This window comes from Actinoplanes sp. ATCC 53533, assembly GCF_003947245.1.
Window position 1 is genome coordinate 1 of the sequence record NZ_QHHV01000223.1, and the last position, 57,671, is coordinate 57,671.

The 57,671-nt window shown below is 72.3% G+C and carries 44 protein-coding genes and 1 pseudogene (1 of these 45 running past the window's edge); 27 read left to right on the plus strand and 18 right to left on the minus strand.

Annotation, left to right across the window (positions count from 1 at the left end; all coding sequences use genetic code 11):
* From DMB66_RS49635 to DMB66_RS49660, 6 genes are all read left to right on the plus strand, one after another.
* Positions 1 to 2,334: non-ribosomal peptide synthetase (locus DMB66_RS49635; protein ID WP_233625396.1), on the plus strand; the 2,334-nt coding region annotated here is incomplete at its 5' end.
* Between the two features lie 50 nt (positions 2,335 to 2,384).
* A complete protein-coding gene (locus DMB66_RS49640) occupies positions 2,385 to 2,591 on the plus strand; it encodes an MbtH family protein (protein WP_199753095.1) in 207 nt (68 codons plus the stop codon).
* Complete coding sequence (locus DMB66_RS49645) at positions 2,588 to 3,793, plus strand: cytochrome P450 (RefSeq protein WP_125811093.1); 1,206 nt, start codon at positions 2,588 to 2,590, stop codon at positions 3,791 to 3,793. Before DMB66_RS49640 ends, DMB66_RS49645 begins: the two co-directional genes overlap by 4 nt.
* Positions 3,794 to 3,796: 3 nt before the next feature.
* On the plus strand, positions 3,797 to 5,068 hold the full coding sequence (locus DMB66_RS49650; RefSeq protein ID WP_125811094.1) for an MFS transporter: 1,272 nt from the start codon (positions 3,797 to 3,799) through the stop codon (positions 5,066 to 5,068).
* Positions 5,069 to 5,248: 180 nt separating this feature from the next.
* A complete protein-coding gene (locus tag DMB66_RS49655; protein ID WP_158647616.1) occupies positions 5,249 to 5,884 on the plus strand; it encodes a TIGR00730 family Rossman fold protein in 636 nt (211 codons plus the stop codon).
* A complete protein-coding gene (locus DMB66_RS49660; RefSeq protein ID WP_125811096.1) occupies positions 5,881 to 7,173 on the plus strand; it encodes a Zn-dependent hydrolase in 1,293 nt (430 codons plus the stop codon). Before DMB66_RS49655 ends, DMB66_RS49660 begins: the two co-directional genes overlap by 4 nt.
* A gap of 94 nt (positions 7,174 to 7,267) precedes the next feature.
* Here DMB66_RS49660 and DMB66_RS49665 read toward each other — a convergent pair whose 3' ends face one another.
* Positions 7,268 to 8,500 (minus strand): putative acyl-CoA thioester hydrolase, encoded by a 1,233-nt coding sequence (locus tag DMB66_RS49665; protein WP_125811097.1) that lies wholly within the window; start codon positions 8,498 to 8,500, stop codon positions 7,268 to 7,270.
* A gap of 594 nt (positions 8,501 to 9,094) precedes the next feature.
* Positions 9,095 to 9,688 (minus strand): hypothetical protein, encoded by a 594-nt coding sequence (locus DMB66_RS49670; RefSeq protein WP_125811098.1) that lies wholly within the window; start codon positions 9,686 to 9,688, stop codon positions 9,095 to 9,097.
* 268 nt (positions 9,689 to 9,956) lie between these two features.
* On the opposite strand from DMB66_RS49670, the gene DMB66_RS49675 reads away from it, so the two are divergent.
* On the plus strand, positions 9,957 to 10,253 hold the full coding sequence (locus tag DMB66_RS49675; RefSeq protein WP_125811099.1) for a hypothetical protein: 297 nt from the start codon (positions 9,957 to 9,959) through the stop codon (positions 10,251 to 10,253).
* 34 nt (positions 10,254 to 10,287) lie between these two features.
* Positions 10,288 to 10,452 (plus strand): hypothetical protein, encoded by a 165-nt coding sequence (locus DMB66_RS61850; protein ID WP_158647617.1) that lies wholly within the window; start codon positions 10,288 to 10,290, stop codon positions 10,450 to 10,452.
* 55 nt (positions 10,453 to 10,507) lie between these two features.
* Here the strand turns inward: DMB66_RS61850 and DMB66_RS49680 are convergent, their stop codons facing one another.
* Together DMB66_RS49680 and DMB66_RS49685 are read right to left on the minus strand one after the other, a co-directional pair.
* Entirely contained in the window at positions 10,508 to 11,752 is a 1,245-nt protein-coding gene (locus DMB66_RS49680) for an RNA polymerase sigma factor (RefSeq protein WP_125811100.1), read from the minus strand.
* 76 nt (positions 11,753 to 11,828) lie between these two features.
* Positions 11,829 to 12,209 (minus strand): YciI family protein, encoded by a 381-nt coding sequence (locus tag DMB66_RS49685; protein ID WP_125811101.1) that lies wholly within the window; start codon positions 12,207 to 12,209, stop codon positions 11,829 to 11,831.
* Between the two features lie 176 nt (positions 12,210 to 12,385).
* On the opposite strand from DMB66_RS49685, the gene DMB66_RS49690 reads away from it, so the two are divergent.
* Positions 12,386 to 15,859, plus strand: a complete 3,474-nt coding sequence (locus DMB66_RS49690; protein ID WP_158647618.1) for a BTAD domain-containing putative transcriptional regulator — start codon at positions 12,386 to 12,388, stop codon at positions 15,857 to 15,859.
* A gap of 186 nt (positions 15,860 to 16,045) precedes the next feature.
* Here DMB66_RS49690 and DMB66_RS66305 read toward each other — a convergent pair whose 3' ends face one another.
* The 3 genes from DMB66_RS66305 to DMB66_RS49705 form a co-directional block, all read right to left on the minus strand.
* Entirely contained in the window at positions 16,046 to 17,605 is a 1,560-nt protein-coding gene (locus DMB66_RS66305; protein WP_370320835.1) for a tetratricopeptide repeat protein, read from the minus strand.
* Complete coding sequence (locus DMB66_RS49700) at positions 17,563 to 19,404, minus strand: diguanylate cyclase (RefSeq protein ID WP_125811104.1); 1,842 nt, start codon at positions 19,402 to 19,404, stop codon at positions 17,563 to 17,565. The genes DMB66_RS66305 and DMB66_RS49700 overlap by 43 nt, the downstream gene beginning before the upstream one ends.
* 69 nt (positions 19,405 to 19,473) lie before the next feature.
* Positions 19,474 to 21,021: a S8 family serine peptidase gene (locus tag DMB66_RS49705; RefSeq protein ID WP_125811105.1), complete on the minus strand. Its 1,548-nt coding sequence runs from the start codon at positions 21,019 to 21,021 to the stop codon at positions 19,474 to 19,476.
* A gap of 339 nt (positions 21,022 to 21,360) precedes the next feature.
* Between DMB66_RS49705 and DMB66_RS65690 the strand changes: the two genes are divergently transcribed.
* The 13 genes from DMB66_RS65690 (at position 21,361) to DMB66_RS65440 (ending at position 36,087) form a co-directional block, all read left to right on the plus strand.
* Positions 21,361 to 23,730, plus strand: coding sequence for a LuxR C-terminal-related transcriptional regulator (locus DMB66_RS65690; protein WP_125811106.1), 2,370 nt, complete (start codon positions 21,361 to 21,363; stop codon positions 23,728 to 23,730).
* Between the two features lie 94 nt (positions 23,731 to 23,824).
* Positions 23,825 to 25,093 carry a cytochrome P450 gene (locus DMB66_RS49715; protein ID WP_199753096.1) on the plus strand — a complete coding sequence of 423 codons (1,269 nt, stop codon included), beginning with the start codon at positions 23,825 to 23,827 and terminating at the stop codon, positions 25,091 to 25,093.
* An 87-nt stretch (positions 25,094 to 25,180) separates the two neighbouring features.
* Positions 25,181 to 26,122: a PDR/VanB family oxidoreductase gene (locus DMB66_RS49720; protein ID WP_125811108.1), complete on the plus strand. Its 942-nt coding sequence runs from the start codon at positions 25,181 to 25,183 to the stop codon at positions 26,120 to 26,122.
* On the plus strand, positions 26,119 to 26,988 hold the full coding sequence (locus DMB66_RS49725; protein ID WP_233625397.1) for an acetoacetate decarboxylase family protein: 870 nt from the start codon (positions 26,119 to 26,121) through the stop codon (positions 26,986 to 26,988). The genes DMB66_RS49720 and DMB66_RS49725 overlap by 4 nt, the downstream gene beginning before the upstream one ends.
* A 74-nt stretch (positions 26,989 to 27,062) precedes the next feature.
* Complete coding sequence (locus DMB66_RS49730) at positions 27,063 to 28,634, plus strand: aldehyde dehydrogenase (RefSeq protein ID WP_125811109.1); 1,572 nt, start codon at positions 27,063 to 27,065, stop codon at positions 28,632 to 28,634.
* Positions 28,634 to 29,587 carry a catechol 1,2-dioxygenase gene (locus DMB66_RS49735; RefSeq protein ID WP_125811110.1) on the plus strand — a complete coding sequence of 318 codons (954 nt, stop codon included), beginning with the start codon at positions 28,634 to 28,636 and terminating at the stop codon, positions 29,585 to 29,587. Before DMB66_RS49730 ends, DMB66_RS49735 begins: the two co-directional genes overlap by 1 nt.
* A 117-nt stretch (positions 29,588 to 29,704) precedes the next feature.
* Positions 29,705 to 30,568, plus strand: coding sequence for a fumarylacetoacetate hydrolase family protein (locus DMB66_RS49740; protein ID WP_199753097.1), 864 nt, complete (start codon positions 29,705 to 29,707; stop codon positions 30,566 to 30,568).
* A 9-nt stretch (positions 30,569 to 30,577) separates the two neighbouring features.
* Entirely contained in the window at positions 30,578 to 32,083 is a 1,506-nt protein-coding gene (locus DMB66_RS49745; RefSeq protein WP_125811111.1) for an aldehyde dehydrogenase family protein, read from the plus strand.
* Entirely contained in the window at positions 32,076 to 32,840 is a 765-nt protein-coding gene (locus DMB66_RS49750; RefSeq protein ID WP_125811112.1) for a gamma-glutamyl-gamma-aminobutyrate hydrolase family protein, read from the plus strand. Before DMB66_RS49745 ends, DMB66_RS49750 begins: the two co-directional genes overlap by 8 nt.
* A 2-nt stretch (positions 32,841 to 32,842) precedes the next feature.
* Positions 32,843 to 34,195, plus strand: coding sequence for a glutamine synthetase family protein (locus DMB66_RS49755; RefSeq protein WP_125811113.1), 1,353 nt, complete (start codon positions 32,843 to 32,845; stop codon positions 34,193 to 34,195).
* Between the two features lie 35 nt (positions 34,196 to 34,230).
* A complete protein-coding gene (locus DMB66_RS49760) occupies positions 34,231 to 35,166 on the plus strand; it encodes a TIGR03619 family F420-dependent LLM class oxidoreductase (protein WP_199753098.1) in 936 nt (311 codons plus the stop codon).
* A 1-nt stretch (position 35,167) separates the two neighbouring features.
* Positions 35,168 to 35,893 (plus strand): type 1 glutamine amidotransferase, encoded by a 726-nt coding sequence (locus DMB66_RS49765; protein ID WP_233625398.1) that lies wholly within the window; start codon positions 35,168 to 35,170, stop codon positions 35,891 to 35,893.
* A 65-nt stretch (positions 35,894 to 35,958) separates the two neighbouring features.
* Complete coding sequence (locus DMB66_RS65440; RefSeq protein ID WP_255441443.1) at positions 35,959 to 36,087, plus strand: hypothetical protein; 129 nt, start codon at positions 35,959 to 35,961, stop codon at positions 36,085 to 36,087.
* 16 nt (positions 36,088 to 36,103) lie between these two features.
* On the opposite strand, the gene DMB66_RS49770 is transcribed toward DMB66_RS65440, so the two are convergent.
* From DMB66_RS49770 to DMB66_RS49780, 3 genes and pseudogenes are all read right to left on the minus strand, one after another.
* The gene (locus DMB66_RS49770; RefSeq protein WP_125811114.1) at positions 36,104 to 37,354 is read right to left on the minus strand and encodes a hypothetical protein; all 1,251 of its coding nucleotides are present in this window, start codon (positions 37,352 to 37,354) and stop codon (positions 36,104 to 36,106) included.
* Between the two features lie 287 nt (positions 37,355 to 37,641).
* A pseudogene (locus tag DMB66_RS49775) lies at positions 37,642 to 38,248 on the minus strand (YdeI family protein).
* Between the two features lie 329 nt (positions 38,249 to 38,577).
* The gene (locus DMB66_RS49780) at positions 38,578 to 39,504 is read right to left on the minus strand and encodes a LysR family transcriptional regulator (RefSeq protein WP_125811115.1); all 927 of its coding nucleotides are present in this window, start codon (positions 39,502 to 39,504) and stop codon (positions 38,578 to 38,580) included.
* An 83-nt stretch (positions 39,505 to 39,587) separates the two neighbouring features.
* Here DMB66_RS49780 and gabT point away from each other — a divergent pair, with 83 nt between their 5' ends.
* The 5 genes from gabT (at position 39,588) to DMB66_RS63175 (ending at position 46,933) form a co-directional block, all read left to right on the plus strand.
* A complete protein-coding gene (gene gabT, locus DMB66_RS49785; RefSeq protein WP_125811116.1) occupies positions 39,588 to 40,925 on the plus strand; it encodes a 4-aminobutyrate--2-oxoglutarate transaminase in 1,338 nt (445 codons plus the stop codon).
* Positions 40,922 to 42,376 (plus strand): NAD-dependent succinate-semialdehyde dehydrogenase, encoded by a 1,455-nt coding sequence (locus tag DMB66_RS49790; RefSeq protein WP_125811117.1) that lies wholly within the window; start codon positions 40,922 to 40,924, stop codon positions 42,374 to 42,376. The genes gabT and DMB66_RS49790 overlap by 4 nt, the downstream gene beginning before the upstream one ends.
* A gap of 133 nt (positions 42,377 to 42,509) precedes the next feature.
* Positions 42,510 to 43,985 (plus strand): APC family permease, encoded by a 1,476-nt coding sequence (locus DMB66_RS49795; RefSeq protein ID WP_125811118.1) that lies wholly within the window; start codon positions 42,510 to 42,512, stop codon positions 43,983 to 43,985.
* A gap of 82 nt (positions 43,986 to 44,067) precedes the next feature.
* Positions 44,068 to 44,640, plus strand: coding sequence for a MarR family winged helix-turn-helix transcriptional regulator (locus DMB66_RS49800; protein WP_125811119.1), 573 nt, complete (start codon positions 44,068 to 44,070; stop codon positions 44,638 to 44,640).
* Between the two features lie 481 nt (positions 44,641 to 45,121).
* Positions 45,122 to 46,933, plus strand: a complete 1,812-nt coding sequence (locus tag DMB66_RS63175) for a glycoside hydrolase family 5 protein (RefSeq protein WP_199753099.1) — start codon at positions 45,122 to 45,124, stop codon at positions 46,931 to 46,933.
* 347 nt (positions 46,934 to 47,280) lie between these two features.
* Here DMB66_RS63175 and DMB66_RS49815 read toward each other — a convergent pair whose 3' ends face one another.
* The 8 genes from DMB66_RS49815 to DMB66_RS49850 form a co-directional block, all read right to left on the minus strand.
* A complete protein-coding gene (locus tag DMB66_RS49815; protein ID WP_125811120.1) occupies positions 47,281 to 47,598 on the minus strand; it encodes a hypothetical protein in 318 nt (105 codons plus the stop codon).
* Between the two features lie 940 nt (positions 47,599 to 48,538).
* Positions 48,539 to 49,750, minus strand: a complete 1,212-nt coding sequence (locus DMB66_RS49820) for an MFS transporter (protein WP_199753100.1) — start codon at positions 49,748 to 49,750, stop codon at positions 48,539 to 48,541.
* A 191-nt stretch (positions 49,751 to 49,941) separates the two neighbouring features.
* Complete coding sequence (locus DMB66_RS49825; protein ID WP_125811136.1) at positions 49,942 to 50,688, minus strand: family 1 glycosylhydrolase; 747 nt, start codon at positions 50,686 to 50,688, stop codon at positions 49,942 to 49,944.
* Between the two features lie 48 nt (positions 50,689 to 50,736).
* The gene (locus DMB66_RS49830; RefSeq protein ID WP_125811121.1) at positions 50,737 to 53,250 is read right to left on the minus strand and encodes a hypothetical protein; all 2,514 of its coding nucleotides are present in this window, start codon (positions 53,248 to 53,250) and stop codon (positions 50,737 to 50,739) included.
* Positions 53,235 to 53,597, minus strand: coding sequence for a hypothetical protein (locus DMB66_RS49835; protein WP_125811122.1), 363 nt, complete (start codon positions 53,595 to 53,597; stop codon positions 53,235 to 53,237). Before DMB66_RS49835 ends, DMB66_RS49830 begins: the two co-directional genes overlap by 16 nt.
* Positions 53,598 to 53,847: 250 nt before the next feature.
* Positions 53,848 to 55,551 carry an amidohydrolase gene (locus DMB66_RS49840; protein ID WP_125811123.1) on the minus strand — a complete coding sequence of 568 codons (1,704 nt, stop codon included), beginning with the start codon at positions 55,549 to 55,551 and terminating at the stop codon, positions 53,848 to 53,850.
* A complete protein-coding gene (locus DMB66_RS49845) occupies positions 55,548 to 56,537 on the minus strand; it encodes an ABC transporter permease (RefSeq protein WP_125811124.1) in 990 nt (329 codons plus the stop codon). Before DMB66_RS49845 ends, DMB66_RS49840 begins: the two co-directional genes overlap by 4 nt.
* On the minus strand, positions 56,537 to 57,671 hold the 3' portion of the coding sequence (locus tag DMB66_RS49850) for a sugar ABC transporter ATP-binding protein (protein WP_125811125.1). 362 nt of this gene lie beyond the right edge of the window; only the last 1,135 of its 1,497 coding nucleotides appear in the window; its start codon lies beyond the right edge, outside the window; it ends in the stop codon at positions 56,537 to 56,539. Before DMB66_RS49850 ends, DMB66_RS49845 begins: the two co-directional genes overlap by 1 nt.

The window sequence follows — 57,671 nt, forward strand, 5'->3', positions numbered from 1 at the left end:
ACCGGTGCCCGGGTGGTGTTGACGCAGGGCAGTCTCATGGGCCGGTTCCGGGGTTATGAAGGCCGGTTGGTGTGTGTTGACACGGTTGTGGTCGAGGGGTTCCCGGTCACGGATCCGGTGCGGTCGACTTCGGCGGAGTCGTTGGCGTATGTGATCTATACGTCGGGCTCGACGGGCCGGCCGAAGGGGGTGCTGGTCGAGCACGGAGGGCTGGCGAACTTCGTCCGTTGGTGTGTGGAGGGCTATTCCGGTCGTGGTGTGGGTGGGGCGCCGGTGTTCTCCTCGATCGGGTTCGACGCGGTGGTGCCGAATCTGTTCGGCCCGTTGATCGCCGGTCAGACCGTTCATCTGTTACCGGAGGGGTTCGACATCGCCCGGTTGGGGGAGTTGCTCGTCGCTGGTGGGCCGTACTCGTTCATCAAGCTCACCCCGTCGCATCTGGATTTGTTGACCGCGCAGTTGACACCGGCCGAGGCGGCGGGGTTGGCCGCGACGGTGGTGGTCGGGGCCGAGTCGTTCTCGGCGGCGTCGTTGGAGTATTGGCGGCGGTTGGCCCCGGACGTGGTGGTGCTCAACGAGTACGGGCCGACCGAGGTGACGGTGGCCAATTCGGTGTTCCAGGCTGACGGGCTGGTCTCGACGCGGACGGTGCCGATCGGCCGGCCGATCCCGAACACGTGGATGTTCGTGGTGGATTACGCCGGTGAGTTGGCCGAGGTCGGTGTCACCGGTGAGTTGCTCGTGGGTGGGATGGGTGTGGTCCGGGGTTATCACGGCAGGCCTGATCTGACCGCGGACAAGTTCATCCCGGACCGGTTCGGACCGGTACCGGGTGGTCGGCTCTACCGGACCGGGGACCTGGCCCGGGTCCTTCCCGACGGCAACGTCGAGTTCCTCGGCCGGTCCGACGACCAGATCAAGATCCGCGGCTACCGGGTAGAACCCGGCGAGGTCGAGGCGGCGGTGGTCAGCCATCCGATGGTGACCGCCGCCCACGTCACCGTGGCCGACGACCTGGTCGGTGGCCCGCAACTGGTCGGCTACGTGGTCCCGGCCGACGCGCCCGCCCCGGCGGTGCTGCGCGAATATCTGAGCAGCCGCCTACCGGCCTACATGCATCCCACCGCGTGGGTGTTCCTCGACGGGCTCCCGCTGAACCCGAACGGGAAGATCGACCGCAAGGCCCTGCCCACCCCCGGCACGGTCACCACCTCCAGCTACCAACCACCCGTGACACCCGCCGAACACGACCTCACCCGGATCTGGCAGACCGTCCTCGGCCGTGACCGCATCGGCGTCTTCGACAACTTCTTCGACCTCGGCGGCCACTCCCTACTCGCGATCCAACTGGTCAACACGATCAACCGCGACACCCCCATGCGGATCAGTGCCCGCGACCTGTTCACCCACCCCACCATCCGCGACCTGGCCGGTCTGACCGCCGCCATGGTCGCGGCCCGCGACGGCGACACGGTGGTGACCCTCCGCGCCGCCGCGCCGGGCGGGCGCCGGCTCTTCTGCGTGCACCCCAGTGGCGGCAGCGTCCACTGGTACTACCGGCTGGCCCAGAGCCTGCGCGACGGCGACGGGCTGCTGGGCCTGCAGGCGCCGGGGGTGGAGGGTGACGCCGAGCCGCTGGCCGACATCTCCGACCTGGTCGACGTCTACCTGCGCGACCTCCGGCGGGAACAACCAACCGGCCCGTACGCGCTGCTCGGCTGGTCATTGAGCGGTCCCATCGCGCTGGAGCTGGCCCGACGGTTGCGTGGCGAAGGCGAACACGTGGACCTGCTCCTGCTCGAACCGTCCTGGCCCGACCGCCGCACCATCGCCACCCTCCGGCAGACCATCGCCGAGCATCGCCACGCCGCCGACCTGATCGACGCCCTGGTCGCCCAGCGCGCCGCCGCCTCGACCGGCGCGTCCGTGAGCGCGTCCATCGTCGAGCTGGAGCGCCAGCTGACCGAGCTGGCCTCCTCCTCCGACGTCCTCTCCGAGGTCATGCTGGAGCTGGACAGCTCGGTCACGGTCCGCACCGCCGGCCTGCTCTACGAAGCCTTCGTGGCCTGGGATCCGGTGCCGTACGACGGCGACGCGGATGTCGTCGTCACGCCGGAGTGCGTCGGTGCCGATCTCGACCATCCGTCCAAGGCCTCGGTCGGCTCCTACGCCGAGTACCTGGCCGAACTGGAGCGGCTGATGCCCTCCGGTCCACGGATCCACCTGGTCGAGGGCGACCACCTGACCATGCTGGGCCCCGACCACGCGCCGGAGGTGGCCGAGGTGTTCTACCGCGTCGTCGGTGCGGATGGCCCGGCGATATCGGCCCGATAGCCGGCTGGTGAATGGTGGCGTCATCTGGTGCGATGAGAAGGAGCGAACCCATGATGGACGATCCCGCGGTGATGTTCCGGGTCGTGGTCAATCACGAGGAGCAGTACTCGATCTGGCCGGTCGGTCGCGAGAACGCCCTCGGCTGGACCGACGAGGGCACGTCGGGCACCAAGGACGAGTGCCTGGCCCACATCAACGAGGTCTGGCTGGACATGCGGCCGCTGAGCCTACGGCGGCGGATGGCCGAGTCGGCGTGACACCGCCGTCGCCCGACCTGGCAGACCCGGCGCTGTACGGGGCCGGTGACCCGGTGCCGGTCTGGCGGCGGCTGCGTGCGGAGGCGCCGGTCTACTGGAACGAACGGCCCGACCAGGACGGCTTCTGGGCGCTGACCCGCTATCGGGACGTGGCCGCCGTGTACAAGGACCACCACACGTTCACGTCGCAGCGGGGCATGCGGCTGGACCTGGACCAGCGGGCCAGCGACGCCGCCGCCGGGAAGATGCTGATCGTCACCGACCCGCCCCGGCACCACCAGATCCGGCGGCTGATCAGCTCAGCCTTCACGGCCCGGACGGCCAGCCGGCTCGAGGACACCATGCGGGCCACGGTCGGCCGCATTCTCGACGACGCCCTGGCCGCCGGCACGGTCGACTTCGCCGACGTGGCCGCCCAACTGCCCGTGTCGGTCATCTGTGACCTGCTCGGCGTGCCCCCGGCCGACTGGGCCTTCATGCTCGACCGGACCCGGCTCGCGTTCGGCGACCGCGGGGGCGCGGTCGACCCCGCGCGGGCCGCCCTGGCCGCCGCCGAGGCCCACGCCGACCTGCTGACCCACTACGCCGACCTGGTCGACTTCCGGCGGCGGGAGCCGGGCGAGGATCTCATCACCGCGATGGCCCACGGCGACATCGACGGCGTCCCGCTGACCGATGAGGAGATCTTCCTCAACTGCGACGGGCTGATCTCCGGTGGCAACGAGACGACCCGGCACGCCTCGATCGGCGGCGTGCTCGCCCTGATCGGCCACCCCGACCAGTGGCACCGGTTGCGCACCGAGCCGGCGGTGCTGGCCACCGCGGTGCCCGAGGTGCTCCGCTACACCAGCCCGGCCCTGCACGTGCTGCGGACCGCCGTGGTCGACACCACGATCGGCGACCAGCCCATCCGGGCTGGCGACCGGGTCACCCTGTGGAACGCCGCGGCCAACCGCGACGACGAGATCTTCACCGACCCCGATGGGTTCGATATCACTCGGACCCCCAATCAGCACCTGGCCTTCGGCGCGGGCGGGCACTACTGCCTCGGCGGCGCGCTGGCGAACACCGAACTGCGCGTGCTGTTCGGCGAGTTGGCGCGACGGGTCGACCAGGTCGAGTTGGCCGGGCCGGTCCGTCGGTTGAACTCCAATCTCATCTGGGGCATCGAGTCGATGCCGGTCACTCTCCGGGAAAGTTGAGCCGTGCTGCAGCTGTTGCGGGACCGAAACGTCCGTTGGTACCTCCTGGCCCAGGCCCTGTCGCTGTTCGGCGACACGGCCCTGTGGCTGGCGGCTGCGGTCTGGGTCAAGACGCTGACCGGCAGCAATGCCGCCGCCGGCCTGGTCTTCTTCGCCTTCGCCGCCGCCCAGCTGTTCGGTCCGCTCGGCGGGCTGCTCGTCGACCGGGTCAGACGCATCCCGGTGCTCCTCGCGACCAACGTCAGCACCGCCGTCGTGGTGGCCGCGCTGCTGCTCGTCCGCGACGCCGACGACATCTGGCTCGTGTACGTGGTGATGGTGTTCTACGGGATCTCCAACACGGTGCTGGCCGCGGCCCAGTCGGCGCTGCTGTCGGTGATGGTGCCGGCCAAGCAGCTGGGCGACGTCAACGGCGTGGTGCAGACGGTGACGCAGGGCATCCGGCTGGGCGGCCCGCTGGCCGGCGCCGGCCTGTTCGTGATCCTCAGCCCATACGTCGTCGTCCTGCTCGACGTGGGTACGTTCCTGGTCGCCGCGGCGCTGCTGACGTTGATCCGCGTGGACGAGCCGGCGCCCGAGGCGGGCCAGCGGACCAGCTGGGCCGCGCTGTCGGCCGGGGCACGGCATCTGTTCGGCCGGGCCGGCCTGCGCCAGGTGATGTTCGCGGCCGCCTTCGCCGTGACGTTCTTCGGCTTCCTCGAGTCGCTCCTGTTCGCCGTGGTCGACTCGGGCCTGCACCGCTCGCCGGCCTTCGTCGCCGTCCTGGCCACCGCGCAGGGCTGCGGCGGGATCGTCGGCGGCCTGCTGGCCGGCCGGATCATGCGGGCCACTACGGCCGGCCTCACGGTGGGGCTCGGGCTGTTGCTGTTCGCCATCGGCATGCCCCTGCTGGCGGTGGGCCTCGTGCCGGTCGTGCTGGCCGGGATGGTGCTGGTGGGCATGTCCCTGCCATGGATCGTCGCCGGTTCGATCACCCTGCTCCAGCAGTCCACCCCGTCGGCGCTGCAGGGGCGGGCCTACGCGGCGCTGAACGTGTGCCTCAGCGTGCCCCAGGCGCTCTCCATCGCCTTCGGGGCGGCACTCGTGTCCGTTGTGGACTATCGAGTGCTGATCGCCGCGGTCGGCGTCGCCTTCGGCCTGAGCGCCCTGTACCTGTTGACCCGCAAGGAACAGCGCCGTTCGCCCGAGGAAGCGGCCGAACCGTCTGAGGCGTCCGAGGCGTCCGAGGCGTCCGAGGAGACGGTCGAGTCGGCCGGGCCGCTCGCCACAAGCTGACCCGCCGGTCGGCCGACGATGCGCGACCACGCATCGATGGCCGACCGATACGGCTTCGATAGCCGGTCGTGATGGATTTAGGGTCGCGGATCGGATTGCCCGCCGGTCGCGGCGTCGGCCCAAGCCCGGCGCCCGCCGATGTCAGCCGCGGTCTCGTCGTCCCTGACCGAAGGAATCGTCATGACCCCTGTACCGACTCTCCCGCTGGAACCGTTCTCGCCGGCGGCCTCTCTTTCGATATGTGTGTTCTGCGGTGCCCGATCCGGAGCGGAGGAGGACGTCGCCGCGGCCCGAGAGCTCGGGACGCTGATCGGCCGGGCCGGCCACCGGCTCATCTACGGCGGGGGCGGCTCGGGCCTGATGGGCGAGGTGGCATGGGCCGCCTACGACAGCGGTGCCGACGTGATGGGGATCATCCCGGCCTTCCTCTACGAACGCGAACGGGGCATCGCCGCCCCGCCCCAGGAGCGGTTCCTCACCCCCACCATGGCCGCCCGGAAGGAGCGCATGCTCGCCTGCGCCGACGTCTTCCTGGCCCTGCCCGGCGGGTACGGCACGCTGGACGAGATCTTCGAAGTGCTCTCGCTGAACTACCTCGGGCTGCACGCCAAGCCGATGGTGCTGCTCGACGTCGGTCAACGGTGGCGGGGCCTGCTCCAGCTGAACACCGATATCGTTCACAACGGATTCGCGGACGCACCGGCCGACAACCTGTTCCGGACCGTGGACACCCCCAGCGCCGCCCTCAAGACCATCGAGGCCCTCACGGCCGGCCTGCCGGTGTTCGCCGCCGAGCCCGAGCGGGTGACCCGATGACGTCGACCCCGCCGGCCGTCCGGAGCCCGCGCTCGGCGGGAAACGTCGGTGTGGCCGCGGATCCGGAGCCGCGGGTCGACGGTGCGCGGGTGCTCCGGACGGTCGAGGAGCTGGCCTGGTTCGGGGCCGACGAGCGGGGCGGCGTGTCACGCCTCGGCTTCTCGCCGGCCGACGACGAGGCCCGGCGCTACCTGGCCGACGCCGCCCGCGAGGTCGGCCTGGTGCCGACGGTCGACCCGGCCGGCAACCTGATCGTGCGGCGGCCCGGCGCCCGGACGGACGTGCCGGCGTTGCTGATGGGCTCCCATCTCGACAGCGTCAGCAACGGCGGCCGGCTCGACGGTGCCTACGGTGTGGCCGCCGCCTGGGAGGTGCTGCGGGTGCTGGCCGCACACGACACCCCGCTGCGGTACGAGCCGGTGGCGATCGCCTTCGCCAACGAGGAGGGTTCCCTCTTCCCGTACCCGTTCTGGGGTTCGCTGGCCGTGGTCGGCCAGCTCGACAACCCCGAGGACGCCACCGACGTCAACGGCGCCTCGCTGCGGCGCCCGTTGCGCGAGACCGGCGGCGATCTGGACCGGACGGCGGAGGCGGCGTGGCCCCCCGGGTCGGTCGGCGCCTACCTCGAGCTGCACATCGAGCAGGGCCCGGTGCTGGAGCGGGCGGGCGTGACCATCGGGGTGGTCGACGCCGTGGTGGGCCGGACCATCTTCGACCTGGTGGTGACCGGTCGGCAGAACCACGCGGGCACGACGCCGATGGACGGGCGGGCCGACGCGCTGACCGCGGCCGCGCGGCTGGTCCTGGCCGTCGAGTCCGTCGCCCGCGACCGCAAGCTGTGCGCGGTGGCGACGGTCGGGGTGCTCACCATCGAACCGGGGGTCACCAACGCCGTCCCGGGCCTGGTGCGGATGTCGGCCGAGATCCGCGACAACCGGGCCGACCGGCTGGCCACGGCCGAGGCGGCGGTGCTGGCCGAGGTGGCCCGCGTCGACAGCGCCGGCGAGGTCGACGCCACGGTCCGCGCGGTGACCCGGTTCGGCCCGGTGCCCACCGAGCCGGCGTTGCGCGACGTCATCACCGCCGCTGCCCGCGAACTCGGGCTGTCACACCGCACCATGCCCAGCGGCGCCGGCCATGACGCGCAGATCATCGCCGCGATCGCCCCCATCGGAATGATCTTCGTGCCGAGCCGGGGCGGGGTCAGTCACGCCCCCGATGAGGACTCGGACGATGCCCACCTGATCGCCGGAGCAGAGGTCCTGCTCCGGGCGGCTCTGCGCCTCTGACCGGTACAGCTCGCGGGACTGCCCGGCCGGGCACCCCCCCAGAGGGCCTGGTGCCCGAGCGGCCTGTGGGTAGCCGCCCGGCCGTCCACAAAGGTCACCCGGCGGCGCTGGGGCCTCGGTTCGCATACTCGAAGAGCCGGTTGAAGTAGATGTCGTTGAGGTCGCGGCCGGCGTCGACGCGCGCGGCGAAGGGGCGTGCGGTGGTGGCCGCCGGCGCCCAGGGCGTCGCCGCGGCGAAGCCGGCCCCCAGCGTGCTGTCGCGGATCACGAGCTGCCCGTTGGGGGTGACCCCGGGCAGATAGCCGGTCGTGCCCGCGCCCTGGTCCCAGGCCCGGCCGAGACGGCCGGTCGGCGCCGCCCGGTAACCCTCGTCGGCGGTGATCCGCGACCGGACGACCAGGAATCCGTACGGATAGGAGGGGTCGGTGTTCGGTGCGAAGATCACGCCGCCGGAGTCCTTGCGCGTGGAGACCAGGTGGAAGCGGGTGCGCGTGAAGACGGCACTGGCGCGGCCGAAGACGAAGTCCGTGTCACCCTCGATGTAGCTGTCCCGCACGAAGACCCGGGCGATCCGGGCGACGTCGTTCGCGTTGGCCAGGAACGTGTCCTGTCGACTGATCAGGCGCATGTCCTCCAGCTGGGTGCGGTCGGCGTCGGTGCGCAGGGCGAGCGCCTGGTGGGTGCCGCGGTCGACCGTGTCCAGCAGGGTGTTGGTGATGGTCAGACCCTTGAGCTGCAGGTCGGTGCTCTGCGACCAGACCACGGTGGCGCACAGTCCGGCGTTGGTGCTGGTCCGCGTCGCGCAGGACCGGAACATCTCCCAGGCCGGGTCGCCCTCGGCATAGCGCCCGTCGGGATTGACCAGCGCGGCCCACGCGGCCGGGGTGAGCGTCGCGTCCACGGTGAATTCCAGCCGCACATCGGCGGGGCGGCCGACGCCGTAGATGGTCAGCGGCGGTGAGCCGGCCGGGATGAAGACCGTCCCCGGGTACGTGCCCGGCAGGATCGCGATGGAGCGGCGGGTGCTGCCACCGGCCTTGAACGCCGCGTTCACCGCAGCCTGCACGGTGGAGAATCCGCGGCCCCCGACCACGAAGTCGCGGTGCCGGGTCACGATCGGCTGCGGCCGCCACGGGTCTGCCACCGGCGCGGCATACGGCCCGGAGAAGCCGAGATAGTTTCCGGGGGTGAACGGCGCAGCCTCCGCCGGTGACAGGATCGGCCGCGACGCCGTGCCGGGCCCGCCATGAGCCGACGCGAAAGCGGGCGTCGCCGCCAGCACGCTCACGGCCGCTGCGGCCGCCGTCATCCACCGTGCGATTCTCATCGTCGTCTCCCAGGCAAGCGCTTACCTCAGCGGTTTCAGGCATCATATGATCGAGAAGCATCGATTGTATGCCCCGTGGTCGATCGATTTCCGGGCGACGGGGGTTTCGAGTGATCAGATCAAGATCGCAGCGAGGGCGCGGAACGCGTCGGCGGGGAACGTCCGCACCGGACCGGCAGTGCTCCTCGATCCCGGCCGCGACCCGCTCGGCGTCGTCGCGCCGGTATGTCCGGGGCGAGGTCAACGACGCCGGTGCGGAGGTTTGCGGGCGACGAGGATCGGGCGCAGCAGTGTCCGCGACCGAAGCCGGTTCGGCGCGGGCGGTTTCATCAGGCGCCCGTCTCGGCCGATGGCGCGGTGTCCGGACCGGTCGGGTCGATCGTGCTGTCGCGCGACCTGCGGCCACCGACCCGACGGCGCCGATCACGGCCTGCACCAGCGGACTCCGCGATGCCGGTCCGTGGCCCGTTCGGGTGACGACGGGCAAAGGGCGGCGGAAGCCGGACAAGGCCACCGGGGATGGGCTCACTCGATCCGCCCCGGCGAGGCGACACCGGCGGCGACCCAAGCCACCCCGTGGCGATGGAAACCGCGCTATGTGCCGCGGGAAGAACCCCCGTCGTCGGTCGGTGCCGGAGATGCGGTGACCTCGGCCAGGCTCCGAGCGTACGCCGTGTCCAGATCGAGCCCGCCCAGAATGTGCATGGCGACGCGCGCAGCCGTCGCGGTCCAGCCACGCCCGCCGCGCGTGAGGTCGGTCAGGGCGCCCCGGTCCACGTCGGCGAGCGCCCGGCGCAGGGCGTGCGTGGTGTCCACCCCGGTCTGTTCCCAGATCCACTGGGCGGCGACCACCGCATCGCCAACGACGGCGGGCTCCGCATCCAGCTCCGGGGCCAGGTATGGCAGGCCGGCCTCGTTGGCGCCGTAGTGCAGGTCCAGCGCCGCCAGCGTCCGGCCGGCGGCCCGGTCGGTCGGATCTCGTCGGAGACGCTCGCTGGCGTACGCCCGCAGCTTGCTTACCGTGGCCCGGTCGTTCCACTGCCCGGTCCAGAAGGGATCCGTGCGGGGCAGCGCCTCCATGTCCGCCCAGATCGCCCGCAGCGGGGTCGTGAAGCGCTCGACGACGTCCGGGTGCCCCACGCCGAACCCTGTCCCGGTCACGAGCGTGGCGATGTCGTCCGGCGTCATGCTGGAATCGTCGCACGGCAGGTCCGGCGTCGAACGCACCCTCACCGCGGCTGCGGTCCAGAAGGGAACGCCACGAGGCTTCAATCCGTCGGGTCGGCAGAGGTCTCCACGGGGAATTCCATGGTCCACCACGAGCCGCCGCTTGATCAACACGGCCTCAAGCTTTCCCGGACGTGAATGCTCGTCACGTAGCCCATGACATCTGCAACTGTTCGGCCGTAGCCGCGTCGCGGAGACTGGACCCAGGCCAATCCAACTTGGAGGTTTAGTGCTCGCGGTCGACGGGGTCCTCGCAGTCTCCCTTTCCTGTCCGCTGGCCAACGCCGTAGACGGCGTCGGTAAGGCGCTGATCGCCCCGATCGCGGCGTACGTCATCGCCTTTCCGATCATCATGGTTTTCGGCGGATTCGGGCGTGGGCAGATCAGCAGCCTCATCGGCACCTTGGGGCTCTACTTCGGCAGCCGCACCAAGCTCATCGTTTTCGGGATCTTCGCACTGTGCGGGGCGGCTGGCGGCGGACTGATCGCCGCCGCCAACTCGTGGAGCAGCGGCTGTATTCCGTGACGACGGCGCCGGCTTTGAGGTCAGCCACCGCATCGTGGACGACAACGCCGTGTTCACCTGTCAGGTCAAGTCCCAGGACGAGAAGCTGCTGCCCGCCCTCGAACGGGTCACGCGCAGCGAGTGTCTGGACCTGATGGACACGCTGGCCGGCCCGCGCCCGATCTCCTATCTGGGCAACGGCTTCCTGACCGTTCGGTAGTCCACTTCACGAGCAGCGTGGTCAGGCTGCTGGAAGGGCCGGCTCCCCGGTTCGGTCAGCCGGCGAGTTGGTCGCGGCGGCGGGTGAGGTAGGCCTGTTCCGCGGGGTTGCCGGTGAGATCGATGGCCCGGTCGTACGCCGCCCGTGATTCGCCGCTGCGCCCGAGTCGCCGCAGCAGGTCGGCGCGCGCGGCGTGCAGGGCGTGGTAGCCGTCGAGGATCCCGGCGAGCCGGTCGATCTCGGCGAGCCCGACCCCGGGGCCGTCGATCTCGGCGATCGCGACCGCGCGGTTGAGCCGCACGATCGGCGAGGGGTCGAGCAGCACCATGCGGCCGTAGAGGGTGACGATCGTGGACCAGTTGGTGTCCCGGGCGGATGGGGCCTCCGTGTGGACCGCGTTGATCGCGGCCTGCAGCTGGTAGCGCCCGGGTGGGTCACCGCCGGTCGCCACCGCCCTGATCCGCTCGCGGACCAGGGCGTTGCCCTCGGCGATGAGGGTGCGGTCCCATGCGCCGCGGTCCTGCTCGTCGAGGGTCACCAGCTCCCCGGTGCGGGACACGCGTGCCGGTCGCCGGGCCTCGGTGAGGAGCATCAGGGCGAGCAGTCCGGCGACCTCGCCGTCGTCCGGGAGGAGGGTCCGGAGCAGGCGGCCGAGGTGGATCGCCCGGTCGGTGAGGTCGGCGCGTACCGGGGCGTCCCCCTGGCCGGCCAGATAGCCCTCGTTGAAGATGAGGTAGACGACCGCGAGTACGCCGGCGAGCCGGTCGCGGATGTCGTCGGCCGAGGGCACCCGGTAGGGAATGCCTGCCGCCTTGATCTTCGCCTTGGCCCGGGTGATCCGACGCGCCATCGTGGTCTCCTGCACCAGAAAGGCGCGGGCGATCTCGGGGGCGGTGAGGCCGCCGAGCAGGCGCAGGGTGAGCGCCACCCGGGCCTCCATCGCGAGCGCGGGGTGGCAGCAGGTGAAGACCAGTCTGAGCCGGTCGTCCTCGACGGGGCCGGTCGGCTCGGGCGGGGTGTCGTCGTACCCGATTCGGGCCGCCTGGTGCTTGGCGTCGCGCTGCGACTCGCGGCGGAGCCAATCGATCGCCTTGCGGGTCGCGGTGGTGGCGAGCCAACCACCGGGATTGTGCGGTACGCCCGCGCGCGGCCACCGCTCCGCGGCCGTTACGAACGCCTCGGCGGTCGCTTCCTCGGCGACGTGGAGGTCGCCGAAACGGCGCGTGAGGTCGGCGACCAGGCGCGCCCACTCCTCGTGGTGGGCACGGGTGATCGCCTGCTCGACGGTAGGGTCGGTCACGGCTTCAGCAGTGCTTTCGACCCTTCGGCGGCGAGTGCCGGCCCGTGGACGGACAGCGGACACCTGGGCACCGGGCTCACTTCTTCCCGGAGCCGTCCCGCCGGGCCAGCCCGGGACCTCGGAACCGGTGCACCTCCTGCGGCCAGTCGAGCACGGTCGCGAGCCGGCCGGCCCAGTATCGCGCCGCCTCGTCGTCGGGCACGTTCACGACGGCGAAGCCGCCGAGGTGCTCCTTGGTCTCGACGTACGGGCCGTCGGTGAAGACCGGCTCGCCGTCGACCAGCTCGACACCACACAGCGCGGTGGACCGGTCGAGCCCGCCGTTGGAGAAGATCAGGACACCTTCCGCCAGCATCTCCTCGACTACCGCCCGGGCCGCCGTGCCCTTCTCGCGCACTTCCTCCGCCGTTTGGTCGGGCACCCACTCGTCGTTGAAGGTGATCAGGTACTCCGTCATGGTCTTCTCCTCGTGGTCCCGGGGTGAGGGCGGCCCGGCCGGCCGCCACACTAGTTCTACGAACGGCTGCGCCTCGATACGACACCATTGATTCGCCCATCGGCCTGTCGCTCAACGGCAGTTGTGCTCCATCATGGAGCAGCACGCCGCGAGTTTCATGGGCATCGGGAGGATTTGTGCGGGTTCGGCTCCTCGGGCCTATTGACCTGGTGGCCGACGGCCGGCCGGTGGTGGTGGCGGGATTCCGGCGCAAAGCGCTGCTGGCGGTCCTCGCGTTGCACGCCGGCGAGATCGTCGGCACCGAGCGGCTGATCGACATGGTCTGGCCCGACAAAGCCGGCCGAACAGGCCTGAACACGGTGCAGAGCCACATGTCGTACCTGCGCCGCCTGTTCGGCGTGGCCTCGGCCGTCCTCGCCAGCCCGCCGGGCTATCGGTTGAACCTGCCGGACGAGCCGACCGACGTGGTCGTCGCCGAACGGCTCATCCGGGCCGGGCGGGAAGCACCCGACCCACGTCGCCGGGCGGCCCTGCTGGGGGAAGCGCTGGGGATGTGGCGCGGGCGCCCGCTGCTCGACGTCGCCCAGGTGCCGTGGCTGGCCGGGCAGGCGGACCGGCTGGCCACGCTCGAGTCGGAGACGCGCCGGGCGTTGATCGACGCGCGGCTCACGCTGGGGGAGCACACCGCGGTCCTGCCGGAGCTCGGCCAGGTGGCCGCCCAGCGTCCCTTCGACGAGCAGGTTCAGGCGCAGTTGGTGCTCGCGCTCTACCGGGCGGGACGGCAGGCCGAGGCGCTCGCCGTGCTGCGGGACATCCGCGCCCGGCTCGTGACCGAGCTGGGCATCGATCCGGGGCCCGCGCTGCGCAGCCTGGAGGAGGCCGTGCTCCGGCAGGACCCGGCGCTGGTTCCGCCGGCTGTGCCCGTACCGGTCTCGGTTGTGCCGCCGCCGCGCCCGACGCCGAACCGGGCCCAGCTCCCCGGCTCGGGCCCGCCGCTGGCCGGGCGTGCCGGCCAGGTGGCGGCGCTCGACCGGTTGCTGGCGGGCCTGGGCGCCGGGGTGCCGCCGGTGGTGCTGGTGACCGGCGATCCGGGGATCGGCAAGACGAGGCTGCTGGGCGAGCTGGCGCGGCGGGCGGAGCGCGACGGGCGGCTCGTGCTCTGGGGCCGGACGGCGGAGTTCGAGCAGGAGGTGCCGTTCGCGCCGGTGCGCAACGCCCTCGGTGATCATCTCGCCGAGGCGCAGCCGGCGAGCTTCGCGGAATTGTCCACCGAGGACCTCCGGCTGGTGCGCGAGGTGCTGCCGACGCTGGCCGGCCCGGCCGCCGACGAGGCGTCGCGGCGGGTGCTCACGGCGGAGCGGTACCGGCTGCACCGGGCGCTGCGCGGGGTGCTGGAGGCGCTCGCCCAGCCGGCCGGGCTGGTGTTCATCCTCGACGACGTGCACTGGGCCGACCACGGCTCGGTCGAGTGGCTGGACCACCTGCTGCGCCATCCGCCGCGCGGGCCCGTGCTGGTGGCCGTCGCCTACCGCCCGCGCCAGGTGTCCGGAGCCTTCCGGCAGGCCCTCGGCCGGGCGAGCCAGGACGGCGTGGCGGAGGTCCTGGAGCTGGGGCCGCTCACCTTCGCCGAGGCGGACGGCCTGCTGCCGGTGCGCCTGGACCGGGCGCGGCGCCGCCGGCTGTACGACCTCAGCACCGGCAACCCGTTCTATCTCCAGGCGCTGGCCAGGGCGGACCCGGCGAGCGACAGCGCCGGCCCGGGCGCCGACGACGATGCCCTGCCGCCGGCGGTGCTGTCCGCGCTGGCCGCCGAGCTCGACGCGCTCACGCCGGTCGAGACCCAGGTGGCCTGGGCGGCGGCCGTCGCCGGTGACCTGACCGAGCCCGGCATCATCGCCGGCACGGCGGATCTGCCGGTCGCCGAGGTGCTCGGCGCGCTGGACGGCCTCGTCGCGAGGGACCTGCTGCGTCCCGTGCCGCGCACCGGCCGCTTCCAGTTCCGGCATCCCCTCCTGCGCCGGGTCACCTACGATGCCGCGGGCGCCGGGTGGCGCGTCGCCGCCCACGACCGCGCGGCGGCTGTGCTCCGCCAGCAGGGCGCTCCCGCGATCGAGCAGGCACCCCACGTGGAACGGTCCGAGCGCCGCGGCGACCGGCACGCCGTGGGCATTCTGCGCGAGGCGGCCGCCGCCGCGCTGCACAGCAGCCCGGCAGCGGCCGCGCACTGGCTCGGCGCGGCCCTGCGGATCATTCCCGATGACGTCGCCGCCATGCCCGCCCGGCTTGAGCTGCTCACCATGCGGGCACAGGCGCTGAGCCTCGGCGGCCGGCTCGTGCAGAGCCGGGACGCGCTCCACGACCTGCTGCGCCTGGTGCCCGCCGAGGCCGCCGGCATGCGGGCCGAGGTGGTGATCAACTGCGCCGGGACCGAACGCCAGTTGCGGCGGCACCGGGAGGCGAACGCCCTGCTGCGTACCGAATTGGCGAAGCTCGCCGATCGCGAGGGCCGCGCCGCGGTCCGGATGATGCTGGGGGTGGCGTCCGGCCGGATCCAGGGCGGCCTGGCCGGCGACGGCCGGGAGTGGCCCCGCCGGGCGCTGCGGGCCGCCCGGCGGCTCGGCGACCGCGGCCTGATGACGTGTGCCCTGGTGGAATGCGTGCTGGCCGACCAGGCCTCGGGTGACCTCGGCGAGCACACCGGCGACTGCCTCGACGAGGCGGCGAGTCTGGTGGACGCGATGCCGGACGCCGAGCTCGCGGCCAGCCTGCCCATCGCGGTCTGGCTCCCCGCGGCCGAGACCGCGCACGAGCGGATGAGCGACGCCCTGCGGCACCTCGACCGGGCCCTGGAGGTGGCCCGCAAGACCGGGCAGACCTATGTGATCGGCGGCGTGCACGTGCTCCGGGCCAACACGCTGGTGCTGATCGGCGACCTCGGCGGGGCGACCCGCGCGCTGGAGGACGGCCGGGACGCGGCCGTGCTGGCCGGCACCGACGGACCGCTCTGCGCGGCGCTGGCCCTGCGGAGCCAGACCGCCGCCCTGCGGGGCGATCTCGAGGGCGCGCTCGGATCGGGCAAGGAGGCGCTGCGGCTGATCGGCGAGCGACCGGACTACTTCTCCGGCGCGGCGATGCCGGCCCTGGCCTCGGCCCATCTGCTGGCCGGCGACGCGGCCGCCTGCGGCGACCTGTTGGCCGGCGGCCCGGAGCGCTACGTGACGACACCCCTGGTACGCAGCACGTGGTTCGAGACCCTCGCCGGGGCGGCGGCCGCGGCGGGGGACCACGGGGCGGCGACGGGGTGGGCCGACCGGGCACACGCCGAGGCACAGTCCTGGGGCACGCCGCGGCGCGAGGGCTTCGCCGAGCTGGCCCGGGCGCATGCGCTGCGGGCGGCCGACCCCCGTACGGCCGCCGCCCACGCGCTGACCGCCGGGCGGCTGTTCACCGTCGGCGGCGACCGCATCTCCAGCGGGCGCGCTCAGCTGGCCGCCGGTCTCGCCCTGGCGGCCGGCGGTGAGCCGGAGCAGGCCCGGCGGGCGCTCGTCATGGCCCGCGCGCTGTTCGACCTCTGCGACGCGCACCTGCTGTCGGCGCGGGCGTCGCGCGAGGAACGCCGCCTGGGCTCCGCCGCGCACCAGAGCGGGTAGCCACGCCCTGGCTCCGCGCCCCGCACCACGGCGGGTAGCTACGCCCTGGCTGTCCGCCCCGCACCACGGCGGGTAGCCACGCCCTGGCTCCGCGCCGCGCGCCACCGCGGGTAGCCACGCCCTGGCCGGGCCGCTCGCCCGGCGGTCAGCGGTCAGCGGCCGGGGGCCGGGGCCGGCGGTCAGCGGTCAGCGGTCGGGCAGATCGTGCAGCTGGTCGAGGACCAGCTCCAGCGGCGCGGCGCGGCCGGCCTGGCCGGCCGCGGTGAAGGTCAGGTCGCCGAGCCGGATGCGGGCGCGCCGTCCTACGCTGTCCCGCCTCGGCTGCTGCTCCGGCGGCACCGGCAGCCGGTGGCGCTCGCGCAGCACGTCGGCCGCGGCGAGGAGCCGGACGGCGAGTTCGGGCTCGCCGTCGACGATCAGGCCGGCCACGCACTCCAGCGATACCGCCAGGCCTTCGCGGTCCTCGACCTCGTAGCGGAGCCGGATGGCCGCGCGGTAGTGCCCCAGCGCCTCCGGCCGGTCGTCCTCCGCCGCGGCCACCGACCCGAGCTGGTGCAGGGCCATCGCCTCACCGAACAGGTCACCGAGATCGCGGCCGAGGGAGAGGCTCTCGGCGAGCACGCGGCGGGCCTCGGCCAGCCGGCCCTGCGCCAGCAGGATGTCGCCCTGGCACTCCAGGCCGAGCAGGATGCCGCCGCTGTTGCCGGCCGCCCGCTCCAGGGCCAGGCATTGTTCGATGTACTCGCCGGCCTGATCGATCGCTCCGATCCGCAGCGACAGCTTGGCCAGGTTGCCCATCGCGATCGTCGTTCCGCGGGTCTCGCCGGTCTTGCGGCAGATGGCCAGGCTCTGCCGGAAGTGCTCGGCGGCGTCGTCGTAACGGCCGGCGGCGAGCGCGGCGGCGCCCAGCACGTTGCGTGCCTGGGCGACGGCGGGCAGGTCGTCGGCGGACTCGGCCAGCCGGAGCCCCTGCCAGCCGAGGCGGGTCGCGGTCTCGTGGTCGTCCTGCGTCGCGGCCAGCACCGCGGCCGGATAGAGCAGGCGGGCACGCTCGGTGGCGGTCATCCGGTCGCCCATGGCCAGCACGCGGTCCAGCCAGTCCCGGCCCTCGGCGAGATGGCTGCCCCGGCGCCAGTACCGCCACAGGCCGAGGCAGATCTGGCGGGCGCCGGCGACATCGGTCGCGTCCAGGGCCCAGGACACCGCCGACCGCAGGTTCGGGTAGTCGCGCTCCAGCCGTTCCACCCAGCGCACCTGGTCGGGTGACTCCAGGCCGGTCGCGGCCCGCTCGGCCAGCCCGGCGTAGTAGGCGGCATGCCGCCGGTGCACGGTGTCGGCGGCATGCCGCGACGTCAGCATGGTGGTGGCGTATGCCCGGATCGTCTCCAGCATCCGGTAGCGGCGCTCGCCGTCCTCCTGGACGTCGAGGGCGAGCAGGCTCTTGCGGACCAGGAGGTCGAGCCGGCGGGTGGCGTTCTCCAGCCAGTCCTCCTGCTCCGGCGGCGTCCCGGCCGGCCGGGACGGATGCCCGGTCAGTTCGGCGACCGCGGCGGCGGCCTCGGCGGTGCAGCCGCCTTGGAACACCGACAGGGCGGCGAAGTCCCGCTGCTGCTCGCCGTCGAGCAGGGCGTAGCTCCACTCCAGTGCGCCGCGCAGGGTCTGCTGGCGCTCCGGGCGGTTGCTCGGTCCGGCTCCGAGCGTGCTCAGGTGCCGGTCGAGGTGTTCCAGCAGCGCGGCCGGGTCCATCCGGTCGATCTGCGCCGCGGCCAGCTCGATCGCCAGCGGCAGCCCGTCGAGCCGCCGGCACAGGGCCACGACCACGGGCAGCGTCGCGGCGGACAGCACGAAGTCGACCGCGGCGTTCCTCGCCCGTTGCTCGAACAGAGCCACCGCCGGCGAATCAGTCCGCGCCTGCAGCACACCGGCGTCCCCCGGCGGCAGGGCGGACATGTCCGGGAGCGGCAACGGGGGCACCGGGTAGACCTGTTCGCCGTACAGGTCGAGGGCTCCCGGCTGGTGATCAGCACCTGCAGGGTGGCGACGGCCGACAGCATCTCGCCGATCAATGGTGCCGCGCTGAGTGCCTGCTCGAAGTTGTCCAGCAGGAGCAGGACGCTCGCCTCGGCGAGGTGGCCGAGCAGGGTCTCGAGCAGGTCCTCGCCGGGCACCTCGTCGACCCGCAGGGCGAGGGCGATCGCCGCGATCACCAGGTCCTCGTCGGTGCAGGTGTCCAGCGGCACGAAGGCCACGCCGTCGTCGAACTGGTCGGCCACCGCCGCGGCCGCCGCCAGCGACAGCCGGGTCTTGCCGATGCCGCCGGAGCCGACCAGGGTGACCAGCCGGTTCTCGCGGACCAGGCCGGCGATCTGGCGCAGTTCCCGTTCCCGGCCGATCAACCGGGTCATCGCCGCCGGCAGGCGCACCTGCCGGCGGGAGCGGCGCAGCACCGCGGGATCGATGGTCCAGCCGCCGGTGCCGACCGGCACCACGCCCTGCCGTTGCCGGAGCCGGTCGAGCTCGGCGGCCGCCGTCGCGGGCAGGCCGCCGCTCTGCCGCGCGATCCAGCTCACCAGGGTGCGGCTGGGCTCGCCCCGCAGCGCCGACCGGAGCCAGATCCGCAGCGTGGCCGGCGACCACGGGCTGAGCTCGACCGCCGCGAGTTCCGGTATGTCCGGCGGCGGCGCCGATGCCCCGGCGGCGGCCGCGTACACCACGGCCAGGACCTCCGCGGCGCCGGCGGCGGCGGCCACCTCGGCGACGCGCGGGGCGGCGTCGCAGTCGGCCAGCAGCAGCAACCGGATGCCCGGCCGCACCGGCGGCGGGTCCGAACCCGGCCCGATGGAGTGGACCACGAAGCCGCGCATGCCCGCCAGCCGGTCCACTTCGGTCAGAAACCGGGTGTAGCCGGCGCCGGGCTGACCGGTGAGCCGCAGCGCACCCCGCCCGGTGGTCTGCACCCGGGTGAGGAAGTCGTGGGTCGCGGCCACCGCCGTGTCCCGCTCCCACAGGCGGGAGGATCCCGCGTCCACGTCCGCGACGGTGTCGACGTCGTCCGCGACGGCCGTGCCGCGCCCGCGATGCTTGGCCAGGTAGTTGCGGCGGTCGGCGCAGGCCAGCAAGGTGGCCTGGTCGGCGCCGTCCTCGGGATACGAGGCGACGCCGAGGCTGACCGACAGGTGCAGGACGGGCTCGCCGGAGAACTGCGCGTTCCGTACCTCTTCGATGACCCGCACCGCGAGCCGGACCGCGTCCGCCCGGGCGGTGTCCGGCAGCAGCACGACGAACTCGTCACCGCCGTAGCGGAACAGGACGTCGGTCTCCCGCACCGCGGCGGTCACCACCTCGCAGAGCTGGCGCAGGACCAGATCGCCGCGGAGGTGGCCGTAGACGTCGTTGACCGTCTTGAAGAAGTCGACGTCGAACAGGAAGACCGACATCCTGCCGGTGGTTCGCGCCGCCCGGCCGAGTTCCTCGTCCAGGCGGCGCGTCATCGCGGCACGGGGGAGCACGCCGGTGACCGGGTCGATCGGCGTCTGCGCGGTCATCGCGATACCTCCCTACCGCAGGTACGATCTAACGGATACTTTACGGATATATGTCCGGACTTGCCGTAATCACTCCCAGCTGGAGCCGGACCAGTCGTCGCTCGCCCAGAAACGCCCGGTCCACGTGCCGGCCGCCCAGAACCGGCCCTCCCACTGCCGGCCGCTCCACGCCGGGTCGGTCCACGAGCCGGTGCCGCCCCACGGCTTGCCGGGCCAGGTGGCCGCGCCCCAGGTCTTGGCGCTGAAGGACGTCCCGGTCCAGCCGTCGCCGGCCATCTGGTAGCCCATCCACTTGCCGCCGCTCCACGAGGTCTGCGTGACCGCCTTCGCCGCCCAGGCGGTGCCGGAGAACGGGCCGAAGAGGCCCTTCTCGCCGCTCAGCGTGACATCGTTGGCCACCACGTGACTCGTCCCGCGGGTCGCCTCGATGGTGCCCGTGCTGGTCGAGAGCATCCAGCTCTGCCGGACCAGCGTCGGGGTCAACGCCAGCGCCCTGTTGACGTTGATCTCCCGCAGCCCCATCCCGGCGGCCTTGCCGACCTGCAGGAACGTGCCCTGCTTCAGCAGATCCTTGACCTGGTCGGGGGTCAGGCTCGGTTTCGCCTGCAGGAGCAGTGCGGCCGCCGCGGAGGTGACGGCCGCGGCCTGCGACGTGCCGCTGCCGCGGAACAGCGTGTCACCGGTACGCGCGGCCGGGAAGGTGTTGTCGATGTTCGAACCGGGCACCCGCAGCGAGGGAATCGAGGTCCCGGGCGCCAGCAGGTCGATCGGCTTGTCCTGCTGCGGGATGTTGGTGAACTGGGACAGCTCGTCGTCGGTCGTGGCCGTGGTGCCCTTGGTGGCGGTGGCGCCGACCGCGATCAGCCACAGGTCCATCGCCGGATGGGTCATCCTCGGAAAGCTGTTGCCCTGGTTGCCGGCCGCCGCGACGACCACGATGCCGGCCTTCCACGCCAGCTCGACCGCCAGCGCCATCGGGTCGTTCCAGGTGGTCGGGCTGCCGCCGGTGCCGTACGACAGGTTGATCACCCGGATCGGGTTGGCGGGGTCGTGGTTGCGGTTCTTCACCACCCAGTCGATCGCGGCGATCACCTGGGTCACGTCGACCGCGCCGTTGGCCGTGCCCACCTTGACCGAGGTGATCTTCGCCTGCGGGGCGAGCCCGCGGGTGCCGGTGGCGGTGTCGTTGCCGACCATGATGCCGGCCATGTGGGTGCCGTGGCCGTAGGTGTCGAGGTATCGCAGGCTCGCGCTCTGCGACTCGAACGACAGGTCCGGGCCGTTGACGATCTGGGCCGCGGGCAGGCCGGCCACCGGCGCGACGCCGGTGTCGATCAGGGCGATACCCACGCCCTTGCCGGTCAGCGTCGCGGCCGTGCCGGTGTCGGCGCCGATGATGGTACGGATCTGCTGGAGCGTGGTCGGGGTGGTGGACGGGGTCTGGCTGCTCTCGCCCGACAGCCACATGCCGGACCAGCCGCCCGCGGGCAGGCCCCTGGGGCCGGCCGCGGCGAGCAGGGGCGCCGCGCTGGTGGCCACCAGCTGAACGGTGAGGAGCGACGCGAGTGTCGCCGTGCAGAATCCGGTCAATTTCTTGGTTCGGGGGGTCACAGGCATCTCTACGACGCTCCTTCGGGGCGTGTTCGCTGGGGGGGTCAGCTAGTCGATCCTGAAGGCGGTACGTGGCATTTGTCGCTAAAGAGTGGAGGTTTTCACAAGCCCTCAAGTCCGGTCGTCCCCGGCCGAAGAGCGCCCGCCGCGACGGGCCGTCCCGGGCGAACGGCCGGGAAGTCGGACCGCTCGGCCGGGTGGACCCGTGTGGCTGAACTCGGAGCCGGCGTGTTGACGCGGTGGGTGGGCCGGAGTGAGATGAAGCCGAGCGGCCGGTGACGGCCGCGAGGGGTAGGCGTTGTGCCGATGGTTCGTCGGGTCGCTCTCGGGAACCTTCCGGCGGAGTTGACCAGCTTTGTCGGCCGCCGACGGGAGCTGGGTGGGATCAAGCGGCTGCTCGGGGCTGCCCGGCTGGTCACGCTGCACGGTGTCGGGGGGACGGGCAAGACCCGGCTGGCGCTGCGGACGGCCGCCGACCTGCGGCGGGCGTACCCGGATGGGGTCTGGTTCGTCGATCTGACCAGGCTGCGGGACCCGGGGCTGCTCGCCCAGGAGGTCCAGGACCCGGGGACGCTCGCCTACCTGGTGGCGGGCTCGCTCGGGCTGCAGGACCGGGGTGGCGTGCCCTCGATGCGGCAGTTGACCGAGCACCTCGCCGACCGGCGGGCGCTGCTGGTGCTGGACAACTGCGAGCACCTGCTGCCGGCCTGCGCGGTCCTGGTCGAGGAGCTGCTCCGGGCCTGTCCCGCGCTCCGCATCGTCGCCACCAGCCGCGAACCGCTGGCTGTCGCCGGTGAGGTGAACTTCGTGGTGCCGCCGCTGCCGGCGCCCCGCCCGGACGACCGGTGGAACCTCGCCGGGGTGGGCCGCTACGAGGCGGTGACGCTGTTCATCGCGCGGGCCCAGGCCGCGGAGCACGGCTTCGCGCTCACCGCCGACAACCGGACCGCGGTGGCCGAGATCTGCCACCGGCTGGACGGGCTGCCGCTGGCGATCGAGCTGGCCGCGGCCTGGGTCCGGGTGCTGGCGCCGCAGCAGATCCTCGACCGGCTCGCCGACCGGTTCGCCCTGCTCAGTCAGGGCATCCGCGCCGGTCCGGAGCGGCAGCGGACCCTGCGGGCCTGCATGGACTGGTCGTTCGAGCTGTGCAGCAAGCCGGAGCGGGTGCTGTGGCGGCGGCTGTCGGCGTTCGCCGGCGGGATCGAGCTGGACGCCGTCGAGGGCGTCTGCGCCGACGAGGTCCTGCCCGCCGGGGACCTGCTGGAGCTGATGGCGGGACTGGTCGACAAGTCCGTCATCTGTCGCGACGACAGCCACGACGAGCACGCGCGGTACCGGATGCTGGACACCGTCCGCGCCTTCGGCCACGACAAGCTGGTCGAGGCCGGCGAACTGGCGCCGGTGCGCCGGCGGCACGCCGACTGGTTCGAGCGACTCGCGGCGCGGGCCGGCGCGGACTGGGTCAGCGAACGGCAGGCGTACTGGCTGGCCCGGCTGTCCCGCGCACATCCCGATCTGCGCGCCGCCGTCGAGCACTGCGTGGCCGAGCCCGGACGGCCCGAGGTCGTCCTGCGCATCGCGGTGACCCTGCCGGGGTTGTACTGGTGGACGACCGGGCTGTTCAGCGAGGGCCGTCGCTGGCTGGACCTGGCCCTCGCGCAGGCCACCGCGCCGACCGCCCTGCGGGCGCGGGCACTGCTGCTCAGCGGCCAGCTGGCGATCACCCAGAACCAGGCCGAGGCCGGGATGCCGCTGCTGGACGAGGGGGAGAGGCTGGCCCGGAGCCTGGGCGCCACGCTCGAAATCGCCTTGGCCACGTACACGCGGGCGCAGTTCCGGCTGTACCGAGGCGAGCTGCCCGCCGTGATCGAGGACCTGGACTCGGTGGCGGACATCCTGTCCACGCCGCGGCGGCACGAGCCGGGAGTCGAGCCGGGAGTCGAGCCGGGGGTGGAGCTCGACCTGCGGCTCGGCCTGCTGATCGCGCTGGGCATCGCCACCGCGCTGATCGGCGACCACGACCGGGCCGAGGGCTGTCTCCGCGAGGCGCTGGCGATTCTCGAACCCCGGGGCGAGCACCGCTTCCGGTCCTACGCGCTGTGGGCGCAGGCGCTGTCGGCGTGGCGGCGGGGAGAGCTCGACCGAACCGTCGCGCTGCTGGAGGAGAGCCTGCGGCTCAAGCAGACCCCGGAATACAGCGACCGGTACGGCACCGCCCGGTGTCTCGAGACGATGGCGTGGGCGGTCGCCGGCCGGCGGCAGTACCGTCGCGCCGCCACGCTGCTGGGTGCCGCCGAGGCGCTGTGGACCGAGATCGGCCTGGTCGCTACCGCCTTCGGTCACCTGATCGACGATCAGCGGGCCTGCGAACGGGCGACCCGGGCCGGCCTCGGCGACGCGGCGTTCACCGACGCCTTCGCCCGGGGCCAGGCCCTGTCGTACGACGACGCGATCGGCCATGCGCTCCATGAGCAGCGTCGGCCGGCGCCGCCGGCGCCCGACGACGCGCTGACCCCGCTGACCCGTCGCGAGCGCCAGGTCGCCGGCCTGATCGCCGAGGGCCTTTCCAACAAGGAGATCGCCGCCGCCCTCGTCATCTCCCAGCGAACGGCGGAGAGCCACGTCGAGCACATCCTGACCAAGCTCGGCTGCGCCGGCCGGGGCCAGGTGGCCGCCTGGGTCGCGGCAGAACGCGCCGACGATCGGCATCCCTGACCGGTTGGCTCGCTCAGTTGCCTTGTCAGGGGTGCTCCCGAGCTATATCGTTTGGATGCGAATGACATGCGGATCCTCGCGGATGGAGAGCGTGATGACCGATCAGGATCGTGTCGAGTTGAAGGACGTCGACCTGTCCGACCTTGACCGGTTCCGCGACAACCGGGCGTGGGCGCAGTTCGACACGCTCCGGCGCGAGGACCCGCTGCACTGGAACCCGGAACCGGCGCCGAACAGCGGATTCTGGTCGGTGACCCGCTACGCGGACATCTGGGCGGTGGACAAGGACAGCGAGACCTTCACCTCGGAGAAGTTCGTCAACCTCGAGGAGGTCGACGACGACCTCATGGACATCCGCCGGTCGATCCTGGAGACCGACGGCCAGCGCCACCTCGCCATGCGCCAGCTCGTCGCCCGCGAGTTCAGCCCGCGAAACCTGATGAAGAACTACGAGGGGATCCTGCGGGAGCTCACCCGGCGGACGGTCGACGAGGCGCTGCGGGAGCCGGAGTTCGACTTCGTCTCCAAGATCAGCGCCGACTTCCCGATCCAGGTGCTGGCGCGGCTGCTCGACGTGCCGATGAGCGACACCGGGCAGCTGATCGCCTGGGGCAACGAGATGGTCGGCAACACCGACCCCGACTACACCCGGCACCGGCTGGACTCGCCGGAGAGTGAGAAGTACAAGCACCTGCCCTTCCGGTCGCCGACGACCCAGGACGTCTTCGACTACGGGCGGGCCCTGCGGGACCGGCGCCGCGGCGGTGACGGCAAGGATCTGGTCAGCCTGCTGGCGAACAAGATGCCCGCGGACGGCATCCCGCTGAGCGACCGGGACTTCGACAACTACTTCCTGCTGCTGGTGGTCGCCGGCAACGAGACCACCCGGCACGCGATCAGCAACGCGATGCTCGGCCTGCTGCGGCAGCCCGATCAGCTGCGGGCCCTGCGCTCCGACCCGGCCCTGATCGGTACGGGGCTGGAGGAGTTGCTGCGGTGGGCCTCGCCGGTCTACCACTTCCGGCGCACGGCCACCCGCGACGTGGAGATGCACGGCAAGACCATCCGCGAGGGCGACAAGGTGGTCATGTGGTTCGCCTCGGGCAACCGGGACGAGTCGCGGTTCGCCGACCCGTACTCGATCGACGTGACGCGGGCCAACGTAGATCACCTGACCTTCGGCAAGGGCAGCCCGCACCTGTGCATGGGCAACGGCCTGGCCCGCATGGAGATCCGGCTGATGTTCGAGGAGTTGCTGCCCCGGCTGCTCGACATCGACCTGGCCGGCGACGTGACCCGGGTGCGCTCGAACTTCGTCAACGGGATCAAGAAGTTCCCGGTCAAGGTCGCGGTCCGCGGATAGCGGTTCCGGTCGGTAAGGCCCTTTCTCGCGGCGCCACCCTGCGGCGCTTATCGTTTGGATCCGAATGACATTTGCCGGGAGGTGCGAATGACCGAGATGGAACTCGTCGTGCGTGACATCCAGCCGGTCGCCCGCGACGTCGTGGCCCTCACGCTGGCCCATCCGGCGGGCGCGGAGCTCCCGGTGTGGACGCCCGGCGCGCACATCGACCTCGTCCTCGGCGCGGACCTGGTCCGTCAGTACTCGCTGTGCGGCCGGACCGGGCAGCCGGGCGCGTGGCGCGTCGCGGTGCTGCGCGAGCAGCACGGCCGCGGCGGCTCGCAGGCGGTCCACGCCCTGTCCGCGGGCGCGACGGTACGGGTGCGCGGGCCTCGCAATCACTTCCCCGTCGAGGCGGCAGCCCGCTACGTCTTCGTCGCGGGCGGCATCGGGATCACCCCGCTGCTGGCGATGATCTACGAGCTGGCGGCGGCCGGTGCCGACTGGGAACTGCACTACGGCGGCCGCTCCCGGGCCTCGATGGCGTTCCTCGACGAGCTCGCACAGTTCGGCTCCCGTGTCCGCCTGTGGCCCGCGGACGAGGTGGGCCTGATCGACCTCGGCGCCGCCCTCGGCGAGGCGCGGCCCGGCACCCATGTCTACACCTGCGGGCCCGAGCCGCTGCTGGCCGCCGTCGAGCAGCGGTGCGGCGCGGGCTGGCCCCCGGGCAGCCTGCACCTGGAGCGGTTCTCGCCCAAGCACGTCGACAAGCCGGACGAGGAGCGGGCCCTCGAGGTCGAGCTGCGGCGCACCGGCCGGACCCTGGTCGTGCGCGCCGACCAGTCCATCTTCGACGCCGTCCGCGGCGCCGGCGTCAGCGTGCTCGGCTCGTGCCTCGAGGGCATCTGCGGCACCTGCGAGACGCAGGTGCTCGACGGGGAGGTCGACCACCGCGACTCGGTCCTCGACGACGAGGAACGCGCTGCCAACGACTGCATGATGATCTGCGTCTCCCGAGGCAGGTCCGAGCGTCTGGTGCTGGACCTATGAAGCGGCTCACCCGAAGGGACAACATGGCCGAGTTGCAGGGCTTCTTCTATCCGCGGACCGCGCACGGGGGTTCGTCGATCATCCCGGACCCGCCGTGGTCCTACTCCGGCGACCTGCTCACCGTGGAGTTCCGCACCAATCCCGAACGCGTCGCCGAATTGCTCCCGGCCCCGCTGGAGCCGGCACCGGACGATCCCGGCGCGGTGGCGCTGATCTGGGCCGACTGGCAGTCCTGTTCGACCGGCCGGGCGGAACTGCTGGACCCGGTGCGGGCGCAGTACAAGGAGGCCTTCGTGGTCGTCCGCTGCGCCTTCGCCGGGCGGGTGTATTCGCGCTGCGTCTACATCTGGGTCGACAAGGACTTCGCGATCGCCCGCGGCCTGCACCAGGGCTACCCGAAGAAGCTCGGATCGATGTGGCAGACCCGGCCGCATCCGTTCCACCACGCGGCGCCGCAGATCGCGGCCGGCGGGGTGTTCGGCGCCACGCTGGCCGCCGGCGACCGGCGCCTGGCCGAGGCCGTCGTCAGCCTGCGCGAGGAGTCGGACACCAACGGCTTCGTCAACTCCCACCCGATGGCGCACCACCGGGTCTACCCGGGCATCGGCAAGGGCGCCCCGGACGCCTTCGCCGAGCTGATCTCGTCGGGCGCCGCGTCCGTCGAGGCCGGCCCGGCGTGGCGTGGCGACGCGGACCTGCGCCTGTTCGACTCGCCGACCGAGGAGCTGAGCCGGCTCGAGGTCGACGAGGTCATCGGCGGCTACTACCGCCAGGTCGGGGTCACCTGGGACGGCGGCACGTCACTGGCCCTCGGCTCGGCCGACGGCTGGCAGCACACCACCGGACACCGGGAAGGGCAAGCATGAGCGAGCTGGCGAGCGAATCATCAACTCCGCGCCCGGCGAATGTCATCACAGCGGCGCCAGCGAACGTGACGGCGATGAGCACGATCGTGGTCGAGGGCGTCGAGGTTGACACCCGCCACTGGATCAACGGCGAACGGGTCGCCTCGGCCACGACGTTCACCGACGTCTCGCCGATCGACGAGACCCCGCTGGGCGAGATCGCCGCGGGCGGGCCGGCCGAGGTGGACGCCGCCGTCCGCGCGGCCCGCGCGGCGTTCCCGGCGTGGGCGGCCCTGCCGGTGGCCGAGCGATCGGCGGTGCTCCGGCGGGTCGCGGACGGGATCGACGCCCGGGCCGAGGATCTCGCCCGGGTGGAGACCCGGGACAACGGGTCGCTGCTGCGGTCGCACCGGCGCGGGGTGATGCCGCGCGTGGGCATGAACTTCCGCTACTTCGCCGACTGGGCCGAGAGCCTGCGCCACGACGACCGCGAGATCCGCGGGCACCGCGAGCGGATCACGTACGACCCGGCCGGCGTCGTCGCGGTCATCACGCCCTGGAACGCGCCGCTGATGCTGGCGACCTGGCGCATCGGCCCGGCGCTGGCGGCCGGTGACACCGTGGTCGTCAAGCCGCCGGAGTGGGCCCCGCTGACCGCCTCGCTGCTGGCCGACATCGCCCACGAGGCGGGCCTCCCGCCGGGCGTGCTCAACGTCGTGCAGGGGACCGGCGCCGAGGCGGGCGCCGCGTTGACCCGGCACCCGGACATCAACAGGCTCTCGTTCACCGGCTCCGTACCGACCGCCGGTGTCATCGCCGCGGCCGCGGCCCCGAACATCGTGCCGTTGTCCTTCGAGCTCGGCGGCAAGTCGCCGCTGCTGGTCTTCGCCGACGGCGACCTCGACCTCGCGGTCGGGCTGGCCGTCGAGCAGTTCGACAACGCCGGCCAGGTCTGCCTGGGCGCCTTCCGGCTGCTGGTCCAGGAGGGCATCGCCGAGGAGTTCCTGGCCCGGGTCATCGACCGGGCCTCGGCCCTGGTGCAGGGCGACCCCCGCGACGAGGCGACCGACGTCAGCGCGCTGGTGAGCCGGGCCCACTTCGAGCGGGTCCGCGGGTTCGTCGACCGGGCCGTCGCCGCGGGCGCCAAACCGCTGCTCGGCGGCGGGCCGAATGCCGCCCTCGGCGGTCTCTACTTCGCGCCGACCATCCTGGCCGGCGCGGAGCCGGGCAGCGAGATCCTCACCGAGGAGGTGTTCGGCCCGGTCCTGACGTTCCAGACCTTCGCCACCGAGGCCGAGGGCATCGCGATGGCCAACAGCACCCGCTTCGGGCTGGCCGCGACGCTGGTCACCGGCGACCCCGGACGCGCCGAACGGGTCAGCGCCCGGCTCAACGCGGGCACCGTCTGGGTCAACTGCTTCTTCGTCCGCGACCTCGGGGCGCCGTTCGGCGGCAACGGCAGGTCGGGCATCGGCCGCGAGGGCGGGGACTACTCCTTCGACTTCTACTGCGACATCAAGAACAGCGTGTTCAGCCCGGGCGGCTGGACCGTTTCCCATGGGGAAGCAGAGCTGGGCGCCGTTTCCTATCGGGAAGCAGAGCGGCGGGCCGTTTCCCATGGGGAAGCAGAGCAAAGGACCACCGAGACCGACGGGACGGATGCCTGATGGGTGAGATCGTCGGGGCCGGGCTAATCGCCCACGTGCCCACCATCGTGCTGCCGGAGGAGACCCGCCGGGAGCTCAACCACGGTCAGGACAGCACCTTGGTGTCCGGGCTGGAGCAGTTGCGCCGCGAGGTCTTCGACGTGCTCGACTACGACACCGTGGTGGTCCTCGACTCGCACTGGGCGACCACCGTCGAGTTCGTGGTCACCGCCCAGCCGTGCCGGTCCGGGCTCTTCACCTCCGAGGAGCTCCCGCGGGGGATGAGCCGCCGGCCGTACGACTTCCTGGGCGATCCCGAGCTCGCCCACCTCATCGCGGGCAAGGCGGCCGAGCACAGCACCTGGATCACCGCGATCGACGACGAGCACCTGCCGATTTTCTACGCGACCACCAACGTCTGGGAGTTCCTCGGCCGGGGGTTGCCCGGCAAGCGCTGGATCAGCATCGGTGTGTGCCAGACCGCCGACACGGAGGACAACCTGCGCCTGGGCCGGGCGCTGGGCGACGCGATCGCGGAGTCGGACCGCAAGGTGCTGCTCATCGCCTCCGGCGCGATGTCGCATACCTTTTGGCCGCTGCGTCAACTGCGTGACCACGAGGCCGCGGGGGTCGAGCACATCTTCACGTCGGCGGCGGCTGCGGCCGACCACGAGCGTATCGAATGGTTCGGCAAGGGCGACCACGCCCGGGTGCTGGAGACGATGCCGGAGTTCTACCGGCACAAGCCCGAGGCGCGGTTCGGCCATTACCTGATGATGATCGGCGCGCTGGGCGAGGGCGACTGCACGGCGACCGCCCGCCGGTACGGCCAGTACGAGAACTCGATCGGCACCGGCCAGGTGCACCTGTGGTTCGACCGCCCCCGGGACGGCTTTCCCCGCCCCCACCGCACGCCGGGCGACCCCGACTACGTCCGGCAGACCCAGGGCCCCGACCTGCCGGCCGCCGGCTGAAGCCCGCACCCCTTTGTGAGGAAGAGCCATGACCGATTGCACCGAGCGTCGCGAGCCGGCGGCTGGCGGCGACCGTAACTGCGAGGGCCATGAGGGTATGGCCGAGGAGGCCCAGCCATGACCCTGCGTGAGACGCGCCGCATCCTGCTCGACGGTAACGTCGTCGATGTCGTTCGCCGGGGTGACACCCTGGTCGCCCATGACGGCCGGGAGGTCGCCGTCGCCGATGCGACGCATCTGCCGCCCGTGACGCCTTCCAAGATTGTCTGCGTCCACCTCAACTACTCCTCGCGGGTGGCGGAGATGATGACGACGCTGCCGCCCGCGCCGACCTACTTCCACAAGCCGGTCTCGGCGCTGAACTCCCATGGGGCCGCGGTCGTGCGCCCGGCCGGCTGCAAGTGGTTGAACTACGAGGGCGAGATCGCGATCGTCATCGGCCGGACCGCCCGCAACATCTCGCCCGCCGAGGCCGGCGACCATATCCGGGGCTACACGATCGGTAACGACTACGGGCTGCACGACTTCCGGGACACCGACTCCGGCTCGATGCTGCGGGTCAAGGGCGCCGACACGCTGTGCCCGCTCGGCCCCGGGCTGGTCGAGGGGTGGGACTTCCGCGACAAGCGGATCCGCACCATCGTCAACGGCGAGGTGCGCCAGGACGGCACCACCAGCGAGATGCGGTGGGACATGCACTACCTGGTCGCCGACATCGCCCGGACCATCACCCTGCACCCCGGCGACGTGTTGCTCTCCGGTACGCCCGCGATCTCGCGGACCGTCTATCCCGGCGATGTCGTCGAGGTGGAGGTCGAGGGCCTCGGCACGCTGCGCAACCACATCGTCGAGGGGCCCACGCCGATCCGGGCCGACGTGGGCGCCCAGCCCACCGAGAGCGAGGAGGTGCTCTCCACCGCGCAGGGCGGCGACTGGGAGTTCCGTGGCATCCGCAAGCCCGATCTCAGCAAGACCCACTGAGGCGCGCGGATGAACCCCGTACCCGATCCGGTGGCCGCCGTTGACTGGGCGCTGCGCGCCCGGGGTATCCCGCTGCCCGCCGGGTTGTTCGTCGGCGGCGAGCAACGGCCGGCGCTGTCCGCGGCCGTCCGCGCGGTGCACAGCCCGCGCGACGGGGGTCATCTCGTCGACCTCGCGTGGGCGGACGCCGCCGACGCGGATGCCGCCGTCCTGGCGGCGCGCCGCGCCTTCGACCGCGGGCCGTGGCCGCGCCTGGCCGCCCGCGAGCGGGGCGAGGTGCTGCTGCGCTTCGCCGACCTGGTGGAGCGGCACCGCGACGAACTCGCGCTGCTGGTCAGCCTGGAGATGGGCAAGCCGATCCGGGCCGCGTGGGAGATCGAGCTGCGGGCCCTGATCCGGTGCCTGCGGTTCTACGGCGGCCTCGCCGACAAGACGGCGGGCGAGATCCCGCCCACGGTGGCCGGCCAGCTCGCCCTGGTCACCCGCGAGCCGGCCGGCGTGGTGGCGGCGGTGGTGCCGTGGAACTTCCCGCTCACCATCGGCAGCTGGAAGTTCGCGCCGGCCCTGGCCGCCGGCTGTACGGTCGTGCTCAAGACGGCCGAGCAGTCGCCGCTGTCCATGCAGCGCGTCGCCGCGCTCGGTGCCGAGGCCGGGCTGCCGCCCGGGGTGCTCAACGTGCTCTCCGGCGACGGCACGGTGGTCGGCCGGCGGCTGGGGGAGCACCCCGACGTCGACATCCTGACCTTCACCGGTTCCACGCCGGTCGGCCGGCACTTCCTGCGGTACGCGGCCGACAGCAACCTCAAGCGGGTGCTGCTCGAACTCGGCGGCAAGTCGCCGAACATCGTCTTCCCGGACGCCGACCTGGACGCCGCCGCGCGGACCGCCGCCTGGGCGATCTTCTTCAACGCCGGCGAGATGTGCACCGCCGGCTCGCGGCTGGTCGTGCACCGCGACATCGCCGAGGCGGTGACCGACCGGGTGGTGGCCGCCGCCGCCGGCTGGCAGCCGGCCGACCCCCTGCTGCCCGGCACGGTCATGGGCCCGCTGATCGACGAGCGCAGCCTCACCCGCGTCCTCGGGCAGCTGCGGACCGGCGTGGCGCAGGGCGCGGAGATCCGCTCGGGCGGGCGCCGGGCCCACGCCGGGAGCGGGGGAGCCTACCTGGAGCCCACGGTGGTCACCGGCGCCGATCGCGCGAACGTGGTGGTCCGCGAGGAGCTGTTCGCGCCGGTGCTGGCCGTGCAGACCTTCGCCGGCGAGGACGAGGCCCTGCAGATCGCCGGCGACACCGAGTACGGCCTGGCGGCCGCGGTCTGGACGAACGACCTGGGGCGCGCGCACCGGATGGCCCGGTCGCTGCGGGCCGGCACGGTCTGGGTGAACTGCTACGAGGAGGGCGACATGACCGTGCCGTTCGGCGGGGTGAAGCTCTCCGGCAGCGGCCGGGACAAGTCGCGGCACGCCCTGGACGAGTACACCGACCTCAAGACCACCTGGATCACCCATGGTTGAGCGCCGGCGCCCGCTGGTCGTCATCCCGGCCCGGTTCTCCGCCTCGGCCTCGGCCCTGCGCTACCGGGCGGAGGTGGCGGCGGCCAAGCTCGTCCAGGCCGTCTACGACGCGGGCGCCGAGCCGCTGGTCATCCATCCCGAGGCGCCGGCGGGGCTGACCGACGGCGACCTCGACGCCCTGGTGCGCGAGCGGATCTGGCTGGCCGACGGCGTCCTGCTGCCGGGCGGCGGTGACCTCGCGGCCCGCTGGGCCGGGCAGCGCCCGCACGCCGCGCAGTACGACGTCGACGAGACCCAGGACGCCTTCGACCTGGCGCTGGCGCGGGTGGCGCTGCGGGACGCGATCCCGCTGCTGGCCATCTGCCGGGGCACCCAGGTCGTCAATGTCGCCCGCGGCGGCGACCTGGTGCAGGACCTGACCGAGACGCTGGGCGCCGACCACCGCCACCTGGTGCACGACATCGCGATCGCGGCGGACTCGCCGTTGCGTGCGGTGGTGCCCGGCGACCGGATGACCGTCTCCTGCTATCACCACCAGGGGCTGGGCCGGCTCGGCGAGTCCCTGCGCGCCTCTGCGCACGCCGCCGACGGCACGGTCGAGGCGGTGGCGCTCGCCGGCCACGCCGGCTGGTGCCTGGGCGTGCAGTGGCATCCCGAGGACACCGCGGCCACCGACTCCCAGCAGTCCGGGATCTTCCGAGCGTTCGTCGCCGCCGCCTTCCAGCGAATGCCCTACCGCCACCAGGATGAGGAGTGACCATGGTCCATGTGGATCCAGCGGCGATGGAAACGGCCGAGGCCGCGCTGCTCAACGACGGCATCGACGTCGTGCGCCTCGGCTACAGCGACCTCATCGGGGCCGAGCGGGGGCGGGACCTGCTCACCCGGCGCTTCGCGCGGACGGTCGGCGACGGCGTCGCCTTCTGCCGCTCGGTGTACGGCACCTCGCCCATGGGCGACGTGGTCGACATCGAGGGTGGGCTGTCCGCCGGGCTCCCGGACGTGGTCGCGGTCCCCGACCTGAGCACCCTTCAGCACGTGCCGTGGGAGCCGGGCGTGGCGCACGTCATCGCCGACCTCTACAACCCGGACGGGACCGCCTCCGGCGAGAGCCCCCGCACCGTCCTGCGCGGCGTGCTGAGTCGCTTCGCCGAGCTCGGCATGCGCCCGGTCATCGGCCCCGAACTGGAGTTCTACGTCCTCGAACCGTGCGCGACCGCGCCGACGGGATGGCAGCGGTACGGCGAGGGCACCGGCAACGTCTACACCGCGGGGCTCAAGGGCGACCCCGAGAACACGCTGATCAGCTCCCTGCGCAGCCTCTCGGCGTACGGGCTCGACGTGGTCGCCGCCAACCACGAGTTCTCCTCCGGCCAGTTCGAGATCAATCTCTGGCACTCCGAGGCGCTCGACGCGGCCGACCGGGCGTTCCGCTTCAAGATCGCCGTACAGGAACTCGCCCGCATCCGCGGCAAGCGCGCCACCTTCATGGCCAAGCCGTTCAACGACGAGGGCGGGTCGGGTTTTCACCTGCACTTCTCGACCCTGGACGCCGACGGTCAGCCGCTCTTCGACGACCCCGGTGGCGAGGACGGTCTGTCGGCGGTGGCCCGCCACGGCGTCGCGGGAGTCCTGGCCCACGCGCCGGCGCTGGCCGCCCTGCTGAATCCCACGGTCAACTCCTACAAGCGCTTCGGCCCGGACACGCTGGCACCGTGGCTCGTCGACTGGGGCCTGGACAACCGCAGCGCGATGATCCGGATACCCCCGGAGCGGGGCCGGGCCGCGCGGATGGAGGTCCGGCTCGGCGACGCGTCGGCGAATCCGTACCTGGCGGTGGCGGGGCTGCTCGGCGCGGCGTACCTCGGCATCCGGGACAAGCTCGAGGCCCCGCCGAAGCTCGAGGGCTACGGCTACGACCCCGCCAAGGCCGATCGGCTGCCCGCCGACCTGGGCGCCGCCATCGGCGCGCTCGAGGCCGACCACGAGCTCCGGGAGCTGCTGGGCGCGCCGTTCGTGGCCGCCTTCGTGGCCTACAAGCGGAACGAGCTCGAACGATTCTCCCGGTGGGTCACCGACTGGGAGTTCCGCGAGTACAGCTACCACCTGTGAGACGGGTACAGCTACCACCTGTGAGAGGGGCCGGAGTGGCACAGCCACGGCTGTTGATGATCCTCAGCGAGAACTGGACCCTCACCTCGGGGCGCGACCTGCCCGAGCTCGTCCGGTGGGCCCGGGTGGCGGAGGACACCGGCTTCGACGCGGTCATGATCAGCGAGCACGTCGTGCTGGGCCCGGACGCCAGCGTGCGGGGCGTGATGGGCAACCCGCGCGACTACGCGATGCCGGGCAACCAGGATCCCGCCATGCCGTGGCCCAACTCGCTGCTGCTGCTCGCGGCGATGGCCGCGGTGACGACCCGGCTGCGGCTGATCGCCGGCGCGGTCATCGCGCCCCTGCGGCACCCGCTGCTGCTCGCCCGCGAACTCGGCACCCTGGACCTGCTCAGCGCGGGCCGCCTGGTCGTGCAGCCCACGGTCAGCTGGAGCGAGGACGAGTACGCCGCCCTGGCCGTGCCGTTCCGCCAGCGCGGCCGGATCCTGGACGAGCAGCTGGAGATCCTCGAACTGGCCTGGAAGGGCGGCCCGTTCTCGTACTCGGGCGAGTTCTTCTCGTTCCGCGACGTCAGCCTCGAACCGCGCGCGTACCGGCCCGACGGGCCCCGGCTCTGGTTCGGCGGGCAGCGGATGAGCGCGCCGCTGCTGCGCCGGCTGGTGCGCTGGGGACACGGCTTCCACCCGCTCGGCGATCCCGGCGCGGCGGACCTGGAGCGGCTGGCGACGGCGATGCGCGCGGCCGGCCGGGACCTCGCCGAGCTGGAGCGGATCGGGGGCACCCGGGCGGTCTTCCCCGACGACGACTCGCCCGCCGATCTGGGGCTGGCCCTGGAGCCGGTCCGCGAGCAGCTCGCCGCCGGCTACACGACCATCTGCGTGAAACCCTCGCAGTTCATCGACGACGTCCGCGAGCTGGAGTCGTTCTGCGGCGACGTGGTGCGCCGCGTCCAGGCCATGGCGGTGTGAGGTGTCCTTGCGACTCCTGGTGATCCAGCACGACCATGCCTCGCCCCTGGGACCGGTGGCCGAGCGCTTCGCCGAGCGGGGGTACGACGCGACGTCGCACCTCGTGGTGCCCGCGGCCCGGTTCCACGATCCCGGCGTCGAGACCGAGTTCCCGGACTTCACCCGCTTCGACGCGGTGGTGCTGATGGGCGCGCCCTGGTCGGCGTACGACGAGCTCGTCGCCAGCTGGGTGGTGCCGGAGCGGGACCGGCTCCGCGGCGCCGACGAGGCGGGGGTGCCGGTGCTCGGCATCTGCTTCGGCGGTCAGTTGCTCGCCTCGACGCTGGGCGGGGCGGTCGGGCCGTCCGCACACCCCGAGATCGGGTGGACCCACGTGGCGAGCGACGACGAGGCGATCGTGCCGTCGGGCCGCTGGTTCCAGTGGCACTACGACCGCTGGCGGGTGCCGCCGGGCGCGCGCGAGATCGCCCGCAACGCCGCCGCCTCCCAGGCCTTCGTGCTGCGCCGCAACCTCGCCGTGCAGTTCCATCCCGAGCTGACCAGCGGCATGCTCGCGGGCTGGCTGGGCAACGGCGGGGCCGCCAAGGCGGCGGCCGGGGGAGTCGACGTGCCGGAACTCGTGGCCGCCACCCGCGCGGGCGAGGCAGCGGCCCGGACCCGGGCACGGCTCCTGGTGGACGGCTTCCTCGACGTGGTGGCGACCGGCGTCCTGGGCCCGGAGTGCTAGATCTGACAGCGGTGCGGTGGCCGCCGCCCTACTGTGGCGGGACCACACGGGGAAGGGGAACCGGTATGAGCATGTCGTCAATGTTCCTGCGGATGGTTGTCGTGGCGGCGGTGGTCGCGCTCGTCTCGTTGGTCGTGTTCGCTGTCTCGGGCGCCGAGGAGCTCTCGGTCGCGACCAAGATCTACGTCGGCTGAGCGGCGATTCTCTCGGTCAGCGTAGGTCGAGGACGGCGTCGTCGGTGATGTAGTCGACGTCGGGGTCGGCGCGTAATGTTTCCACCTGTTCGTCTGTCAGCGTGCAGCCGAAGCATCCGTCCAGCAGCATGACGTTCGTCGCGCCGACCCGTGCCGCTACCTCTTGAGGTATCGCGACGTCCAGCACGCTCACGATGTACTTACCCTGGATGTGCCGAGGGTTGCGATGGTGCGGCGCGGGCTCGGCCCGGGGGTGGGGCGTGCGCGCGGCCCTGGCCAGCTTCTCCAGCCGGGCGTACTTGGCCGCCACGTGGTCGGGCGGCCGGCGCAGCTCCGCGATCCGCAGACTGTCGGTCAGGCCGTGGCGCCGGCCTGACCGCAGGACCAGCAACGCCTCGCCCGCTGCCCAGGGCCGGTATGCCGCCGGGTAGGTGGCGCGTAGCCGTTCCTGGTCGGCCGGGGCGGGCCGGATCTCGACCCAGCCGGCGGCGAGCTCGGTGAGCCGTGGCCGGGGCTGCCGACCGTCCCGCACGCGGTGATACCAGATGGCGTCCCTGCGCAGCTGGACCTCGTACACGGGCTCGGCCGTCTCGGTCTCCTCGCCGCGCCGCCGCAGGTGCAGGACGAACCGGAGGTGGGCGGTCGGATCGACTTCCGGGTCCTCGTCGTACCACAATCGCGGCGGTGGGTCGGCCTGCTCGCTGCCCGGGTCCACCGGCTCGGTGAACAGGCTGGGAGCGTAGCGGTCGGAGGGCGTGTCCTCGACCCGGGGCGGGGCCCACCCGGCGGCGTCGACCAGGGCCCGCACCCTGGCCAGCTTTGCCGCGATGTGCTCGGGCGGCCGGGCCAGCCGTCCGGCGATGTCCTCGACGGACATGCCGTCCTCCGCCCACTGGTACATCTCGCGTGCCTCGTGTGCGCCCCACGTCTCATAGGCCCACGGATACCGGGCGCGGAGCTGGTGCCAGTCGGTGGGAACCGGCCGGATGTCGACCCGGCCCGGTCCGACCCTGGCCAGCGGGACGTCGCCGCCGGGGATGCCGCCCGGTGGTTGCCCGATGGGGGTGACGCCCGATGTCACCCGGATCGGCTGGATGAACACCGAGCGGCCGTCGAAGATGGCCCACATGGTCGGCTCGTCGATCCGCCCGCCCGGCATCTCGAGGCGCGCCAGGTAGGGGACGTACACCGTCGGGTCCGCCTCCGGATCATGGTCGACGAACCGCCACGGGTCTCGGGCGTCCAGCCACGGCCGCAACACCGGCATCGCGTTCCTCCCGCCACCGGCTCGGTAAACCCGGAAGGTTCGACCGGGTGTTCTGATCGTGCGGCATCAGCCGGCTCCCGTCCATCCGGGCCTGTTTCGCGGTCTGGGACCACTGGCTGGGCGCATGGAAGGGCATCAGCCTGTATCACTGCCACACCCACACCCTGTCCCACTGGCTCGGCAACGGCCGCTACGGGCAGCAGGGCAGGTCCTCGGCTCGTATCCGCCCAACGGTTCCCGGAGTTACCACGGTCGACTGGGACGCGGTCTGATTGTGCGGGTGCCGCTCACGGCGAGGCCGGAGGCTTGGCCTTCTGCGGGTGGATCGTCTCGTGGCGGGACAGCATGGCGACGAACTCGCCGATCTTCCGCTCGCGGGTCTGCGCCCGTTTGACGGCATTGACGCGGTAGATGAGAGCGAACCGGTTGGTCTTGGTGAGCACGTCGAACATGGCTTGGGCGGCCGGGACGGCGGCGATGGCGGCGAGGAGGTCGGCCGGTGCCTCGGCTTCCGACGGCGGGGCGTAGGCCGTCGCCCACCGCCCGTCCGCTTTCGCGGCGTCCACCGCGGCGCGGCCCGACGGCAGCATCCGCCCCTGTGCTTCCAGCCGGGCCACGTGGGCGACGTTGCGTTGTGACCAGGAGCTGCGGGGCCTACGGGGGGGTGAACCGGATCCAGGAGCTCTGCTGATCCCGTTTCCGGGCCTGCCCGTCGATCCAGCCGAAGCACAGGGCCTCGTCGACCGCCTGCTGCCAGGTCAGCGTGGTGACTGTGCCGCCCTTCTTGGTCAGGGCCAGCCAGACACCGGGCGACGTGGCGTGGTTGGCCGACAACCACGCGCGCAGCGCCTCGGAGTCCGCGACGATCAATTCCTCCAACTCGGCGCTCGCCATGACGGCAGGCTAACCGACGCGACGTAGCCGCCCCGGCGACGTGGCGACGCGCCGCCCGGCTTGCCCGCTCCCAGCCCGGCTTGCCCGCTCCCAACCCGGCTCCGAGCCCGGCTTGCCCGCTCCGAGCCCGGCTTGCCCGCTCCGAGCCCGGCTTGCCCGCTCCCAGCCCGGCTTGCCCGCTCCGAGCCCGGCTTGCCCGCTCCCAGCCCGGCTTGCCCGCTCCCAGCCCGGCTGAGCGGCACTTCGGTGACCGACGCTGAAGGTCGCCCTCCTGCGCCATGACGATGGTGCTGCGGTTGTCGACCCGATGTGCCGTACCGGAGATGGTTTTACGATTGTGCTGGGGCCGTTTCCGTTGGGGAAGCAGAGCTGTCCGGCGCGGTGATGCCGTAGCGCTGCCGGCTGAAGGCGCGCAGCCGGTCGGCGAGCGCGCGGATCGTGGCGGCGGCGTGGTGGTTCGCGGGCCAGGCCGCGTACAGGTCGATCGCCAGGGCCCCCGGCATCAGGTCGATGCCGACCGGCACCAGGTCGAAGCGCGGGTCGTCGGAGAGCACCGCGACGCCGCGGCCCGCCGCGGCGACCGCCTGCGCGACCTCCGGGGTGCCGAACTCGATGACATGGTCCATCGCGAGGCGCGCGCGGGCCAGGGCCCGGTCCAGGGCGGTGCGGGCGTGCTGCGGCGGGCCCAGCACGAGCAGGTTCCGCCCGACCAGCTCGGCCAGGGAAACGCTGCTCCGCCCGGCCCACGGGTCGGCGGCGGTGACGTACGCCCAGACCGGAAGGGTGGCCACCGCGATGTGCGCGAGGTGCGCCGGCGGCGGGTCGGTGCCCACGGCCAGGTCGGCGCCGCGGGCGAGCGAGCCGTAGATCTCCGACGGCAGCTCCTGGAAGACCTGGGCCACCGGGTCGCCGGGGCCCCAGGTGGCCAGGAACGGCGCGATGACGTCGGTCAGCGTCGTGCCGGGCGTGCTGATGACCACCGTGCTCAGGGCGCCCTCGCGCAGCGACGCGGCGGCCTCCCGGGCCAGCTCGGCGCGGGTGACCAGGTCGCGGGCGATGGGCAGGAAGCGGTGGCCGGCGGCGCTGAGCACCAGGCGCCGCTCCATCCGGTCGAACAGGGCCAGCCCGAGCTCGCGCTCGAAGCGGCGCAGCTGGCGGGACAGCGACGGCTGGGCGATGCGCAACCGCTGCGCGGCGGCCGTCACCGAGCCGGTGTCCGCGACGGCCACGAACGTGCGCAGCGAGGCGAGATCCATGGGCTCGACCATGCCTCACCGGCATGATGATGAGCAACAACCGGTATTGGACAGCTATACGTTCGGCCCCGAAGGATCTCGGCATGGACATCGTGCAGGAACGCAGACTGCTCACCGAGATACCGGGGCCCCGATCCCGGGAGCTCCAGCGACGCAAACTGGCGAGCGTGTCGGCCGGCGTGGGCGTGGGCCTGCCGGCCTACATCACCCGGGCGGGCGGCGGCGTGCTCGTCGATGTCGACGGCAACCAGTTGATCGACTTCGGGTCCGGTATCGCGGTCACCACGGTGGGCAACGCGGCGCCGCGGGTGGTCGAGCGGGTCCAGCGGCAGGCCGCCGAGTTGACGCACACGTGCTTCATGGTCACACCGTACGAGGGCTATCTCGAGGTCTGTGAGGCGCTCGCCGAGCTCACGCCGGGCGACCACGCCAAGCGCAGCGCCCTGTTCAACTCCGGCGCCGAGGCGGTCGAGAACGCGGTCAAGATCGCCCGCGCCGCCACCGGCCGGCAGGCCGTCGTCGCCTTCGAGCACGGCTATCACGGCCGCACCAACCTGACGATGGCGCTGACCGCCAAGTCGATGCCGTACAAGGCGGGATTCGGGCCGTTCAGCCCCGAGATCTACCGCGCGCCGATGGCCTATCCGCTGCGCTGGCCCGGCGGCGCCCAGGCGTGCGCGGAGGAGGCCTTCGAGGCGTTCGCCGGCACGGTGCGCACCCAGGTCGGCGCGGACCGGGTGGCCGCGGTCGTGGTGGAGCCGATCCAGGGCGAGGGGGGCTTCATCGTGCCGCCGGCGGGCTGGCTGCGCCGGGTGGCGGACTTCTGCCGCGAGCACGGCATTGTGCTGATCGCCGACGAGATCCAGACCGGCTTCTGCCGCACCGGCGACTGGTTCGCCTGCGACCACGACGGCGTCGTGCCCGATCTCATCACCACGGCCAAGGGGATGGCCGGCGGGCTGCCGCTGGCGGCGGTGACCGGCCGGGCCGAGATCATGGACGCCGTGCACGCCGGCGGCCTCGGCGGGACCTACGGCGGCAACCCGGTCGCCTGCGCGGCCGCCCTGGGCGCGATCGAGACCATGCGTACGGAGAACCTGTGCGCCCGCGCCCGCGAGATCGAAACACTGTTCCGGCACCGCCTGGAGAAGCTGCGGCACAGGTACGGCGCGATCGCCGAGATCCGTGGCCGGGGAGCGATGCTCGCCATGGAGCTGACCGCCGGCGCCGGCGATCTCACGCCGAACCCCGGTGCGACGGCGGCCATCAACGCCTCGTGCCACCGGCAGGGTCTGGTCACCCTCACCGCGGGCACCTTCGGCAACGTCTTCCGGTTCCTGCCGCCGCTGACGGCGCCGGACCACCTGCTCCAAGAGGGCCTCGACCTGATCGAGCAGGCCTTCCAGGAGCACCTCGGATGAACGAGCAGGAGATCCTGGCCAAGGTGCCCACCGGCCTGTTCATCGGCGGCGGCTGGCGGGAGTCCGCGGACGCGGCCCGGCTCGACGTCGAGGACCCAGCGACCGGGGCCGTGCTCACCACCGTCGCCTCCGCCACCCCGCAGGACGGGCGCCGGGCGCTGGACGCGGCGGTCGCCGCGCAGGCCGGCTGGGCGGCGACGGCACCGCGGGCGCGGGCCGAGCTGCTGCGCACGGCCTTCGAGCTGCTCACCGCGCGGGCCGAGGAGTTCGCCCTGCTGATGACGCTGGAGATGGGCAAGCCGCTGGCCCAGGCGCGCGGCGAGGTGGCCTACGGCGCGGAGTTCCTGCGCTGGTTCTCCGAGGAGGCCGTGCGGGTCGGCGGCCGCTGGGCCACCTCGCCGGACGGGGCCACCCGGCTGCTGACCATGCGGCAGCCGGTCGGCCCGGTGCTGATGATCACGCCCTGGAACTTCCCGCTCGCCATGGGCACCCGCAAGATCGGCCCGGCCGTCGCGGCCGGCTGCACGATGGTGGTCAAGCCCGCGTCGCAGACCCCGCTCACCATGCTGGCGCTGGCCGGCCTGTTCGCCGAGGCCGGGCTGCCGCCGGGCGTGCTCAACGTGGTGCCGACCGCGCGCACGGCCGCGGTGATGGCGCCGCTGGTCGGCGACTCCCGGCTGCGCAAGCTCACCTTCACCGGCTCCACCCCGATCGGCAAACACCTGGTACGGCAGTCCGCCGACCAGCTGCTGCGCGTCTCGATGGAGCTCGGCGGCAACGCGCCCTTCGTGGTGTTCGCCGACGCCGACCTCGACGCCGCCGTCGAGGGCGCGATGCTGGCCAAGATGCGCAACATGGGTGAGGCCTGCACCGCGGCCAACCGGTTCCTGGTGCAGGAGCCGGTGGTCGAGGAGTTCGTCGCCCGGTTCGCCGCCCGGATGGCCGCCGAGCGGGTGGGCCGCGGCACCCGGGACGGCGTGACGGTCGGTCCGCTCATCGACGCCACCCAGCGGGAGAAGGTCGCGCAGCTCGTCGCGGACGCCGTCGCGGGCGGCGCCGACGTCGTCACCGGCGGCTCGGCGCTCGGCGGGGCGGGGTACTTCTACGAGCCGACCGTGCTGGCCGGCGTGCGCCCGGAGGCCGCGCTGATGCGCGAGGAGATCTTCGGGCCGGTCGCGCCGGTCACCGCGTTCGCCGACGAGGACGAGGCGCTGCGGCTGGCCAACGACACCGAGTACGGGCTCGCCGCCTACGTCTTCACCCGCGATCTGGGCCGCACGGTGCGGGTCAGCGAGGCGCTGGAGTTCGGCATGGTCGGCGTCAACCAGGGGATCGTGTCCAACCCCGCGGCGCCCTTCGGCGGCGTGAAGCAGTCGGGTTTCGGTCGCGAGGGCGGACCCGAGGGGATCGACGAATACCTCTCCGTCAAGTACGTCGGGATCGCCCCGTAGCCGGGAAAACGTACGGATCCAAACGTTGACCCGCCCGGCCTCTTGACCAGCGAATGTGACCGCCGTTACGTTGACGGCTGAAGCACTCGTATGGACTCAAACGTTCTCCTGCCACCCCCTCCGGAGGAATGCCATGTCCGCTGACCCCGCCGCCACCGCCGGTCCGCAGGGGCCCGGCCTGAAACGCGACGCGATATCCGCCGCCGGCATCGTGTTCCTGGTGCTGGCCGCGGCCAGCCCGCTCATCGGCCTCACCGGCGCGGTGCCGGCCGCGATGGTGGTCGGCAACGGGCTCGGGGCGCCCCTGGCGTACGCCGTGGTCGGGGTGATCGTGCTGGTCTTCGCCGTGGGCTTCGTGGCGATGTCCCGGCACGTCACCAACGCCGGCGCGCTGTACGCCTACGTGGGCCGGGGCCTCGGCGCCCGGATGGGCCTGGGCGCCGCGGGCGTGGCGCTCTGGTCCTACACGGCGATCCAGGCCTCGGTGTACGGCTTCTTCGGGGTGGTCGGCTCGGCCACGCTCGACTCGTGGACCGGGCTGAAGCTGCCGTGGTGGGTGCTCACCGTCGCCCTGGTGCTGCTGGTGCAGGTGTTCGGCTACCTGCACATCGAGCTGGGCGCGCGGGTCCTGGCGGTGCTGATGATCCTGGAGTGGGGCACGATGCTGGTGCTCGGCCTGGTCATCCTGGCCAAGGGCGGCACCGGCGAGGGCCTGGGCGTCTCGCAGGTGTTCTCCGTCGAGAGCCTGCTGGCGGGCGCGCCCGGCGTCGCGCTGGTGTTCGGCTTCGCCTCGATGTTCGGCTTCGAATCCAGCGCCATCTACGGCGAGGAGGCGCGCAACCCCGAGCGCTCGGTGCCGCGCGCGACGTACCTGTCGATCGTCCTCATCACGGCCTTCTTCCTCTTCACCTCCTGGACCCTGATCGTGGGCCATGGCCCGGCCGGCGCGGTCGCGGCGGCCGGCAAGGCGCTCGAGTCCGGCGACCCGGCGGCGTACGTCTTCGACGCCGGCGGCACCTACCTGGGCTCGTGGGCGCCGCACGCGATGAGCGTCTTCGTCATCACGTCGATGTTCGCGGCGGCGCTGGCCTTCCACAACGGCATCTCCCGCTACCTGTTCACCCTCGGCCGCGACGGCGTGCTGCCGCGCGGGCTGGCGGCGGTGCATCCGCGCACCCGGGCCCCGCACGTGGCGTCGGTGACCCAGTCGGTGTCGATCCTGGTGCTCATCACGCCGTTCATCATCGCCGGGGCGGACCCGGTGGCGACCCTGTTCTTCTGGGGCTCGGGGGTCGCGGTGGTCGGCATCGTGACGCTGTACGCGCTGACCTCCGCCGCCGCGTTCCGCTACTTCCGGTCGCACCCGGGCCAGGACTCCCGGCTCTGGCACACCCGGATCGCCCCGCTGCTCTCCGTGTTCACCATGATCGGCGCGCTCGCCCTGGTGCTGAAGAACATCGACACGCTGGTCGGTGCCGCCACCGGGCCGACGGTCGTGCTGCTGCTGACGGTGCCCGTCGCGTTCCTGCTGGGGTTCGCCGCGTACAGCGCCGCCCGCCGGCGGCTCGACCCGTCCGCGCAAGCCGGCCTCGTCGACGAGCTGACCTGACCCGGGCACCCCCGCCGCCGCCCGGCGGCGGGGGTGCCGAAGGTAGCCTCGTACGGGTGCGACATCGCCGTGGAGGAGTCCTGTGACGGGTCATCGTTCGATCACCGAGACTGAGAAGACCGTTCAGGAGAAGCTCGGCGACGTCCCCCTCAACTGGGAGTCGATGGCGGCGGTCGCGAACATCTACCGGGCCGCCGCGGCGACCCGCCACCACGTCGAAAATTCGGTGCTGCGCGAGGTCGAGCTCACCTGGACCGGCTTCGTGGTGCTCTGGGTGGTATGGATCTTCGGCGAGACGGAGACCCGCACCGTCGCCGAGGAGGCCGGCATCTCCAAGGGCACCCTCACCGGGGTGTCCCGCACGCTGGAGGCCCGCGGCCTGGTCCGGCGCTCCGCGCACGCCACGGACGGCCGGATGGTGCTGCTCGCCCTCACCGACGCGGGCGAGGCGCTGATGCGGCGGCTGTTCCCGGCGTTCAACGCCGAGGAGGCGTTCGTCACCACCCGGCTCAGCACGCCGGAAACCGTGCAGCTCGCCGACCTGCTGCGCCGCATCGTCGCCCAGTTGGAGGGCGAGGGGGAGCAACGCCGCCTCGACCTGCTCGCCGGCGCGGCCCCACAACCGCGCCGCGGCGGCCGCCGCAAACGCACTTAGCCCGAAAACCATTTCCGGTACGGCGGATCGGGCCGGCAACCGCAACAGCACCGTCACCGCCGCAGAAGGGCGACCCGCGGGGCGGGTCACCGAAGTGCCGCCGGCGCCGGGCTGAGAGCGAAGGAAGGCTCCGCGGAACACCCCGGCCGGCGCGCTGGCTGTGGGCTCTGCCCGGGGCGTCGGCTGCGAGTTCTGCCCGGCGCGCTGGCTGTGGGTTCTGCCCGGCGTGTCGGCTGCGAGTTCTGCCCGGTGCGCCGGCATCAGCCCGCGTCCCGCGTGTCCTGCGCGTCCTGCGCGTCCTGCGCGTCCTGCGCGTCCCGCGCGTCCTGCGCGTCCTGCGCGTCCCGCGCGTCCCGCGCGTGCCGCATTCGCCGAGGCGGCGGCTCGGCCGGGCAGATGAAGTTGACCTTAAGTTTGATCCGCTCATGGGAGCGCTCCCGTATGGCCTGCCGTAGGCATTCTCGGGAGAGGCGCGGGTTCAATGTACAGATCCAAGTTCGGTCTCGGCCGGTTGAAGGTGCGCCGGTGGCAAGCGTATGCGGTCGCCGGCGTCGCCGTTGTCGTTGTCGGCGCCGGATTGGGCATCGCCTCCGCCGGCGAGACGGTGCCTACGGTCAACTGTCCCCAGGTCGCGGTCAACGTCGCGGTCCCCGCCCAGCAGCGGGCCGACGTGCAGAACAACCTCAAACTGCTCAACACCCAGATCGACGAGGCCAACCAGCGGCTGCGCACCACCGTCGGTCAGGGTGGCCCGAACTTCATCCAGAACGCGATCCTCGGCCCGCTGAAGGACAAGCGGTTCGCCACGATCAACCGGATCGAGACGGCCATCGGCCGCAACGCCCCGAAGCCCGACCTGAACGCCGAAGGCCTGTCGGCCTGCACGCTGAACAAGAACGGCCGCGCCTCCAAGAAGCAGAACACGACGCTGTCGGCGGCCGCCACCGCGGCCCAGCCGGTGCCGACGGTCAGCTGTCCCACGGTGAGGATCACCGTCGCGGTGCCGGCCCAGCAGAAGGCCGACGTCGACCGGAACCTGGCGCTGCTCAAGACCCAGATCGGCGAGGCCAACCAGCGGCTGCGCACCACCGTCGGTCAGGGTGGCCCGAACTTCATCCAGAACGCGATCCTCGGCCCGCTGAAGGACAAGCGGTTCGCCACGATCAACCGGATCGAGACGGCCATCGGCCGCAACGCCCCGAAGCCCGACCTGAACGCCGAGGGCCTGTCGGCCTGCACGCTGAACAAGGCGCCGACGCCGGCCGAGTCGAAGAGCCCGGCCGTGAAGGCTTCCGTCACGGCGGCGCCGACCACCCGGGCCCCGGCGCCGGCCCCGCCGAAAGCGAACGCTCCCGCCGGCTCTCCGGTGACGGTCAACGGACAGCTGAGCGTCTGCGGCGTGCGCCTTTGCAACCAGTCCGGCACGGCGATCCAGCTACGCGGCATGAGCAGCCACGGCCTTCAGTTCTTCCCGAACTGCGTGAACCCCGACTCGCTGGCCGCACTCCGCAACGACTGGAAGGCCGACTTCATCCGGCTGTCGATGTATGTGCAGGAGGGCGGCCTCGCGAGCGACCCCACCGGCTTCACCAACAAGGTGAACGGCCTGGTTGACGACGCCACGGCACTCGGCCTCTACGTCATCGTCGACTTCCACATCCTCACGCCGGGTGACCCCAACTTCAACCTGGGCCTGGCCAAGACCTTCTTCGAGAACGTGACAGCCAAGCACGCCGCCAAGAACAACGTGCTCTACGAGATCGCCAACGAGCCGAACGGTGTCAGCTGGGACGCGATCAAGTCCTACGCCGACCAGGTGATCCCGGTGATCCGGAAGAACTCGCCGAACAGCGTCGTGCTGGTGGGCACCCGTGGCTTCTCCTCGCTGGGCCTCACCGACGGCAGTGACGAGAAGGAGATCCTGGCCGATCCGGTCGACTTCAAGAACGTCATGTACACATTCCACTTCTACGCCGCCTCGCATGGTGCCGATCGCCGGGCCGTGGTGGCCCGGGCGGCCACCAAGCTCCCGCTCTTCGTCAGCGAGTTCGGCAGCCAGACCTTCACCGGCGACGGCACCAACGACTTCACCAGCACGACCGCCTGGCTGGACCTCCTCAAAGCCAACAAGATCTCGTACGGCATGTGGAGCTTCTCCGACGGCCGTGAGAGCAACTCGGTCTTCAAGCAGGGCACCTGCGCCGGAACCACCTTCGCCGGCACGAACGTCCTGACTGAGGCGGGCCGCTACCTCCGCAGCCGCATCCTCACCGGAGTCGGCAACCCCAACTGAGCCAGAGTCGCCAACCCCAACTGAAACGCCTCACGAGCCCGCGGCCGCAACCCAACCCCTGGGGTTGCGGCCGTGCCGTCTCCGGAAACGCCTTCCACATCCAGGCCTCCGGGTACGACCTCGGAGCGTTCCCGGACGCAGTCCGCAGGTCACTTGGCCGAGCCACCGGTGGCGCACCGGCAGCTGCGAGGTGGCGGCGACGGACGGGTCTGTCATTACGCGGTCCACGTGAGAGTCGTGGATTTCTGTACCCGGCTTGCCGCCGAGAAGCCGCGCAGGCCGTGCAGGCCGCGCACCACACTGCCGCATGGTGAGAACGGCCCGACCGCGGCCAACTCCATCCGACCTCAAGACGCCGTGACAGCAGCCTCGATGCAGGCGCTGTTGACCCGGCCCACCGCGTCCAGGAGATCGTCAAGAGCATTCGCCGACTCGTCACCGATCTCCGCGCGGAGCCAGGCCGAGTACCGGACCTGCAACTGTGTGCCGGCCTGCTCGACGCTCTCGATGCCTGACTTCCCGGCGTTCTCGATGGTGGCCTTGACTGCCTGTTCATCGATGTCCACCGCCTCGCCGGTCCGAGGCGCCTCGGCCGCGAGCTTGCAGGCCGCGACCGCCTCGGCGGTGGTGGACGACGCCGGAGCAGCCGATGGCGCGAGGGTCACGGGTGAAGTCGCCGGCGCAACGGCGGCGGGCTCCGAATCGGCCGGGCTGCAAGCGGAAACGGACATGATGACGATGACTGCCGTAAGGATCTGTGCACGCCGCATGTGGGCACGGTAGGGACAATTCCCTCCCGCCGGGCTCGGCTGACCGGCCGGAATGACGCCGACGAGCGCGGCACCCGATCAGCCCGGCCAGCGCGCGACCGGGACAGCAGTCACCCGTAGCACGTGCGGCGACCCCGGTGACCGCGAGGAATAGCCAGTCGACGGCTCACGGAGTCGCCCTTCTCGTGCGGATCGTCGACCAGCGCGGGAAAGACGGTCCACCGATCTCGCTCGGCAATCGCCATCACGTCGTCCGGCAGGCGCACATCATGCGCCTCCACGTAGTGGGCGAGGCCCTGCGGCCACAAAGTGCTTCCCGTCGGTCAACTCCGTGCCGCCGTCGACCATCCCGCAGATTCGACACGTCGAGAACCCGGCTGCGGCGACGAACACCATCCCTGACCGCGGATACGAAGCGACGGCGACACGTTGCTCGGGTTCAACCCGCGAATTGACGAGGTCAGGCACGTCAGACCACACCTCCGGCGCCGACGGGTCCTGCTGATGGTCGATCGGACGAAGAATTCGCTGGCTGACCGGCCCCCGCATCGACGAGGTCACGCACGTTAGGCCACACCTGCGGCGCCGACGGGTCTGTTGATGGCCGGTCGGACGAAGAATTCGCTGGCTGACCGGCCCCCGCATCGACGAGGTCACGCACGTTAGGCCACACCTGCGGCGCCGACGGGTCTGTTGATGGCCGGTCGGACGAAGAATTCGCTGGCTGACTGGCCCCGTCATCGACGAGGTCAGGCGCGTCAGGTCACACCTGCGGCGCCGACGGGTCTGTTCGATGGCCGGTCGGACGAAGAAYTCGCTGGCTGACTCGACCCCCTCAGCGTACGGATTTGATTCGGTAGACCAGGGCGGCTCCGGCCAGGGCGAACAACGAGGATGCCACGTAGAGCGTGGGGTATCCGCCGGCGTGGGCGACGATGGGTGCGGCGATCGCCGGGGCGAGGACCTGCGGCATGGAGTTGGCGATGTTGATCACGCCGAGGTCCTTGCCGCGGTCCAGATCGGTCGGCAGCACCTGGGTCATGAGGGCGAAGTCCACCGAGGTGAACGCGCCGAACCCGACACCGAGAATCAACGCGGCCACGATCACACCGGTCCAGGAGTGCCAGCCGGCCAGCAGGAAGCCGGCCAGCGCCATGATGACGCCGGACCAGGTGACGAAGACGCGCCGGTTGCCGAGGCGGTCAGACCAGGCTCCGGCGACCAGCACGGTGATGAGCAGTGTGGCCGCGTTGACGGCGGTCAGGATCAGCACACCGCCGTCCGGATCGGCCAGTCCCACTTCATCCTTGAGATAGAAGAACAGGTAGAGCACGGCCATGGCGTTGCCCAGGTTCATCAGGAAACGGGTGAGCCAGGCCCAGGCGAAGTCCGGGTGCCGGGCCGGGCTGATCCAGAATCCGGTCAGGAACGAGCGCCAGCTCCAGGCGGGACGCAGGGCGGCCGGCAGCACATGATCGCGCCGGATCAGCAGGTACGGCACGACGGAGACCAGCACAAAACCGGCGCACGCGAGATAGCCGCCGGTGATGCTGCCACCGACGACCGCCAGGCTCGCCCCGGCTGCGGCCCCGACCGTCTGCGCCACGCCGAAATAGCCGCCGACGATCCCCCGCTGGGCCACGGGCACCTGGTCCGGGATGGCGGCCGTCAGCGCGGCGAACGGCGCGTTCAGCGCGGTCTGCACCAGCGACCAACCGATGATCATCATGGTTATGTCGCGCGCCACGGCCAGGATCGCGAGCCCCGCGACGCCGGTCGCGGTGCCGGCGGCGATCCACGGCAGCCGCCGGCCGAAGCGGGAGATCGTACGATCCGACAGCGCACCCCAGAGCGGGTTCGCGATGAGCGAGAACAACGCGCCGACTCCGGTCACCAGGGCGAGCGCGCCCTGCTTGTCGCCCGGCGAGAAGGCGTCGGCCTGCTTCGCCAGCAGGATCTGCAACGGGCCGTACCAACCGACGAACATGCCCGTCACGGCCAGCGAGAACGTCAGTACCCAGGTGGCCCGCACCCGCTGGGTGGGCACGCCAACTTCGGCTGACCAGGCCGGTCCACCGCGCTGGGCGCGCTCGCCGTGCTGGATCGGTTCGCCGTGCTGGATCGGTTCGCCGTGTTGGGTTGGTTGGCCGTGCTGGATCGGTTCGCCGTGTTGGGTTGGTTCGTCGTGGTCGTCGGGGGTTGCTGCCGCGGGGGCGCCATTCGCCGGAGGCGCGTCGGTCATCGGGACGGCCGTTCGATCGAGGCGGTTCGGGTGACCCGGATCCGCTCACGCAGGCGGCTGAATGATGTCTTGGGAGCACGCCGTCCGGTGCCGTAGTCGCCATGCACCAGGCCGAACCGCTTGGTGGAGCTCGCTGCCCGCACGATGTTGTCCAGCAACGACCACACGGAGCAGACGCGAACATCCACGCTGCGCCTGTCGCGGAGCCGCTCACCGGGCGGGCCGGAGCGTGGCTGGCGATCGCCATGATCGCCATGATCGGCGTCGAACCGGTCGAGCGCCGCATCGCGACGGCCGAGCTGTGCACCAGCTGCGGATGGTGCGCCACGGTGCCGGCACACCAGCCCGGGTGGGGAACGGTGGTGGTATGCCGGTCCGGGCGAGGAACGGTGGCGCTTCCGTACTTGGCGGACCTGGTGCGCGGTGTTCCGCTGTTGCCAGCCGCCTTGGCCCTTCTCCGCGATCGTTGCGGGGCTTTGGCTGGACGTGTCCCAGGCCGACGGCATCCGCCTGCCCTCGCCGGCTGTTTCCTCGATCTGATAGGCCGAGGGCGCCACGGCCCGGAGGAAGCCTTGAGGGATACCCGCCACGTGTCCCGCTCCTCGCGTGCAGTGGACCGCCTTCGCTATTGATGAGAATGATTCGTGTTCGACGCGCGCTACGCAAGAGCGGGAACTACGTCGATCGCCCCGACCGTTGGGCCACGCTCGCGGCTGGAGTTCGAATCCTTGGTGAACCCGCATCCGCAGATGGCAAGCATCGTGATCCTGCGGCGTCGCGGGCCGCACTTTTCACGGTGTCACGCACCGCCGGATCGCTCGGCGGTGGTCTGCCTGGAGTAGGCGGCGTGCTTCTTGGTGCTCCGGGGCGGATCCGATGGCGGCGGCGATCGCGTGCCGGACGGCTGGTTCCGGGTCGGTGGCCAGGTGCGCGCCGAGCTCGGGCCAGCGATGTGGCTGGCGTGCCCAGGCCAGGCCCGCGCAGGCTCGAAGCCAGCGGCTGGGGTGTCCGGCGAGCACTCGGACGTCGATCCTCAGCTCCTCGGCCGGGAGATCGGTCAGAACGGTCGCCAGGGTGTGGTTGGTGTTGTCGTCGGCGCCCGGAAGCAGTTCCACTGCCAGCTCTCGGATCGTCAGGTATTGGTCGGACGTGTGCGCGAGTCGGCCGGCGGCGCGCAGAGCGCGAGCCGCGAGCGAGGGCAGGCCGACAGAAACCTTGAAGCGGCTGAACGGGTCCACTCCGAAGTCGAAGGATTCCTCGCTGGGGGTCGGCGCGCGGACGAAGTCCAGCGTGGCGGCGAGCAGCGCGGTGCGCTGGTCGTCGCCGAGGGTCGGGCCTACCGTCGAGAGGGCGGCCAGCGCGTCTGCCCGGTTCTGGGCGATGTCGTGGGTGTCCCGCGCCCGCCGGAGCATCGCTTCGCAGAACGCGTGCCTGTCGTCGATGCCGAGAATGCGGACCAGCCCGGCGGTCTGCCGAAGGCCGGTGCCCAGGACCTGCCTTCCGGGCTGGTGGACAACGGGCTGGGCGTCACGACGGAATTGCTCCCGAGCGACATCGATGGCGGGCTCGGGGTCGGACCCCGCGATGATCAGCCCGAGGGCCGCCTCCAGGTTGCCGTCCCGGGCGGCCTCGGACAGCCGCGCGCCGGCCAGGGCCGGATCCGCCTTCAGGAGCTCCGCGCCCGCCCGCACGGCGCGCAGACCGACGTCGGGACCGACCAGGATGGCGTCGCAAAGCACGTGGGCCGCCCGCTCCCGGAGGTCCGCATGACGGCCGGCGATCTTGACGAGTGCGACGAGGTGGTCGCGGTCGGTTTGTTCGTGAGTGCCGGGCGCCCGCTTGAAGTAGTTCGCCGTCAGCTCAAGGAATTCTGCCGCGTCGGCATGGCTGGACTCGTCGGCGGTGTGGGCGAAGGCGGCGAAGGCCGGTAGCCAGGTGCCGGCGACGAAGGGGCTCCGCTCGGCGGTCCTCAGCTCCCGCAGGGCCACCTTCGACCATCGCGCGGCCGCCTCGGCGGACAGCACTTCGTCGCCGGCCGCCGCGAACGTGAACGAGGCGATCCGTTCCCACACCGGCGCCTGCTCGGGCGGTGGCCGGAAATCGAGCGGCTGGTCGGGCAGGGCCCCGGCGAGCTTCTCAAGCTTGCGGTCGCAGCCCGCGTGTACGTAGTGAGTGACCGCGTCCGTCCACTTCGCCGTCGCCGCGAAGAGGTCGCCCAGGCGCTCGTGGGCGGTGAGCTCGTCCTGCCAGCTCGCGGCGACGACAGCGTGAGTCAACTGCTGGTGCAGGCAGCGCAGCGCCTCTGGCCAGTCTTCGTCGAGCATCCGGGCGACCGCGCGTTCCGCGAGGCGGAAGGGCTCGGGCAGCACGGAACCGCCCCCGGCGGAGTGCAGCGCCAGGGCGAGGCGGTGGAGTTCATCAAGGCCGCCGTCGCGTTTCCGGTACTGCGCCCGGGTCGCGCGCTGACCATAGAGCCAGAGCGCGGCCGAGTCGTTCGCCCGCTGCCCGATCGCCAGCTCGACAGCCTCCGACCAGCGGTCAAGGGCCTCGTCGGACCGGCCGCTCAGGCCGAGATACCTGGCGTACCGGGCCGATATCCACGCGCGGGCCGACGGCGGGTAGACCGCGCGCCCGCTCGCCAGCAGCTGACTCCAGTCGCCGGAGGCCTCGGCCAGGCACATGAGCATGCGGGCTCGCAGCGTCAGCCCCCGGTCGTCGGCCGGGGTCGAGGCCGCCAACTCGGCGAGGCCGGCATCGCGCTGGGTGAGCAGCTCGGTTCGGCGCCGGGCGACCGCCTGTTCGGCCAGCGCGAGGCCGGTGTGGAATCGGCCCTGATCCGTGGACTCCATCGCGTCGAACACGTCGGCGAGGTCCTCGAGCGTGACCGCCCGGTCGTAGCCGAACGCCGCCGCGACCGACACGGCCTCCATCGCTCTGGTGACCGGCTCGGGGAGGTGCCGCTCCTGGCCGGACAGTGCGTGGAGATGCTGGTTGACCGCGAAGGGATCCCCGGCCCGGTAGCTGTCCCAGCAGAGGTCGATGCGGATGCGCGCGGCCTCGACGAACTCCTGCCCGGCCGCGAGCGCCCCGGCCTGCTTGGTCCGCACCATCGACGCATGCTGGGCGAAGGGAGAGGCCTCCAGCGTCCTGGCGACCTGGTCGAAGAGGACGACGGCCTCGAGCGGCGCCTCCGGGAGCCGGTCTTCCGCCTGCTGAAGGCGCTCGGTCTCGCCGAGGTGCGCGACCGGCCCGCGCAGGACCGCGTCGGCGGCGATCGGCTGGACCTTGTTCAGGACCCGGTCCATGGCGGCGAGTTCCGCCTCACCGACGTGTCGTTCCCCTGGGCCGCCTGGCGTTCCTTCCAGGCGAGCAACTCGTCGACGGGATAGGCGGACTCGTGACCGTCGACCGCGGGATGATGCCGGCCGCACAACAACAACAGGTTCCCGAATTCGTCGATCTTCTCCTGCGGGTAGCCGGGGTCGTACCGCGGACCGCCCGGCTTCTCGGACCGGATGTGGGCGATCTCCACGGTCGTGGTGAGCAGTCCCCGGTCCTTGAACACGAGCGCCGCCGTGCAGGACGGGTACGCGCAGCGGGTGGCGGTGCCGAACAGCAGCTTGATCGTCAACTTCGAGTAGTTCCGGGCCACCGACGAACCCTATCGGGAGCCGGCATGACCTGGTCGGATCGCCCACCGCGCCGGGGACGGGACGGCGTCGCCGCGACAGCGGCGGCTCCTGGCCGGCGCGCCCTGCTGGCGCACCCTGATCGGCTACGCGCTCAGCCCGGCGGGCCGGCAGGGCGGTGGCCCGGCACGGTGATCGGTTCGTGGACGGGTGGAGGTGGTGTCGCGGTTGGCGACGGTGTGTCGCCGTACCGGATGGGTCCTCGGTTTTGAATCAGCGCTCGAACACGATCCGTCCGTCGAAGATGGTGAGGTCGACCTCGGCCTCGGGCAGCTCGTGCGGGTCGATGGTGGTCAGGTCGCGGTCCAGCACGCACAGGTCGGCGACCTTGCCCGCCTCGACGGTGCCCTTCCAGTCCTCGGCGAAGTCCTGCCGTGCCGGGTTGGTGGTGTACGCCCGGATCGCCTCGGCCAGGCCGACGCGCTGGTCCGGCCCGCTGGTCCGGCCGCTGGCCTTGGATTCCCGCAGCAGCATCGCGGCCACGCCCTGCCGCCAGTCCGGCAGGGTGACGGGCGCGTCGGAGCTGGCGCACACGGCCACGCCCGCGTCGAACGCCGAGCGGACCGGCCACTGGTACGCCGAGCGTTCCGCGCCGACGATCTCGTCCATCACGTCCGAGATCGTCCACTTGATCGCCGGGTTCATGTTGATGCCGTAACCGTGTTCGGCCAGCCGGGCCAGGCTGCCGGCGCTGACGAAGTCGCCGTGGATGACGTAGTGCCGGGCGTCCGCGCGGGGATGCGCGGCGCCGGCGGCGAGGAACGCGTCGACGGCCGCGTCGATGGCGCGGTCCCCGGTGACGTGCACGCCCACCTGGAAGCCCGCGGCGTGCGCGAGCCGGACCATCTCGTGCAGCTCGGCGACCCGCAGCCCGGCGTCGTCGCCGGCCACGCAGAGCGCGCCGTGGCCGCCACCGCAGTACGGCTCGCCCATCCAGGCCGTCCGGTTCGGCGGCACCCCGTCGCCGAATATCTTCACGCCGATCATCCGCAGCCGCCGTGGATCGGGCGTGCCGCCGGTTTCCGGGCCGAGCTGGGCCAGGCCCTCGGCCACGTCCGCCGCCGAGCCGCTCATCGGCGCGGGCAGGTACAGCGCGCTGACCCGCGCGTGCAGCGCCCCGTCGGCGGCCAGGGCGCGGTAGGCGGCCCAGTTGGCGCTGCCCAGTCCGCCGAGCGGGGTCTCGTCGCCGCCGGGGCCCAGGCCCGGCTCGGTGTAGCTGGTGATGCCGCGGGAGTGAAGCTCGCCGACCACCCGTTCGATCGCCGCGCGGCGCACCGCCGCGCCGGGTGTCGCGATCCGGGCCTGCACGAGGTGCTGCGCGGCTTCCCGCAGGAGCCCGCTCGGTTCGCCGTCGGCGTCCACGACGATCACCCCGCCGGCCGGCGCCGGGGTGCCGCGGCCGACGCCGGCCGCCCGCAGCGCGGCGCTGTTGACCCAGACCTGGTGCGCCGAGAAGTCGGTCAGGCAGACAGGATGGCCGGGCGCGGCCTCGTCCAGGTCCCGCCGGTGCGGCAGCCGCCGCGGGTCGTCCACGCACTCGGCCAGGTAGCCCGGGTCCCAGCCGAAGCCGATGATCCAGGCGCCGGGCGGCGCCGCCGACGCGGCGGTTCGCACCGCCGCCACGATGTCAGCGATGCTGCGCACGGCGGGATGGCCGAGGTCCAGCGCGAACGGCGGCCGGCTCAGCCCGTAGGCGGCGCCGTGCAGGTGGGAGTCGTTGATGCCGGGCAGGACGGTCCGGCCGTGCAGGTCGATCACCCGGGTCGCCGGGCCGGCCAGCGCCCGGACGTCGGCGTCGCGGCCGACCGCGAGGATCCGGCCGTCGCCGACCGCGACCGCCGCCGCGGTGGTGAACCGTGGGTCGACGGTGAGGACGCGCCCGTTCACCAGCACGAGGCCGGGGTGCTGCGGGGTCATCCGCGGTTTCCTTTCCGGAGGTAGGCCAGGGCGGCGCCGACGATCAGCGCCACCCCCTGGGCCATCTGCTGGTAGAACGTCGGCACGCTGAGCAGGGTGAGCCCGTTCTGGAGCGCGCCGAGGAAGAGCACCCCCAGGGTGACGCCGAGAATCGAGCCGACCCCGCCGGTCAGCGCCACCCCGCCGAGCAGCACCGCCGTCAGCACCGCCAGTTCGAAGCCGACCCCGCCGGTGCCCGCCGCCGCGCTGTCGAGCACCGACGCCTTGATGGCGCCGGCCAGCGCCGCGGCCATCGCGGTGACGACGAACAGGGCGACCGGGGTACGCCGGATGTTGATGCCGGACAGGTAGGCGGCCTCGCGGTTGACACCGATGGCGAACACGTACCGCCCGCCCGGGGTCAGCGCCAGGAACGCGGCGGCGGCGGCGAGGACGAGCACGGCGAGCACCACCGGCACCGCGACGCCGGCGAACCGGGCGCCGCCCAGCCACGCGAATCCGGCGCCGAAGTTGCTCAGCGGCAGGGGGAACAGCTGCTGGTCGAGGCCGCGCACGGCGGTCAGCATGCCGAGCGTGACGATGAACGGCGACAGCCCGAGGTAGCAGCACAGGATCGCGTTGACCGCGCCGACCGCCGCGCCGGCGAGCAGCGCCCCCGCGACGCAGACCGGCAGCGACTGGTGCTGCTCGGCGGCCAGCCAGCCGGCCACCAGCCCGCCCAGCGCCAGGGTCGAGCCGACCGAGAGGTCCAGGTAGCCGCTGATGACCAGCAGGGCGAGCGGCGCCGCGACGATCGCGATGGTCGCCGCGTCGGTGGCGATCCCGCGCAGGTTGGTCTGGGTGAGAAAGCTGCCGCTACCGGCCTGGAAGACCAGGGCCATGACGACCAGTACGGGCAGCAGGGGCTGGCGCAGGGAGAGGGCGAACCCGGCGGCGGCGCGCGACCGGCCGCGTGCGGGGGCGGCCGGTGCGTCGAGCGCGGCCATCACCGCACCCCGTCCGCGTCGTGCACCATCGACAGCAGCGCGGCCTCGGTGAGCCGCGGCCCGGTCAGCTCCCGGATCACCCGCCCACCCGCCATCACCAGGCAGCGGTCGGCGAGCGCCACCACCTCCTCCGGGTCGGAGGAGGCGAACAGCACGGCCACGCCGTCGCGGTCGGCCACGTCTCGTACGGCGTGGTACAGCTCCGTCCGGGAGCCGGCGTCCACGCCCTGCGTCGGGTCGTCGAGCAGTAACACCTCGGTCCTCCGTGCCTCGTTGACCCAGCGGCCCAGCATCAGCTTCTGCTGGTTGCCGCCGGAGAATTTCGCCACCGGCAGCGCCGGCGCGAAGGGGCGTACGCCGAGCGCCCGGGCCACGCCGGTGAACAGCCGTCGCTCGGCGCGGCGGGCGCGGACCCCACCGCGAGCCAGCCGGGCGACACTGGGCAGCAGGGCGTTGTCCTGCGCGCTCAAACCCGCGAACAGGCCCTGCGCCCGGCGGTCCGCCGGGACCAGCGCGATCCCGCCGGCGAGCGCCGCCGCGGGCCGCGACGCGGTGAGCGGCCGGTCGTTCACCAGCACCGAGCCGGCGGTCCGGCGCCGGCGGCCGAACAGGGTCTCCAGCAGCCGCGTACGCCCGGAGCCGATCAGCCCGTACAGGGCGACGATCTCGCCCCGGCCGACCCGCAGGCTGACCGGGCCGAACCCGGGACCGGCGAGCCCCTCGACGGCCAGCTTGGGCGGCCCGGGCGGCGCCGCGCGGCGTGGCGCGCGGGCCGGTGCCCCGCCGGGACCGGCGATCGCGTCGACCAGCCGCTGCCGGGTGTGCCCGGACATCGGCGAGTGGTGGGTGACGCGCCCGTCGCGCAGCACGGTGACCGCGTCGGCGAGCCGCTCCACTTCGGAGAGCAGGTGGGTGATGTAGACGATGGCGAGGCCCTGGGTGCGCAGATCGTCGACCCGGGCGGCCAGCGCGTCGCTCTCGGTGCCGGAGAGCGCGGCGGTCGGCTCGTCCAGGACCAGCACCGAGGCGCTGCGGCTGAGGGCCTTCGCGATCTCGACGAGCTGCCGCTGGCCCATCGGCAGGTCGCCGACCCGGTCCCGGGGCGAGCAGGAGGCGCCGACCCGGGCGAGGAGC

Coding starts and splice junctions, on each gene's coding strand:
- DMB66_RS49640 (WP_199753095.1), top strand. CDS start 2,385: ATGATGGACGATCCCGCGGTGATGTTCCGGGTCGTGGTCAATCACGAG.
- DMB66_RS49655 (WP_158647616.1), top strand. CDS start 5,249: ATGACCCCTGTACCGACTCTCCCGCTGGAACCGTTCTCGCCGGCGGCC.
- DMB66_RS49660 (WP_125811096.1), top strand. CDS start 5,881: ATGACGTCGACCCCGCCGGCCGTCCGGAGCCCGCGCTCGGCGGGAAAC.
- DMB66_RS49665 (WP_125811097.1), bottom strand. CDS start 8,500: ATGAGAATCGCACGGTGGATGACGGCGGCCGCAGCGGCCGTGAGCGTG.
- DMB66_RS49670 (WP_125811098.1), bottom strand. CDS start 9,688: ATGACGCCGGACGACATCGCCACGCTCGTGACCGGGACAGGGTTCGGC.
- DMB66_RS49685 (WP_125811101.1), bottom strand. CDS start 12,209: ATGACGGAGTACCTGATCACCTTCAACGACGAGTGGGTGCCCGACCAA.
- DMB66_RS66305 (WP_370320835.1), bottom strand. CDS start 17,605: ATGGACCCGGCCGCGCTGCTGGAACACCTCGACCGGCACCTGAGCACG.
- DMB66_RS49700 (WP_125811104.1), bottom strand. CDS start 19,404: ATGACCGCGCAGACGCCGATCGACCCGGTCACCGGCGTGCTCCCCCGT.
- DMB66_RS49705 (WP_125811105.1), bottom strand. CDS start 21,021: ATGCCTGTGACCCCCCGAACCAAGAAATTGACCGGATTCTGCACGGCG.
- DMB66_RS49715 (WP_199753096.1), top strand. CDS start 23,825: ATGACCGATCAGGATCGTGTCGAGTTGAAGGACGTCGACCTGTCCGAC.
- DMB66_RS49720 (WP_125811108.1), top strand. CDS start 25,181: ATGACCGAGATGGAACTCGTCGTGCGTGACATCCAGCCGGTCGCCCGC.
- DMB66_RS49725 (WP_233625397.1), top strand. CDS start 26,119: ATGAAGCGGCTCACCCGAAGGGACAACATGGCCGAGTTGCAGGGCTTC.
- DMB66_RS49730 (WP_125811109.1), top strand. CDS start 27,063: ATGAGCACGATCGTGGTCGAGGGCGTCGAGGTTGACACCCGCCACTGG.
- DMB66_RS49735 (WP_125811110.1), top strand. CDS start 28,634: ATGGGTGAGATCGTCGGGGCCGGGCTAATCGCCCACGTGCCCACCATC.
- DMB66_RS49740 (WP_199753097.1), top strand. CDS start 29,705: ATGACCCTGCGTGAGACGCGCCGCATCCTGCTCGACGGTAACGTCGTC.
- DMB66_RS49745 (WP_125811111.1), top strand. CDS start 30,578: ATGAACCCCGTACCCGATCCGGTGGCCGCCGTTGACTGGGCGCTGCGC.
- DMB66_RS49750 (WP_125811112.1), top strand. CDS start 32,076: ATGGTTGAGCGCCGGCGCCCGCTGGTCGTCATCCCGGCCCGGTTCTCC.
- DMB66_RS49755 (WP_125811113.1), top strand. CDS start 32,843: ATGGTCCATGTGGATCCAGCGGCGATGGAAACGGCCGAGGCCGCGCTG.
- DMB66_RS65440 (WP_255441443.1), top strand. CDS start 35,959: ATGAGCATGTCGTCAATGTTCCTGCGGATGGTTGTCGTGGCGGCGGTG.
- DMB66_RS49770 (WP_125811114.1), bottom strand. CDS start 37,354: ATGCCGGTGTTGCGGCCGTGGCTGGACGCCCGAGACCCGTGGCGGTTC.
- DMB66_RS49780 (WP_125811115.1), bottom strand. CDS start 39,504: ATGGATCTCGCCTCGCTGCGCACGTTCGTGGCCGTCGCGGACACCGGC.
- gabT (WP_125811116.1), top strand. CDS start 39,588: ATGGACATCGTGCAGGAACGCAGACTGCTCACCGAGATACCGGGGCCC.
- DMB66_RS49790 (WP_125811117.1), top strand. CDS start 40,922: ATGAACGAGCAGGAGATCCTGGCCAAGGTGCCCACCGGCCTGTTCATC.
- DMB66_RS49795 (WP_125811118.1), top strand. CDS start 42,510: ATGTCCGCTGACCCCGCCGCCACCGCCGGTCCGCAGGGGCCCGGCCTG.
- DMB66_RS63175 (WP_199753099.1), top strand. CDS start 45,122: ATGTACAGATCCAAGTTCGGTCTCGGCCGGTTGAAGGTGCGCCGGTGG.
- DMB66_RS49825 (WP_125811136.1), bottom strand. CDS start 50,688: ATGCGGGTTCACCAAGGATTCGAACTCCAGCCGCGAGCGTGGCCCAAC.
- DMB66_RS49830 (WP_125811121.1), bottom strand. CDS start 53,250: ATGGACCGGGTCCTGAACAAGGTCCAGCCGATCGCCGCCGACGCGGTC.
- DMB66_RS49840 (WP_125811123.1), bottom strand. CDS start 55,551: ATGACCCCGCAGCACCCCGGCCTCGTGCTGGTGAACGGGCGCGTCCTC.
- DMB66_RS49845 (WP_125811124.1), bottom strand. CDS start 56,537: ATGGCCGCGCTCGACGCACCGGCCGCCCCCGCACGCGGCCGGTCGCGC.